The sequence below is a fragment of the Pseudomonas sp. BMW13 genome (genome assembly GCF_013357275.1).
Lineage (GTDB): Bacteria > Pseudomonadota > Gammaproteobacteria > Pseudomonadales > Pseudomonadaceae > Aquipseudomonas > Aquipseudomonas khazarica.
Genome location: NZ_SUKD01000006.1, coordinates 167,604 through 223,447 on the forward strand (window position 1 = coordinate 167,604; position 55,844 = coordinate 223,447).

Genomic DNA, 55,844 nt, shown 5'->3' on the forward strand with positions numbered 1-55,844 from the left:
GCATGGCCAGGCCGGCCAGCCCCCAGGACACCGGCGTCTGCCGGCTGCCGACCGTCAGCCCCAGGCCGTTGTCGCCCAGCACCTGAAGGGCACGCCGCACCAGCCTGTAGCTCTGGCGGAAGGACAGGCGATAGTCCGGCCGCTTCAGATCCTCCGGGGCGAAGCCCAGGCCACGGCACAGCAGTTCCGGGTCATGCCCGCAGGCGACCGCGTGCTGCAGCAGGAAGCGGGAAATCAGCGGCGGTGCCGAGGCTTCCGAATAGCGCGGATCGACGATGGGTTTCATGCCTGTGCATCCCTCACTGCCCGAAGATGGCTGCCTGGCAGTGTGCCGCAAATGGCGCGCGATGAAAGTGTTTGAAAATGTGACAGGCCTCTTGAGCCCTCCTTTTTGTCCGTTCTGGCCCCATGCCGGCTTTTGGGTTGCCGTTAGTTTCATCGGGACTCAGGAGGTGCATATGTCATACAACAAAAACAAGGTGGCATTGGCGGTGGGGCTGGGGCTGTGGGGGACGCAGCTGCAGGCTTTCGAAATCGAGACCGGTCCCGATCTGACGACCTCGCTCGAGAGCGTCGTCGAATTCACATCGGTGTACCGCACCGGTTCGCCCGAGCACATCACGCGCGCTGGGCAGAACGTCTTCATCAACAACAACGACGGCAGCGAGTACTACGGCAAGGGGTTCGTCTCCAACGAATTCAAGCTGACCTCCGAGCTGCACGTGCGCACCGAGCAGGACGGCCTGTTCGTCCGCGGTACCGCCTGGTACGACACCCAGATCATGGACCACGCGCCCAGCGGTGATGGCTTCGCTACCCACAACACCGACAGCGACAAGCGCTACCCCTCGGACCTGAAAAACCGCGCCGGCCATCGCGCGCGCCTGCTCGATGCCTACCTCTATACCAACCGCTACCTTGGCGAGATGCCGGTCAGCGTGCGACTCGGTCGCCAGGTGATCAACTGGGGCGAGGGCATCTTCTATGCCGACGGTCTCAACGTGATCAACCCGGTGGACATCGGCCGCGTGGTGCTGCCCAACGCCAGCCTCAAGGACGCGCTGCTGCCGACCAACATGGTCTCCGCGCAGTTCGGCCTGACCGACGCGCTCAACGTCGAGACCTTCTACGGGCTGGAGTGGAAGGGTCACGAGATGATCCCCACCGGTGCCTTCCTCAATAACCAGGACTACTTCGGCAAGGGCAGCAACGGTGTACTGGTGGACCTGCGCAGCGAGCTGGGGGCGCTGGCCGAGCTGGCCCCGGGGCTCAATGGCGAGAACGGCATCGTCGCCGGCGCCCGCTATGGCCGTGAGCACGACGCCCGCGACGACGGCCAGTACGGCCTGGCCCTGCGCTACCTGGTGGAGCAGTGGAACAACACCGAGTTCAGCCTCTACTACCTCAACTACCACAGCAAGGTGCCGTTCCTGCGTGTGCAGAAGGGCCAGTCCATGGCCTGCAGCGCCGGCAGCGGCGGGCGCTTCGCCGACCTGTGCGGCCTGACCAAGCTGCTCGACCCGGCCTCGGTGCCGCTGGTGGACGGCCTGGCCATGCTCGACAGCACCTACTACGACTTCGTCTACCCCGAGGACATCCGCCTGTTCGGCCTCAGCGTGTCCGGCACCATCGGCGACACCAGCCTGGCAGGCGAGCTGACCTACCGGCCCAACGCGCCGCTGGAACCGTCGATGACCTACGAGCTGGAGCAACTGGCCGCGAGCGCCCTCGGCGCCGGTGGTGCCAGTGGCGGGAGCATCGACCTGGGCGAGTTCGGCGACGGTTCGGCCAATGACCCACGCCGCAGCATCGACCTGTACAAGCGCCACGAGCTGTACACCGGTTCGATCTCCGCGATCCACGCCTTCGGTCCCAGCGCCGGCCTGGACGACCTGGTAGTACTGGCCGAGGCGGCCTTCAACCATGTGCCGGGCGGCCTGCTCGACACGGTCAACTATGCGTACCTGGACAGCTTCGCCTGGGGCTACACGGTGAACCTCTCCGGTCTGGTCCAGGACGTGACGCCGAACTTCGACCTGATGCCGGCGATCACCTTCCGCCAGGACGTGTCCGGCACCTCGCCGGCGCTCAACGAGAACTTCATCCAGGGGCGCAAGTCCGCCACCGTCGAACTGGGTGCCAGGTACGGCCAGAAGCTGGCCGGCAAGCTGTCCTACACCTCGTTCTGGGGCGCACGCAAGGATAACGCGCTGATCGACCGCGATCACCTCGCGCTCAACGTCTCCTACTCCTTCTGATGGCAGGACCCGCAATGACCAGAACCCTTCTACGGACCTGTACGGTCCTGTTTTCCCTCGGCCTGCTGCTGCCCCTGGCGGCCCAGGCCAGGGTGAGTGCCGAACAGGCGGCGCAATTGCAGGGCACGCTGACCCCCTTCGGCGCCGAGCGCCAGGGCGATGCGGCCAAGGGCATTCCGCAGTGGACCGGTGGCATGACGCAGCCACCGGCCGGTTATGGCGGCCCGGGCAGCTTCCACGTCGATCCCTATGCCGAGGAAGCGCCGCTGCGGGTGATCGACGCCAGCACCATGCAGGCCGACGCGGACAACCTCAGCGACGGCGTCAAGGCGCTGCTCAAGGCCTATCCGCAGACCTTCAAGCTGCCGGTCTACCCCAGCCACCGCAGCTTTTCCGCACCGGAGGACATCTACCGCAACACCGCCGTCAATGCGCAGCAGGCCGAACTGAGCGACTCCGGCTACGGCCTGGTGGGCGCCTATGGCGGCATTCCGTTCCCGATCCCGGCCGATGGCCGCGAGGCGATCTGGAACCACATCGCCCGCTGGCAGGCGCGCTACACCGACGAGGTGGCGGTGACCGCGCAGGTCACCACCAGCGGCAGCTACTCGCTGTTGCGCGAGCGCATCCAGCTGCTGTCCAGCTACTACGACCCGAAGAAGGACGCCGGGAGCCTGGGCAATCGCCTCTACTATTTCGCCAGCGAACTACTGCCGCCGTCGCGCGACGTGGGTCGCGCGCTGCTGGTGCACGAGCCCATCGACCAGGTCGCCGAGCCGCGCTCGGCGTGGATCTACAACCCCGGCCAGCGCCGTGTGCGGCGTGCGCCGACCCTGGCCTACGACATGCCGATCGATGGCATCTACGCCGATGACACCGACATGTACAACGGTGCCACCGACCGCTACGACTGGAAGCTGGTCGGCAAGCGTTCGCTGCTGGTGCCGTACCACAACTACGCCATGGAGAAACCGGGCATGGACGCCGCTGAGCTGGTCAAACCGGGCCACCTCAACAGCGACCTGACCCGCTGGGAGATGCACCGCGTGTGGGTGGTCGAGGCGACCCTGCGTCCGGGTCAGCGCCACGTGCACGCCAAGCGCCGCTTCTACCTCGACGAAGACAGCTGGTATGCCCTGATGGTGGAGAACTACGACGCCCGTGGCGAGCTGTGGCACGTCAACCTGGCGTTCACCAAGAATGCCTACGAGGTGCCGGTCATCGCCCCGGTGAACATCGTCTACCACGACCTCATCGCCCGCAGTTATACGGTGATCGGCCTGCGCAACAACGAGAAGGCGCCGCGCCAGTACCATCTGTCGCCGCCGCCGGCGAGTTACTTCACTCCGGCCAGCCTGCGGCGCAAGGGTACGCAGTAGTTCCGGGTCAGGGCGTCTGGCTGTCGCTGCGGCTGGCCAGGCGCTCAAGGGCGGCCTTCAGGCTGGGGTCGCTGATGCCCTCGGCCGTCGCCTGGATACTCTGTGCGGCGCTGTTGGACAGGCGAACGCTGCGAACGGTTCCACGATTCGGACCTGTCGAAGGTTGCACCTTGAACAGTATTTTCGTTAAGGTCGCGAATTCTTCGAGTGCCTGTAGTTGTCGTTGCAGCCTTCTTTGCTGATAACGCAGGCGTGTTGCCCAGTGGCCATCGGTCACGATCAATAGCAGACAGCCGTCACGCCAGGACGCTACATGACAGTGTTCCCGGGCCGCCGGTTGTAGCTGGCTTTCCACAAGACGCTGCAGGTTGGTCAGGCGTTGGGCCTGACCGAACAGCGCTTTCAGGGGCTTGGCTTCGCGTAGCAGCGTAGCGGGTGCCTGGGCCGGCAAGGGACGAAACGTCATGGCAGGAGGCCTTAGGTTGCAGAGCGGTCATGGTAGCAGAGCGTGCTGCCGATAGTGCTCCGCGAGAGGGGAAGCCATGCAAATCATCCTACTCAATAGCCGCCATGGTTCGGCGCGAACGATCAACCTGGATCTGCGCTGGCTGTTGCTGGCCGCTTTCCTGGCGTTGGCACTGAGCCTGGGCGCCGGCGCCGCGCTGGGTGCCAAGTGGTTGACCGCGGAACCGGTGGTCGACACGTCGCTGGTCGAGGCGCTGGATCAGCAGCGCAAGCAGGTTGGCGCGGTGCGCCAGGACGCGCAGCGTCAGTTGGACGCCTTCGCCGCGCATGTGGCGGAGCTGCAGGCACGACTGACACGTCTCGATGCCCTGGGCGAGCGCCTCACCGAGCTGGCCGAACTGGATGCCGGCGAATTCGATTTCTCCCTCAGCGTTGGCCAGGGTGGTGCGGAAGATGCGCTCGGCGCCTCGGCCTATTCGCCGCCGCCGTTCATGAATGCGCTGGATGAGCTGGCGCTGCGCGTGGACAGCCGCGAGCAGCAACTGGAAGTGCTCGAGCAGTTGCTCGGCGAGCGCCGCCTGAACGAGGCCGAGACCCTTTCCGGTCGTCCCGTTCTGCAGGGCTACGTGTCGTCGCCGTTCGGCAGCCGCATCCATCCGCTGACCGGGCGGGTCAGCGTGCACAAGGGCATCGACTTCGCCTCCAAGCCGGGTAGCGACGTGATGTCGGTGGCCGCCGGCATCGTCACCTTCTCCGGCAAGAAGAACGGCTACGGCAATGTGGTGGAGATCAGCCACGCCGACGGTTACGTCACCCTCTACGCGCACAACCAGAGCAACACCGTGCAGATCGGTGACCTGGTGCAGCGCGGTCAGACCATCGCCAAGGTCGGTCGCAGCGGCCGCTCCACCGGCTATCACGTGCATTTCGAAGTCAGCAAGGACGGCCGTCAGGTCAACCCGGCGCTGTACATCGCGCGTACCAGCGGCGTCGAGTGATCGAGCGGCGCCTGCCCTCTCTTGAATTGTTCGCAATCGTCCCCATCTATAGGGCCAGGCCGTGTTTCCGGGCTGGTCCGGGGACCTGTGCTGTCTGTGCCATCACGCGGTAGCGATCGGCTGACAACGTCACTTTCCTCCCCGGCTTTTCCGGGTAGAATGCCCCCTTCGCCCGCAGCCATGCTGGCTGCCAGGTCGCGATTTGCGCCGACCTCAATCCATTCGCCGGAAGTCCTGTCGATATGTTTGCGCCTCTGTTGAAAAAACTTTTCGGAAGCAAGAATGAGCGTGAAGTCAAACGCATGCTCAAGGCGGTGCAGTCCGTCAACGCCCTTGAAGAACAGATGATCGCCCTTTCGGATGATCAGCTGCGGAGCAAGACCGAAGAGTTCAGGGCCCGTCTGGCCAAGGGCGAAACCCTCGACCAACTGCTGCCCGAAGCCTTCGCCGTGGCCCGGGAGGCCGGCAAGCGGGTCATGGGCATGCGCCATTTCGACGTTCAGCTGATCGGCGGCATGACCCTGCACGAGGGCAAGATCGCCGAGATGCGTACCGGTGAGGGCAAGACCCTCGTTGGCACCCTGGCCGTCTATCTCAACGCACTGTCCGGCAAGGGCGTGCACGTGGTCACGGTCAACGAATACCTGGCCCGCCGCGACGCCAACTGGATGCGTCCGCTGTACGAATTCCTCGGCCTGAGCGTGGGCATCGTCACCCCGTTCCAGCCGCCGGAAGACAAGCGCGCCGCCTACGCCGCCGACATCACCTATGGCACCAACAACGAATTCGGTTTCGACTACCTGCGCGACAACATGGCGTTCAGCCTGGAAGACAAGTTCCAGCGCGAGCTGAATTTCGCCGTGATCGACGAAGTCGACTCCATCCTCATCGACGAAGCCCGTACCCCGCTGATCATCTCCGGCCAGGCCGAAGACAGCTCCAAGCTGTACATCGAGATCAACAAGCTGGTCCCGCGCCTCAAGCAGCACATCGAGGAAGAAGAGGGCGTGGTGACCCAGGAAGGTCACTACAAGGTCGACGAGAAGTCGCGCCAGGTCGAGCTGAACGAGGCGGGGCACCAGTACGTCGAGGAAATGCTCACCGCCGCCGGCCTGCTGGCCGAGGGTGAAAGCCTTTACTCCGCGCACAACCTGGGCCTGCTGACCCACGTCTACGCCAGCCTGCGTGCGCACACGCTGTTCCACCGCAACGTCGAATACATCGTGCAGAACGGCCAGGTGATCCTGATCGACGAGCACACCGGCCGTACCATGCCGGGGCGTCGCCTGTCCGAAGGCCTGCACCAGGCCATCGAGGCCAAGGAAGGGGTGAACATCCAGGCCGAGAGCCAGACGCTGGCTTCGACCACCTTCCAGAACTATTTCCGCCTGTACAACAAGCTGTCCGGCATGACCGGTACGGCCGATACCGAAGCGTTCGAGTTCCGCCAGATCTATGGCCTGGACGTGATGGTGATCCCGACCAACAAGCCGATCGCGCGCAAGGACTTCAACGACCTGGTCTACCTGACCCAGGAAGAGAAGTACCAGGCGATCATCGCCGACATCAAGGACTGCCAGGCCCAGGGCCGGCCGATCCTGGTCGGCACCGCGACCATCGAGACCTCCGAGTACGTCAGCCAGCTGCTGAACGAGGAAGGCATCGAGCACAAGGTGCTCAACGCCAAGTTCCACGACAAGGAAGCCGAGATCATCGCCCAGGCCGGCCGCCCAGGTGCGCTGACCATCGCCACCAACATGGCCGGTCGCGGTACCGACATCCTCCTCGGTGGCAACTGGGAAGTGGAAGTCGCGGCGCTGGAGAACCCGACCGACGAGCAGGTCGCGCAGATCAAGGCCGAGTGGCAGAAGCGCCACCAGCAGGTGATCGAAGCCGGCGGCCTGCACGTGATCGCCTCCGAGCGCCACGAGTCGCGTCGTATCGACAACCAGCTGCGTGGCCGTGCCGGTCGCCAGGGTGACCCGGGCTCCAGCCGCTTCTACCTGTCGCTGGAAGACAACCTGATGCGCATCTTCGCCTCCGACCGGGTGAAGAACTTCATGAAGGCACTCGGCATGCAGTCTGGCGAGGCCATCGAGCACCGCATGGTCACCAATGCCATCGAGAAGGCCCAGCGCAAGGTCGAAGGCCGCAACTTCGACATGCGCAAGCAGCTGCTCGAGTTCGACGACGTGGCCAACGAGCAGCGCAAGGTGATCTACCACATGCGCAACAGCCTGCTGGCTGCCGAGAACGTTGGCGACACCATCGCCGAGTTCCGCGAGGAAGTGCTGACCGCCGCCATCAACGGCCATATCCCGCCGCAGTCGATGCCGGAACAGTGGGATATCGCTGGCCTGGAGTCGACGCTGCAGAGCGATTTCGGCATCCAGCTGCCAATCCAGCAATGGCTGGACGAAGACGACAAGCTGTACGAGGAAACCCTGCGCGAGCGCATCCTCGCCGAGCTGATCACCGCCTACAACGAGAAGGAAACCCAGGCCAGCGCCGAAGCGCTGCGCACCTTCGAGAAGCAGATTCTGCTGCGCGTGCTCGACGACTTGTGGAAGGACCACCTGTCCACCATGGATCACCTGCGTCACGGCATCCACCTGCGTGGTTACGCGCAGAAGAACCCCAAGCAGGAATACAAGCGCGAGTCCTTCGCCCTGTTCCAGGAGCTGCTGGAGTCGATCAAGCGCGACACCATCCGTGTGCTCTGCCACGTCCAGGTGCGCCGCGAGGACCCGGCGGAAGAGGAAGCCCGCCTGCGTCGCGAGGCCGAGGCCATGGCCGAGCGCATGCAGTTCCAGCACGCCGATGCGTCGGCGCTGGCCGCTGACGAAGGCAACGCCGAAGAGGGCGATGTCGCGGTCGCCTCCGCTCCGGTGCGCAGCGAGCAGAAGGTCGGGCGCAACGAGCCGTGCCCCTGCGGTTCGGGCAAGAAGTACAAGCACTGCCACGGTCAGATTGGCTGATCCGACTGCTTGCAGTAGCGGGCGCTTCGGCTATGCTGCCAGCGCCCTGACAGCGCCGCGAACGGTTCGACCGTTCGCGGCGTTTTACCATCTCATTCGGTCGCCGAGGCGATCACCATCTATTTGAAGGAGCGCATCTCATGGCTGTTGGTCTTGGCCCGCTGTCTACCCTGCATCCGGTTCCCGGCTTCGAACTGGGCATTGCCTCTGCCGGCATCAAGCGACCGGGGCGCAAGGATGTGGTGGTGATGCGCTGTGCCGAAGGTTCGCGGATCGCCGGGGTCACCACCACCAACGCCTTCTGCGCGGCGCCGGTGCTGGTCACCCGCGAGCGCCTGGGTGGCGAGGTGCGTTACCTGCTGACCAACACCGGCAACGCCAACGCCGGCACCGGTGCCGACGGTCTGGCCCGTGCCCGTCGTGCCTGCGCTCGCCTGGCCGAACTGGCAGGCGTCACGGAGAACGCCGTGCTGCCGTTCTCCACCGGTGTGATCGGCGAGCCGCTGCCGGTGGAGAAGATCGAGTCCGCCCTGCAGGCCGCTCTCGACGATCTCAAGGCGGACAACTGGGAAGCCGCCGCCACCGGCATCATGACCACCGATACCCTGCCCAAGGGGGCCAGCCGCCAGTTCTCCCATGACGGCGTGACGGTGACCGTCACCGGCATCTCCAAGGGCGCCGGCATGATTCGTCCGAACATGGCCACCATGCTCGGCTACATCGCGACCGACGCCCAGGTCGCCCAGGGTGTGCTGCAGGACCTGGTGCGCGATGCGGCGAACAAGTCGTTCAACCGCATCACCATCGACGGCGATACCTCCACCAACGACTGCTGCATGCTGATCGCCACCGGCCAGGCCGCGCTGGCGGAAATCACCGAGGCTTCCGGCGAGCTGTTCAGCAAGCTCAAGCAGGCGGTATTCGAGGTGTTCATGGAAGTGGCCCAGGCCATCGTGCGTGACGGCGAGGGGGCGACCAAGTTCGTCACCGTGCAGGTCAACGGTGGCGGCACACACCAGGAATGCCTGGACGTGGCCTATGCCGTGGCGCATTCGCCGCTGATCAAGACCGCACTGTTCGCTTCCGACCCGAACTGGGGGCGCATCCTCGCGGCGGTGGGCTATGCCGGCGTGCCGCAACTGGACGTGAGCAAGATCGACGTGTTCCTGGGCGAAGTCTGCATCGCCAGCAAGGGCTGCCGTGCGACCACTTACACCGAAGAGCAGGGCGCGGCGGTGATGGCCCAGGAGGAGATCAGCATCCGTATCGAGCTCGGCCGTGGTGCCTGCAGCGAGACGATCTGGACCACCGACCTGTCTCACGAGTACGTGAAGATCAACGCCGAATATCGCACCTGACAGAGGCAGCGATGAGCGTCAGACCCTAGGCGGCAACCGCCTGGGTGTTTCGTCCCTCGCCCGTCGTTCTCCAGCTATTCCCGCGCCTCATGAGCCCATGACGCGCGGGAATTTGCTATTGGGCGAGCGGGCTCTTAACGTCGGCTGACTTCAACGATGGAATGCACGGGAGACGCGACATGGCAATGCAACTGGTGATCGGCGACAAGAACTACTCCTCCTGGTCGCTGCGCGCCGCGCTGGCGGTGGATCTGTCGGGTGCGGTTTGCGACGAGGTGCTGGTGCGCCTGTACCAGCCGGACAGCCGTGCGCAACTGTTGCGCCATTCGCCCACCGGCAAGGTGCCGGTGCTGATCACCGAGCAGGGGCCGGTGTGGGACTCCCTGGCGATTGCCGAATACCTGGCCGAAAGCTACCCCGAGGCTCAGCTGTGGCCGGCGGAGCGCCAGGCCCGGGCGTTGGCGCGCAGCGTCTGCGCGGAGATGCACAGTGGCTTCATCGCCCTGCGCAGCCAGCTGCCGATGGACCTTGCACGCGACCAGGCGCTGACCGAGTTGGCGGACGACGCCCAGGCCGATATCGATCGCATCTGCGCGATCTGGGCGGGCTGTCGCGAGCGCTTCGCGGCCAAGGGCAACTACCTGTTCGGCCCGGCCAGCATCGCCGACGCCTTCTATGCGCCGGTCGCCGCGCGTTTGCGCAGTTACCATGTGGCCCTGCCGACAGCGGCGGCGGCCTATGTCGAAACCATCTATCGCTGGCCAGCGTTTCAGCGCTGGTACCAGGCAGCATTGCAGGAGGTAAAGCGGTGAAGCGTGTGCATGTCGCGGCAGCGGTGATTCGGGGCGTCGATGGGCGCATCCTGATCGCCAGGCGCCCCGAGGACAAGCATCAGGGTGGCCTGTGGGAGTTTCCCGGCGGCAAGGTGGAAGCGGGCGAGGCGGTGAGCGTGGCCCTGGCTCGCGAGCTGGAAGAGGAGTTGGCGATCCGCCCGACGGCCAGCCGTCCGCTGATCCAGATTCGCCATGACTACCCGGACAAGCAGGTTTTGCTGGATGTCTGGGAGGTCACGGCGTTCACCGGCGAGCCCCACGGTGCCGAGGGACAGCCGCTGGCCTGGGTCAGCGAGCGGCAGTTGCTGGAGTACGAGTTTCCCGCTGCCAACACGCCGATAGTCGCCGCTGCACGCTTGCCTGAGCGTTACCTGATCACCCCGGACGGGCTGCAGTCCGCCGAGCTGCTCGCCGGCGTACGCAAGGCCCTGGACGCCGGCGTACGGCTGATCCAGCTGCGCGCGCCGAACATGTTCGACCCGCAGTACCGCGACCTGGCGGTGGACGTGCAGGGGCTGTGCGCAGGCAAGGCGCAACTGATGCTCAAGGGGCCGCTGGAGTGGCTGGGAGACTTCCCCGCTGCCGGCTGGCACCTGACGGCCGAACAGCTGCGCAAGTATGCGGCGGGTGGGCGGCCTTTCCCGGAGCAGCGCTGGCTGGCTGCATCCTGCCACGCAGCCGAGGAGCTGGCGTTGGCCGCGCAGATGGGGGTGGATTTCGTCACCTTGTCGCCGGTACAGGCCACCGCCACCCACCCCGAGGCACAACCCCTGGGCTGGGACGCCGCCAGCGAGCTGCTCGCGGGCTGCAACCTGCCGGCCTATCTGCTGGCGGGCGTTGGCCCGAGCGACATCGAGCGCGCCTGGCAGGTCGGCGCGCAGGGTGTCGCCGGTATCCGCGCGTTCTGGCCAGGCGCCGCCCTGTAGTCGCGGTTCAGGGCTTTTCGGCAGCCTGCCACAGGACCTCGGCGACGCCCTGGCGCCTGGCGATCAGGCGCGCAGCGACGAACAGCAGGTCGGACAGCCGGTTGACGTAAGCCAGGCCGACGGCGCGCAGCGGCTCCACGGCGTTGAGGTGCTGGCAGCGGCGCTCGCTGCTGCGGGCGAAGCTGCGGCAGATGTGGGCCTGGGCGATCAGGCGCGAGCCGCCGGGCAGGATGAAGTTCTGCAGTGGGCCGACTTCCTCGTTCCAGCGGTCGATCACCGCTTCCAGACGTTCCACTTCCTCCTGCTGCAGGGCCTGGTAGTCGGGCATCGCCAGTTCGCCGCCAAGGTCGAACAGGCGATGCTGGCACGGGCGCAGCACATCGCTGACCTCCCGCAGGCCCGGCCAGGTGGCGCTCGCCTCGTCCAGTTCGGCCAGCAGCAGGCCAAGCTGGCTGTTGCAGCTGTCCAGCTCGCCGATGGCCTCGATGCGCGGATGGTCCTTGCCGACCCGACGGCCATCGGCCAGGCCGGTTTCTCCCTGGTCACCGGTGCGGGTGTAGATCTTGGAGAGGCGGAAACCCATGGTTCAGTGTCCTGTGTTGTCGAGCAGGGTGGCCAGCGGCAGGCGCAGGGTGAAGCAGGTACCCTGGCCCGGCGTGGAATGCACCTCCATCTGCCCCTTGTGGTTGTTGGTGATGATGAAATAGGACACGGCCAGCCCGAGGCCCGTGCCCTGGCCGACTTCCTTGGTGGTGAAGAAGGGCTCGAAGATGCGCTTGCGCACCACCTCGCTCATGCCCGTACCGTTGTCCTCCACCTGCACTTCCGCCCATTGCCCGGTTTGCCGGGTGCGCAGGATGATGCGCCCCGGCTCGCTGTCGTCGTCGCGCTGGTGAATGGCCTGCGCGGCGTTCTTCAGCAGATTGAGCAGCACCTGCTCCAGTTCGTTGGCAGTGCCCGCTATCGGGCCCAGGCCGGCTTCGAAGTGGCGTTCGATCTGCAGGGTCTTGAAGTCGAAGCCATCGGCCAGGTCGAAGTCGTTGCCGGCGATCTCCAGCGCCTGGTCGATCAGCGCCGGCAGCTCGCAGGGCGACAGCTGGCGATCACTGCGCCGACTGAAACTGAGCATGTGGCTGACGATCTTGGCGGCGCGCTGCCCGGCGTGCTGGATGCCGTCGAGCAGGCGGGGGATTTCCCGCGCATCCATGTAGTGCTGGATGGCCTCCAGGCTGACGCCGGCCTGCTCGGCCCGCTCGATGTTCTTCTCCAGGTCGGCGGACAGGCGCCGGCGGATGTTCTGCACGTTGTGCAGGATGGCGCCGAGCGGGTTGTTGATCTCGTGTGCCATGCCCGCTGCCAGGCCGCCAACTGAGAGCATCTTCTCCGACTGCACCATCATTTCCTCCAGCGCCAGGCGCTGGGTGATGTCGTCGATGCGGATCACCACGCCACGGCCGGCGCTGCCCATCAGCGGATAGAAGGTCAGGGCGTAGTGGCGTGGTTCCTCGTCCTTGTGCCAGGTGACGCGCTCGATCTTTTCCACCTTGTGCTGTTCGGCGGTTCGCTTGAGCTGCGCGAGAAACGGCTTGAGCGGCGGGAAGGCGAGGAATACCGGCTGGTTCAGCGCTTCATCCAGACGCGTGCCGGACAGCGCGCTGGCCTCCTGATTCCACTGGGTGACGTAGAGCATGTCGTCCAGGGCGATCAGCGCCGAGGGCATGGAGTCGATGATGCTGTTGAGGTAGTTCTGGAAGCCGGTGAGCTTCTTCTCGATCTTGCCGCGCACCTGGACTTCCAGCTCCAGCTTGCGATTGGAGTGACGGGTTTCCTCGGCCAGGCTCTGCGCCTGGTCGAAGGCTTGCTGGGCATCGTCGCGGGCGCGCCTGAGCTGCTGCTCGCGTGCCTCCATGCGCATCAGCATGGTGTTGAAGGCTTCGGCCAGGCTGCCGATCTCGTCGCGGTTGCCGCGGGTGGCGCGCAGGGCGTAGTTCTCTTCGCGGGTCACCTGGCGTGACAGTTCCTCGAGGCGACGGATCGGCTTGGTCACCAGGCGCCTGATCTGCTTGGCCACCAGCAGCCAGAGCAGCACGCTGAAGGCCAGGATCACCAGGCTTGCGGTCAGGGTGCCGGTGTAGAACGCCCCGGGCAGCTCGCTGGAGGCGACCAGGAGCAGTGCGCCAGGGCGCCCGCTGGGGTGTGGCAGGTCCACCAGCAGGTTGGTGCGGAAGGCGGTGTTGCGCCAGTTCTGCAGTTCGCTCAGCTGCTCCGGCAACTGCAGTTTTTCCCCGCGTTGCAGCTGCGCCAGGCTGGTGCCGTTGCTGTCGTAGATCACGGCGGCGCGCAGCGGCGCGTATTCATCCAGGCGCTTGAGCAGCGCCTGGGCGGAGGCGGGCGAGTGCAAGGCCTCCTTGCTCAGCGCCGGGCTGGCTATGAGCCGGGCGAGCGTGTGCAGGGCCTGAGGCGCCATGCTCTCCTGGGTGATCCAGTAGGCGGCGCTGATGAAGGCCAGGTTGGCGACCAGCAGGACCGCCGCGAGCAACACCAGCAGCGCCGCGAGCAGTTTGCGGCCGACCGGCAGGTTGTCGAGGCGTTGGCGCAGTCTCATGGGCGTGTCGTGGTCGCGGATGGAAGCGGCAGGTTAACGCGGCTGCCGGGGCATTGCCACGTCAGGCTGGGGTGAGTGGCGGGTTGCACTCACCCGGCACTCAGTCCAGCGGCAGCCCGCGCTCGCGCAGGTGCCGCAGCAGGCGCTGCTGCAGGTGGCTCAGGTGCGGCAGGTGCAGGGCGTGCCGCTGCGCGGTCGCGCAGGCATGGCCCAGCAGGTAGGTGATCTCGGTGCGGCGGCCCTGGGCCACGTCCTGATGCATGGAGGAGTAGTTCGCCGCCGTGGCGCTGATCACCCGTTGCACCTCGGTGTGCAGGTCCTGCGCCGCCGCCGGTTGACCGCAGCACTGCAGCAGCTCGGTCAGTTCCGCGCAGAGCGCAGCCACTTCTGCGGGATGCTCGCTCAGCCCTCCATTGCGGCAGTCATGCAGCACGGTCAGCGGGTTGATCGCACAGTTGAGCGCCAGCTTGCGCCACAACCGGGTGAGGATGTCCGGGCTCCATTGATGGGCGATGCCGGCACGCTGCAGTTCGTCCAGCCAGGTGGGCGGCAGAGGGGCGCGCGGATCGCCCAGCCAGTTGTGGCCATTGCCGGCGAACACGACCTGGAAGTCGGCGGGGCGGAACGCGCCCTCGGTGCTGGATACGAACAGGCAGCGCTGCCGGGGCAGGCGCTGCGCCACGGCATCCTGGCTACCCAGGCCGTTCTGCAGCAACAGCAGCTCGGCGTCCGCTGCCAGGCGCGAGGCGATGCTCGCCACTACGGGTTCGGCGTCGTAGGCCTTGCAGGCCAGGAGCAGGCGATGAATTGGCGTGTCGGCCTCTGCCAGCTCGGCGGGAATCGCGTACTGGCTGCGCTGGCCCGCCTCGATCAGGGTCAGGCCGCCTGCAGCGCGATAGGCCGCCAGGCGTTGCGGGCTGCGCAGGATGAGGCGGACCGGCAGGCCGGCGCGGGCCAGGCGCGTGGCCCAGAGACTGCCCAGGCTGCCTGCGCCGAGGATGTGCCAGGTCACGGCAGCGGCAGGCGCACGGCGGCGACCCGACCGCTGGCGTAGGATTCGGCCAGGAGTGTTTCCGCGTGCTGGAGCAGCTGCTCGGGTGTGGTGGGCAGGGCCTTGGCGTCCAGGCCGACCAGGCTGATGCCGGCTTTCAGGGTGATGAAGCCTTCGCTGGTCTTGAAGGCCTTGAGGTTCAGGCCCTCGTGCAGCCGCTTGAAGCTGCTGGGCGAGCATTCGTGGAGGTCTTCGAGCAGGGTGATCAGGCCGAAGTGGTTGTCGTCCAGGCGGGTCAGCACGTCCAGCGGCCTGACCAGCTGCTGCAGGCGTCGCGCCACGCCGTGCAGCAGTTCGTTGAAGAAGCGGTCGCCGTAGCGGCTGCGCAGCTGGCTGGCCTCCTGCAGGCCGATCAGCAGGTAGCACACCGCACCGCCGCGCGATTCGACCTGGCGCAGGCTGTCGGTGAGCTTCTGGCGCAGGTAGCGGGGGTTGCCCAGGCCGGTGAGGGGGTCGATCAGGTTGCGTCGTTCCAGGCTGGCGATGTTCTGCGTCAGCATGCGGTTCTCATGCAGCAGGCGCTGCAGGGTGTTGCACAGGCGGTCCGCGGCGTAGACGCGGGGCACCAGTTGCTCGTTCATCGCGGCCTTGCTGATGAAGTCGTCGACACCCCGGTCGAAGGCCTCGCCCAGGACGTTTTCGCCTTCCTTGCCGGTGAGCAGGATGATGTAGGTGTAGTGATCGGCGGTCTCGTCCAGCTGGCGCACCCGCGCGGTGAGTTCCAGGCCATCGATCTCGGGCATCAGCCAGTCGGCCAGGAGCACGCTGGCCGGGCGTTGTTCGAGCAACTGCAGGGCCTCGGTGGCGCTGCTGGCGAAGCGCACGTCCTGGTAGCCGGCCTGGCTGAGCGCGCGGCCGATCATGGCACTGGAAAACTTGGCATCATCCACCACCAGGATGCTGAGATGGGGGTTTGGCATTGGGGCTGGCTCGTAGGCAGATAGGAAGGACGCCAAGCGGCGTGTATCAGTCTGGTTATAATGGGCGCGTCTTAGTTATCGTCAAGTCAGGCGCGTTCACTCCGTGAAGAGTATCGCGCCGTCCATCAGGAGCCTACTCATGCCTTCGTTCGACGTCGTGTCTGAACTGGACAAACACGAACTGACCAACGCGGTCGACAACGCCACCAAGGAACTCGAACGCCGTTTCGACCTGCGTGGCAAATGCAGCATCGAAAGCAAGGACAAGACCCTCACCATCACGGCCGAGGCCGAGTTCATGCTGGAGCAGGTGCTCGACATCGTGCGCAACAGCCTGATCAAGCGCAAGATCGATTGCCAGTGCATGGAAACCAAGGACCCCTACGCGTCCGGCAAGGTGATGAAGCAGGAAGTGACCTTCCGCGAGGGCATCGACAAGGAGCTGGCGAAGAAGATCGTCGCCCATATCAAGGATGCCAAGCTCAAGGTGCAGGCCGCCATCCAGGGCGAGCAGGTGCGGGTCACCGGCAAGAAGCGCGACGACCTGCAGGAAGCCATCGCCTTGCTGCGTGGTCACGAGTTCGGCATGCCGCTGCAGTACAACAACTTCCGCGATTGAACCTTTTGCGGCCCTCGGGCGTCGCACCCTAGGTTGATAGCACTTTGACCGCCATGGCATGCCATGGCGGTTTCGTTTCATGCACAGGAAACAGGAGCCCTCCATGGAGATGAACGTCGACGAACTGGTCAAGCTGTCAGAGGCCTGGCTGCCAGTCGTGCTGGAGTACAGCGGCAAGCTGACTCTGGCGGTAATTACCCTGCTGATCGGCTGGTGGCTGATCAGCAAGCTCACTGCCAGCATCGGGCGGATTCTCGAGGCGCGTAACGTGGACCGTGCCCTGGGCAGCTTCATCGGCAGCCTGGTGCGTATCGTTCTGCGCATTCTGCTGCTGATCAGCGTGGCTTCGATGGTCGGCGTGGAGACCACCTCGTTCATCGCCATGATCGGTGCCGCCGGCCTGGCCATCGGTCTGGCGCTGCAGGGCAGCCTGGCGAACTTCGCCGGCGGCGTGCTGATCATGCTGTTCCGGCCCTTCCGCGCCGGCGACTGGATCGAGGCGCAGGGCGTTTCCGGGAGCGTCGACAACATCCAGATCTTCCACACCACGCTGAAGACCGCCGACAACAAGGTGGTGATCGTGCCCAATGGCAACCTGTCCAACGGCCACATCACCAACTATTCGCGTGAACCGCGGCGGCGTGCCGACATCAACGTCGGTATCGACTACTCCAGCGATATCAAGCGCGCGCGTGAGGTGCTGCTGGAGATCGCCAAGGACCCGCGCGTACACCTCGATCCTGAGCCCGTCGTATTCGTCACCGGGCTGGGCGACAGCGCGGTGAACCTGTCGCTGCGCGTCTGGGTGGCGACCGGCGATTTCTGGCCGGTGACCTTCTCCTTCACCGAGCTGGCCAAGGAGCGCCTGACCGAGGCCGGGATCGGCATTCCCTTCCCGCAGCGCGTGGTACACCTGGCCAAGGCCGAGTGAGGCAGCCGCCGCAACGAAGAAGCCCCGGCAGGTCCGGGGCTTCTTTTTGCCTGGCTGTCAGGCCTGTTCCGCGTTCGCCGGCGTCGCGGCGACCTGCGGCTGGCGCTTGTCGCGTCGCCACTGGATCAGGATCAGGATCAGCGTCGGTATGCCCATCAGCGCAGTGGCGAAGAAGAACTGCGCATACCCCAGGTGCTCGACCATCACTCCGGAGTAGCCGCCGATCAGGCGCGGCAGCAGCAGCATGATGGAGCTGAGCAGCGCGTACTGGGTCGCGGAGAACTTCAGGTTGGTCAGGCTCGACAGGTAGGCGACGAAGGCCGAGGTGGCCAGGCCGGCGCTGAAGTTGTCGCAGCTGATGGTGACGATCAGCATGTTCAGGTGCGGGCCCATGCCGACCAGCATCATGAACAGCAGGTTGGTGGCTGCCGAGGCCGCCGCGCCCATCAGCAGGATCGGCATGATGCCGAAGCGCACGATCAGCAGTCCGCCGGCGCCGGCGCCGAGCAGGGTCATCACCAGGCCGAAGACCTTGCTGACGCTGGCGATCTGTTCCTTGCTGAAGCCCTGGTCGATGTAGAAGACGTTGGCCATCACCCCCATCACCGTGTCGGACAGGCGATAGGTGGCGATCAGGCTGAGCAGCAGCAGGGCCTGCCAGCGATAGCGCAGGATGAAGTCGTTGACCGGCGTCAGCACCGGGGCCATGCCGCCCCAGAACAGGCTGGAGATGGAGAGGCCGGTGAGCAGGGTGTAGAGCAGAGCGCGCAGGAAGGCGCGATCGTAGTACAGCAGCTCCTGCAGGCTCATCTGTCCCTGGAACAGCAGGATCAGGTCGCTCTCGTAGTACTGCGTGAGCATCGCCGGCACGGAGATCAGCAGGATGATCAGCAGCAGTACGGACAGCAACTGATGGAAGAAACCGTACTTCGCCGCAGCGGTCTTCAGCACCGGCGCCAGGCCGCCCCAGAACAGCCCCGACGCGCAGACGCAGGCCAGGGTGCTGTAGAGCATGGCGCGGAGGAAGGCGCGGTCGTTGTAGAGCAGCTCCTGCGCGCTGACCTCACCCAGCAGCATGGCCACCAGGTCGCTCTGGTAGAACTGGATGAACATCGTCGGTACGGCAATCACCAGCACGATGACCGCCGCGATCGCCAGCAACTGGTGGAAGAAACCGTGCTTGGGCGGAGCCGCGTGGATGTGTGGCGGTGCTGGTGGCTCGCGCATCCAGATGGAGGTCAGCAGGCCGGGGAGCATCAGCAGGCCGAAGACCAGGTAGGTGCCGGTCCAGGCGCCGAAGCGGTAGTTCTCCGCCGTCGAGCCGAAGCCCTCGGCGAAGTACAGCGCGCCCGCCGTCGCCAGCAGTGCGGCGACGCGATAGCCGGTCATGTAGGCGGCCGCCAGGGCTGCCTGGTGTTCGTCACCGAGGATCTCCAGGCGATAGGCATCGACGGCGATGTCCTGGGTAGCCGAGGCGAAGGCGACCAGCACGGCCAGGGCGATCAGCGACGACAGGTGCGTCTGCGGGTCGAAGTTGGCCATGCCGACCAGGCCAATGGCGACCAGGCCCTGCGCCAGCACCAGCCAGGAACGGCGTCGTCCCAGCTTGCCCAGCAACGGCAGGCGCCACTGGTCGAGCATCGGCGCCCAGACCCACTTGAAGGCATAGGCCAGGCCGATCAGGCTGGCGAAACCGATGGTTTCACGCGCCACACCGGCTTCGCGCAGCCACACCGACAGGGTCGAGAACACCAGCATGTAGGGCAGGCCGGCAGCGAAGCCGAGAAGCAGCAGGGCCAGGGTGGCGGGGTTGGCGTAGGTCGCGAGGGCTTCTCGCCAGGATTTGCGTGGCATCAGGCTCGAATCTGGGTCGGGGGGAGGTTGGTAGGGCGCACTCTAACTGCTGCGCTCCATCGGGCGCCAGCCGTGGCGGCGCATATCCACACGTTCGTTCAGGATGCTGATGCCTTCCGCACGCAGGCGCGCGCGCTGCTCGGCGCCCGACGGGCTGCCGGCGGCCAGGCTCAGACGTCCGCCCGCGGCGATCACGCGGTGCCAGGGCAGGCGCGTACCTTCGGGCAGCTGGCTCAGTGTGCGACCGACCCAGCGCGCTGCGCGGCCCAGGCCGGCCAGCTGAGCCAGCTCGCCGTAGCTGACGACCTTGCCCTGCGGAATCTGCGCCAGCACCAGATACAGTGCCTCGCGACGCGCCTCCGCGCTTGCCGGTGGTGATCCCGGCCATGCAGACTCTGGCGGTTTCGTTTTACCCATGAGATTCGTCCTTATCATGCGCGTACTGCTTGCCTGCTTCCTGATTGCCCTGGCTGCTCCGGCCTGGGCCGACACCGTGTGGTTGAACAATGGCGACCGCCTCAGCGGTGAAATCATCCTGCTCGACGGCGGCAAGCTGGCGCTCAAGACCCGCTATGCCGGCCAGGTGCTCATCGACTGGAAGGATATCGACACCCTGAGTTCGGACAAGCCCCTATTGGTGCGTCGCAGCGGTTTCGACAACGAACACAGCGAAAGGTTGGCGGCCGCCGGCAGCGGAATGGTCCGGGTGCAGGGGGCGCGGGAATACACCCTGCCGCTGGCGCAGATCACCCGCCTGGTGCCGCCACGACCGTTGCTGGAGGACAACGTCTGGGAGGGCAACCTCGACGCCAAGCTGGACATGAAACGCAATCAGAACGATGTCGATGAATGGAAGCTCAAGGGCAACACCCGCGTGGAGCACGGGCGCTGGCGCCATGTGCTCAGTGGCGAACTGGAGCACGAGACCAAGAACGGCAGGAAGGTCGAGGACAACTGGGAGCTGGAATACGACCTCGACCGCTTCTTCACCCAGCACTGGTTCTGGCGTGGCGGCATCGAACAGAGCGAGGACGAGTTCGAGTCTATCCAGCGGCAGCGCATCGTCGGCACGGGCCCAGGTTATCGCTTCTGGGATGACGAACTCGGCCGCTTCGACCTGATCGCCCAGTTCAACCGGGTGCGTCTGGAGTCGGATGTCGACGACCTGGCATTCAATACCAGCTCGCTGGAGCTGGACTACAAGCGCCTGCTGTGGGGGACCCGCTTCGAGTTCTACGCCAATGCCGAGTTGCAGGTTCCGCATATCGACGAGATCGACTACGTGCTCGACAGCGAGTTCGGCCTGCGCTACCGCGTCAACCAGTGGGCGCGCCTGTCGCTGCTGTACGAACTCGATCAGGTGCGTGGCCAGGGCAGGACGGTTGCCGATCGACATTATCTGATCGGTATCGGCGTGGGCTGGTGACGGCGTGCGGGCCAACGGAACGCCGCCCGACGGAGTGCCGCCCAGCGGAACGCCGCCCGGCAGATAAAGCTGAACTCTGGGTATTCCGGCGGGTCAGCTGTTGCTCTGTCGCCGGGCTTGCGGATAATGCCCGGCCTTCGCCCACCAACGCCTTCGCCCAATCTATGTCTCGCTCTACATCGCTGTCCCTGCTTGGCCTGAGCATCGCTCTGTGCAGTTCCGCTTCCTTCGCCGATACCGTCTGGTTGAAGAACGGCGACCGCCTCACCGGCACCATCCGCGTCTTCGACGGCAGCCGGCTGCTGCTGCAGACCGACTACGGTGGTTCCATTGCGCTGGACTGGAAGAAGATCGCCACCCTGGAAAGTGACCACGAGCTGCTGGTCAAGCTCGGCCCGCTCGAGGGGGAACGAGCCAAGTCGCTGCTGGCCGCCGAGCCGGGCAAGGTGACCCTGGCCAACGGCGAGGCGCCGAAGACCGTCGAGCTGGCGCAGATCGAGCAGATCATGAAGCCCAAGCCGCTGGTGGAGGATTTCGTCTGGAAGGGCAACGTCGACCTCGGCCTGGACTACAAGCGTGGCGAGCGCGACTCCGACGACTACGACGTTGATATCAAGACCCAGGCGCGCCACGGACGCTGGCGGCACAACGCGCTGGCCGACTACAACCGTGAGTTGAAGGACGGTGTGGTCAGCACCGACAACTGGAGTGCGGAGTACGCGCTGGACCGCTTCCTCAACGAGAAACTGTTCTGGCAGGGCCGCTTCGAGTACAAGCGCGACCGCGTCGAGGAAGTCGAGCGTCAGCGCACCATCGGTACGGGCCCGGGTTACCAGTTCTGGGATGACGAGCTGGGTGCCTTCTCCGTCGCCACCCTGGCCAACCGCAGCGACTACCGCTACAGCAATGGTGAGCAGGACCGCTTCTACGCGCTGAGCGTGAAATGGGATTACAACCGCTACCTGGTCGGCAAGACCGTCCAGCTGTTCAGTGTCGGCGAGGTCGGCCGGCCACTCAATGGCGCCGCCGAATACAGCCTGGATGCCGAGGTCGGCCTGCGCTACAAGGTCACCGACTGGGCATCGCTGAACATGAAGGCGGAAAAGGATATCGTCAGCGGCGCCGAAGGGGACCTGGACGAGACCCGCTATACCCTGGGCTTCGGCGTCGGCTGGTAAGGCCCGCCGCGAGCCCGCTGCAACGAAAAAGCCCGCGACCTGGTCGCGGGCTTTTCTTTACGGCGGGGTCACGCGTCTTCGAGGTCGCGGTTGCGCCAGCCGGCACCGCCAGGGAGCAGCAGGTTGAGCAGCAGCGCGCTGATGGCGCACAGGGAAATCCCCGACAGGGCGAACTCCTGGCCGCCGATGACCATGCCGCCGATGCCGAAGACCAGGGTCACCGAGACGATGATCAGGTTGCGTGCTTCGGACAGGTCGACCTGATGGCGGATCAGGGTGTTCAGGCCCACCACCGCGATGGAGCCGAACAGCAGGCAGAGGATGCCGCCCATCACCGGCACCGGAATGCTCTGCAGGGCCACGCCGAACTTGCCGATGAAGGCCAGGGCGATGGCGAACACGGCGGCCCAGGTCATGATCTTCGGGTTGTAGCTCTTGGTCAGCATCACCGCGCCGGTCACTTCGGCGTAGGTGGTGTTGGGCGGGCCGCCGAAGAGGCCGGCGGCCGAGGTGGCCAGGCCGTCGCCGAGCAGGGTGCGGTGCAGGCCGGGCTTCTTCACGAAGTTCTTGCCGGTGACGTTACCGATCGCCACCACGCCGCCGATGTGCTCGATGGCCGGTGCCAGCGCGACCGGCACCATGTACAGGATGGCGCCCCAGTGCAGCTCCGGTGCGATGAAGTTGGGCATGGCGATCCAGGCGGCCTGGCTCACGGCGCTGCTGTCGATCACGCCGAGCAGGGCGGCAATCGAGCAGCCAACGGCGATGCCGGCGAGAATCGGTACCAGGCGGAAGATGCCACGGCCGAGCACGGCGACCAGCACGGTGGTGATCAGCGCCGGCATCGAGATCAGCATGGCGGTCTGGTACGGCACCAGTTCCACGCTGCCGTCACCGGCCTTGCCCATGGCCATGTTCACCGCGACCGGCGACAGCGCCAGGCCGATGGAGATGATCACCGGTGCGATCACCACCGGCGGCAGCAGGCGGTCGATGAAGCTCGGGCCGCGCAGTTTGACCACCACCGACAGCAGGATGTAGACCAGGCCCGCAGCGATGATCCCGCCCATCACGGCCGGCAGGCCGAACTCGCCCTTGGCGGCCAGGATCGGTGCGATGAAGGCGAAGCTGGAGGCGAGGAACACCGGTACCTGGCGTTTGGTCACCAGCTGGAACAGCAGGGTGCCGATGCCGGCGGTGAACAGCGCGACGTTGGGGTCCATGCCAGTGATCAGCGGCATCAGTACCAGCGCGCCGAAAGCCACGAAGAGCATCTGTGCGCCGGAGATGCCCTGGCGCCACAGCGGATCGTTGAATTCCGTCTGCGACATGTCAGGCGTCCTTCTGCTTGGTGCCGAAAATCTTGTCGCCCGCATCGCCCAGGCCCGGAATGATGTAGCCGTGTTCGTTCAGGCACTGGTCGATGGAGGCGGTGAAGATGGTCACATCGGGATGCGCCTTCTCGACCGCTTCGATGCCCTCGGGGGCAGCGACCAGGACCATGGCGCGGATGTCCTTGCAGCCGGCTTTCTTCAGCAGGTCGATGGTGGCGACCATGGAGCCGCCGGTGGCCAGCATCGGGTCGATGATCAGGGCCAGGCGCGAGTCGATCTCCGGTGCGAGCTTCTCCAGGTAGGTGTGCGCCTCGAGTGTCTGCTCGTTGCGCGCCACGCCCACGGCACTGACCTTGGCGCCGGGAATCAGGCTGAGCACGCCGTCGAGCATGCCGATGCCGGCGCGCAGGATCGGCACGACGGTGATCTTCTTGCCGGCGATCTTCTCGACCTGCACGGCGCCCGCCCAGCCTTCGATCTCGTAGGCTTCCAGCGGCAGGTCGTTGGTCGCCTCGTAGGTCAGCAGGGCGCCCACTTCCTGGGCCAGCTCACGGAAATTCTTGGTGCTGATATCGGCGCGGCGCATCAGGCCGATCTTGTGACGGATCAGCGGATGGCGGATCTCGCGAGTGGGCATGGGCTGGGATCTCCAACGGGGCTCTGGGAAAAATCGCGTTAGATTAAAGCATTGCTCGTGCCAAGTGGTGGGTGACTTGCGGGTCACGGTACACGGCGTCCTGCATGGGCTACGCTGGTCAGGCGAGACTTGGCAAGCGCTGTCCAGGTCTGTACCTTTGCCCGCTTTTATTTGACGACTCGATCAGCTTTCAGGCTGCTCAGCGCCATTCATCAGCCCGATCAAGAGAGAACGCCATCATGTCCGCCGATCTCGCGCACATCCGCCAAGTCATGGCGGAAGCCGACTGCCTGTTCACCGACGCCCAGGTCGAAGCGGCCATCGACAAGGTCGCCGGCCAGATCAATGCCGAACTGGCCGAGAGCAACCCGGTGGTGTTCTGCGTGATGAACGGCGGGCTGATCTTCTCCGGCAAGCTGCTGCCCAAGCTGAACTTCCCGCTCGAGGCGTCCTACCTGCACGCGACCCGTTACCGCAATGAAACCAGCGGTGGCGAACTGTTCTGGAAGGCCAAGCCGGAAGTCTCGTTCATCGACCGCGACGTGCTGATCATCGACGACATCCTCGACGAGGGGCATACCCTCGGCGCCATCATCGACTTCTGCCACCATGCCGGTGCCCGTGCCGTGCACACTGCCGTGTTGATCGACAAGGAGCATGACCGCAAGGCGCGCCCGGACCTGAAGGCCAACTATGTCGGTCTGCAGTGCATTGACCGCTACATCTTCGGCTACGGCATGGACTACAAGGGATACTGGCGCAACGCTGCCGGCATCTTCGCGGTCAAGGGCCTGTAAGCCGCTGCCCCGCTTTGGGCGTGTGCCATGCGCGCCTAGGCTTCCTGAGGTTTTTCCCCCAACCAGCGCAACGCCTTCGCGCGCGCCTGTGCCAGGTCGCGCACGTAGGCCAGTTCGCCTTCGCGGCGCAGCACCCCGGCGCGACGCAGCTGCAGGCGCACCTGAGCCGTCGCGCCGCTGAGGATCAGCGCCACGTTCTGCTGCCGATAGTCGCGCAGGACGTTGTCCAGTGCGGCCAGGGCCGTCATGTCCAGCAGCGGTACGGCGGTGATGTCGACGATCACGATGCGCACCCCCGGCGTGAAGCGGCGCAGCACGCTCAGCGCCTTTTCCGCCGCACCGAAGAACAGCGGGCCACGGATGGCGTACGCCAGCACGTGCTCGGGCAGGTCCTGCAGGACCTGGCGCTGCTGACGGTTGAGGCTCGCGGTGTCGGTCAGTTCGCTCATGCGCTTGATGAACAGCCCGGCGGCCAGCAGCAGGCCGACGCCCACGGCCAGCACCATGTCGAACAGTACCGTCAGCACCAGGCAGACGAGCAGCACCAGCACATCGCTGCGCGGCGCGATGCGCAGGGTGTGCAGGACATGCTGCGGCTCGCTCATGTTCCACGCCACCATCAGCAGCAACGCCGCCAGCGCCGCCATCGGCAGGTAGCTGAACAGCGGTGCCAGCAGCAGGATCGCCGCCAGCACCACACCGGCATGCACCAGGGCGGCCAGTGGCGAGAAGGCACCGGCACGCACGTTGGCAGCGGTGCGGGCGATGGCGGCAGTAGCGGTGATGCCGCCGAAGAAGGGCGCGGCCAGGTTACCCAACCCCTGGCCGATCAGTTCGGCATTGGGGTCGTGCTTGCTGCCGGTCATGCCGTCGGCGACCACGGCGCAGAGCAGCGATTCGATGGCGCCCAGCATGGCGATGGCGAATGCCGGGGCCAGCAGCTGGCGGATCAGTTCGAAGGACAGCGTCAGGGGTTGGCCGTCGGCACCGGGCAGGCTCCAGGGCAGGGCCAGGTCCGGCAGGAACGGCGGGATGCCGGGGTATTCGACGCCATCGAGCTGATAGCTGAAGCGCTCGCCGAGTGTCGCCACGGGCAGCCCGAGCTGTTCCAGGGCAATGGCCAGTAGTGCGCCAAGCGCCAGGGCGACCAGGTGCGCGGGGACTTTCGGCACCAGGCGCGGCCAGATCAGTAGCGTTGCCAGGGCCGCTGCGCCGACCAGGCTGTCGCCCGGTTGCAGGCCGGGCAGGGCCTGCGCCAGCAGCTTCAGCTGTTCCAGCAGGTGATGGGGTGTGCTGGCCAGGTGCAGGCCGAACAGGTCCTTGATCTGCAGAATGGCGATGACGATGCCGATGCCGGCGGTAAAGCCCAGTGTCACCGGGTAGGGCACGAACTCGATCAGGCGTCCGGCGCGCAGCAGTCCCAGGGCGATCAGAATGGCTCCGGCGAGCATCGTGCACAGCAGCAGGCCGCCCAGGCCGTACTGCTGGGTGATCGGCAGGAGGATCACCACGAAGGCGGCCGTGGGACCGCAGATGTTGAAGCGCGAGCCACCGCACAGGGCGATCAGCGGCGCCGCGATCAGGACGGTGTAGAGGCCGTGCTGGGGGGCCACACCCACGGCGATGGCCAGCGCCATGGCCAGGGGAATGGCGATGATACCGACCGTCAGGCCGGCGCTCAGGTCGCCACGCAGGGCCTTCCACGAATAACCGGCGCGCCGGGTCTGGCGCCAGGCGGCGAACAGCGGTAACGATTGACGTGACATGCTGGCTCCAGGGTGGCTTGGCGCATTATAGGAGCCAGGATGCCGGGCGCGGTATGACCTAGGTCGGCTGTTGCGGCAGTCGTGCCGGTGTTAGCGTGTCCGGCTGCGCGTTGAGCGGCGCCCGGCTCGGCGGTACACTGCCGGCCCTCTGTAATGCTGGCGGGAGCAGGCGATGCGTAAAGACAAGAAGCAGGTGATTGGCGAAGAAATCAGCGATGACTCGATCAAGCTGTTCCTTGCGGTGGAACCGGCGGACGCCACGCCGCCGTCGCTGCACAAGCTGGTCAAGGCCTACCGTGGCCTGCGTGTCGATGACTTCGAGCGCTTCGTGGGCTTCTTCGTGGCCGCCGGCCATGATCTCGCCGCGACGGATGCGCAGGGCAACGACTTCGTTGCGCTGATCCAGGACCAGCGCAATGCCGAGCCTTACATCGAGGTGATCAAGGCCGCGCGCGGCTGAGGGCCTTGCAGAAAAATGCCCGCCTCCCTGGGAGTGCGGGCATTTTTTATGGCCTGCGGAGCAGGAATCCGGGGCAATAAAAAACCGGCCACAGGGGCCGGTTTTTCAAGAACCTGTCGCGATCAGGCGGCAGCAGCTTCGCCCAGCGCCTTGATGTGCGCGTTCAGGCGGCTCTTGTGACGAGCGGCTTTGTTCTTGTGGATGATGCCTTTGTCAGCCATGCGGTCGATGACCGGAACGGCTGCGGTGTAAGCGGTCTTGGCAAGCTCGAGATCCTTGGCAGCAATAGCCTTGACCACGTTCTTGATGTAGGTACGGACCATCGAGCGCAGGCTGGCGTTATGGCTACGGCGCTTCTCAGCCTGTTTGGCGCGTTTTTTGGCAGAAGGTGAGTTGGCCACCGTCAAGCTCCTCGAAAACTGGGGGGTTTACACAAATTAAGGCCGCGAATCATGCCGACATGACTATCGGCTGTCAAGTCCGCGGGTGCTTTTCGCCGCTGGCCTGACCAGCGGCGGCTCGCTACACTCGACGCTTTTGCGAGCGGCGGATTGTCCACGTTCGCCGCCGTCCGGAAAAGCCCTGACCTCCATGAATCTGCTCAAATCCCTGGCCGCCGTCAGCTCTCTGACCATGGTTTCCCGCGTGCTGGGCTTCGTGCGTGACACCATCATCGCCCGCACCTTCGGTGCCGGGGTGGCGTCGGACGCCTTCGTCGTGGCCTTCAAGCTGCCCAACCTGCTGCGTCGCATCTTCGCCGAGGGCGCGTTCTCCCAGGCTTTCGTACCCATTCTGGCGGAGTACAAGATGCAGCAGGGCGAGGAGGCCACGCGCACCTTCGTCGCCTATGTCTCCGGCCTGCTGACGCTGGTGCTGGCGCTGGTGACCGCCATCGGCGTACTGGCTGCCCCCTGGATCGTCTGGGCCTCGGCGCCGGGCTTCGCCGAGGATGGCGAGCGCTTCGGGCTGACCGTCGATCTGTTGCGGGTGACCTTTCCTTATATATTGCTGATTTCCCTGTCCTCGCTGGCCGGCGCCATCCTCAATACCTGGAACCGCTTCTCGGTGCCGGCCTTCGTGCCGACCCTGCTCAACGTCAGCATGATCGTCTTCGCGCTGTTCCTGACCCCCTATTTCGACCCGCCGATCATGGCGCTCGGCTGGGCGGTACTGGCTGGCGGCGTGGCGCAACTGGTCTGGCAGCTTCCGCACCTGAAACGGATAGGCATGCTGGTCCTGCCGCGGCTGAATTTCTCCGACCTCGGCGTGTGGCGGGTGCTGAAGCAGATGGGGCCGGCGATCTTCGGCGTCTCGGTGAGCCAGATCTCGCTGATCATCAACACCATCTTCGCCTCGTTCCTGGTGGCCGGCTCGGTGTCCTGGATGTACTACGCCGATCGCCTGATGGAGCTGCCCTCCGGGGTGCTGGGCGTGGCGCTGGGGACCATCCTCCTGCCGGCGCTGTCCAAGACCTACGCCAGTCGCGACCGTGAGGAGTACCGGCGCCTGCTCGACTGGGGCCTGCGCCTGTGCTTCCTGTTGGTGCTGCCCAGTGCGCTGGCGCTGGCGGTGCTGGCCGAGCCGTTGACCGTGTCGCTGTTCCAGTACGGCAAGTTCAGCGCCACCGATGCGCTGATGACCCAGCAGGCGCTGATCGCCTATTCCATCGGGCTGCTCGGCATCATCCTGGTGAAGATTCTCGCGCCCGGCTTCTACGCGCAGCAGAACATCAAGACGCCGGTGAAGATCGCCGTGGTGACGCTGCTCTTCACCCAGTTGATGAACCTGGCGCTGGTCGGCCCGCTGGCGCACGCCGGCCTGGCGCTGGCGATCAGCCTGGCGGCCTGCCTCAACGCCGGCCTGCTGTACTGGCAGCTGCGCCGCGCCGACATCTTCCGCCCGTTGCCCGGCTGGGGGCTGTTCCTGCTCAAGCTGGTGCTGGCAGTGGTGGTCATGGTCGCGGTGCTGCTGGGCTTGCTGCAGGTCATGCCGGCCTGGGCCGATGGCGAGATGCCGCTGCGCCTGTTGCGCCTCGCGGGGCTGGTGGTCGCCGGCCTGATCACCTACTTCGGCATGTTGCTGCTGCTGGGATTCCGTCTGCGCGACTTTGCCCGACGGGCGCTTTGACGCCTGTTGTGCATGGCGTGCTGTGCGTATAATCGGCCACTTTGTGAACAAGAAGCGTGCTATGCAGCTGGTTCGAGGTCTTCATAACCTGCAGTCCCAGGCGCGGGGCTGTGTGGTCACCATCGGTAATTTCGACGGCGTTCATCGTGGGCACCAGGCCATCCTGGCGCGCCTGCGTGAGCGTGCCGCGGAGTTGGCCGTGCCCAGTTGCGTGGTGATCTTCGAGCCGCAGCCGCGAGAATTCTTCGGCCCGGATACCGCTCCGGCGCGCCTGACCCGCCTGCGTGACAAGCTTGCCCTGCTGGCCGCGGAAGGCGTCGACATGGTGCTGTGCCTGGCCTTCAATCGCCGGCTGCGGGAGTTGTCGGCGGCCGAGTTCGTGCAGCGCGTGCTGGTCGACGGGCTCAAGGTCAGGGACCTGGAGATCGGCGACGATTTCCGCTTCGGTTGCGACCGGGCCGGCGATTTCGAATTTCTCAAGGCGGCTGGCCAGCGTCATGGCTTCAGCGTCGATGCCTCGACCACGGTCGAGGTGCGCGGTGGCCGGGTCAGCAGCACACGCGTGCGCCAGGCGCTGGCCGATGGTGATTTCGAACTGGCCGAAGCCCTGCTGGGGCGGCCGTTTCGCATCGTCGGGCGGGTGCTGCACGGGCAGAAGCTCGGTCGCCAGCTGAATGCCCCCACTGCCAATATCCAGCTCAAGCGGCGCAAGGTGCCGCTGACCGGCGTCTATCTGGTGAGCTGTGACGTCGATGGCGTGATTCAACCAGGCGTCGCCAATATTGGCGTGCGCCCCAGCGTTGCCGGTGACGGCAGCGCCCATCTGGAAGTACACCTTCTGGATTTTGCCGGCGATCTGTATGGCCGGCGCCTCTCGGTGGCTTTCCACCACAAGCTGCGTGATGAGCAGCGTTTCGCCTCGCTGGAGGCTTTGAAGGCGGCAATTGCCGCCGATATTGCAACTGCCCGTGAATATTGGCAGAGCCACCCGCTGATGAAGAGTCCGACATGACCGATTACAAAGCCACGCTGAACCTGCCCGACACCCCCTTCCCGATGAAGGCTGGCCTGCCGCAACGCGAGCCGCAGACCCTGCAGCGCTGGATTGATATTGGCCTGTACGAGAAGCTGCGCAAGGCGGGTGAAGGGCGTCCGAAGTTCATCCTGCATGACGGCCCCCCCTACGCCAACGGCAGCATTCACATCGGCCACGCGCTGAACAAGATCCTCAAGGACATCATCACCCGTTCCAAGACCATGGCCGGCTTCGACGCGCCCTACGTGCCGGGCTGGGACTGCCATGGCCTGCCGATCGAGCACAAGGTCGAGACCACCTTCGGCAAGAACCAGCCGGCCGACCTGACCCGCGAGCGCTGCCGTGCCTATGCCGCCGAACAGGTGGAAGAGCAGAAGGCCGGTTTCGTCCGCCTTGGCGTGCTGGGTGACTGGAACAACCCCTACCTGACGATGAACTTCGCCAACGAGGCCGGCGAGATCCGCGCCCTGGCCGAGATGGTCAAGAACGGTTTCGTGTTCAAGGGCCTCAAGCCGGTCAACTTCTGCTTCGATTGTGGCTCGGCGCTGGCCGAGGCCGAAGTCGAGTACATGGACAAGAAGTCCGAAGCCATCGACGTCGCCTTCCCGGTCGCCGATGCCGACAAGCTGGCCGCCGCCTTCGGTCTGGCCAGCCTGAGCAAGCCGGCCGCCATCGTCATCTGGACCACTACGCCCTGGACCATCCCGGCCAACCAGGCGCTGAACGTGCATCCGGAATTCACCTACGCCCTGGTCGACGTCGGTGACCGCCTGCTGCTGCTGGCCGAAGAGATGGTGGAAAGCTGCCTGCAGCGCTACGACCTGCAGGGCGAGGTGGTGGCCACCGCGCCGGGCGCGGCGCTGGACCTGATCAACTTCCGCCACCCGCTGTACGAGCGTCTGTCGCCGGTGTACCTGGCCGACTACGTCGAGCTGGGCGCCGGTACCGGTATCGTTCACTCCGCACCCGCCTACGGCGAGGACGACTTCCGTACCTGCAAGGCGTACGGCATGAGCAACGATGACATCCTCAACCCGGTGCAGAGCAACGGCGTGTACGCCGAGTCGCTGCCGTTCTTCGGCGGCCAGTTCATCTGGAAGGCCAACCCGGCCATCGTCAGCAAGCTCGAAGAAGCCGGTGCGCTGCTCAAGCACGCCACCATCAGCCACAGTTACATGCACTGCTGGCGCCACAAGACGCCGCTGATCTACCGCGCCACCGCGCAGTGGTTCGTCGGCATGGACAGCCAGCCGAAGGAGGGTGGCACCCTGCGTGAGCGCTCGCTGGCGGCCATCGAACAAACCAAATTCGTCCCGGCCTGGGGCCAGGCGCGTCTGCACAGCATGATCGCCGGTCGCCCGGACTGGTGCATCTCGCGTCAGCGCAACTGGGGCGTGCCGATCCCGTTCTTCACCCACAAGGAGAGCGGCGAGCTGCACCCGCGCACCGTCGAACTGATGGAAGAGGTGGCGAAGCGCGTCGAGCAGGAGGGCATCGAAGCCTGGTTCAAGCTCGACGCCGCCGAGCTGCTGGGCGCCGAGGCCGAGCAGTACGACAAGAGCCGCGACACCCTGGACGTGTGGTTCGACTCCGGCACCACCCACTGGCACGTGCTGCGCGGTTCCCACGCCGACCTGGCGCACCGCAGCGGTCCGGTGGCCGACCTTTATCTGGAAGGTTCCGACCAGCACCGCGGCTGGTTCCATTCCTCCCTGCTGACCGGCTGCGCCATCGACGGCCACGCGCCGTACAAGGAACTGCTGACCCACGGCTTCACCGTCGACGAGCAGGGCCGCAAGCAGTCCAAGTCGCTCGGCAACGTGGTTGCGCCGCAGAAGGTGATCGACAGCATGGGCGCCGACATCCTGCGCCTGTGGGTAGCATCGACCGACTACTCCGGCGAGATGGCCGTTTCTGACCAGATCCTGCAGCGCAGTGCCGATGCCTACCGCCGCATCCGCAACACCGCGCGCTTCATGCTGGCCAACCTCAACGGTTTCGACCCGGCCAGGGACCTGCTGCAACCCGAGCAGATGCTCGACCTCGACCGCTGGGCGGTGGACGCCACCGCGCGCCTGCAGGACGAGCTAACCGAGGCCTACGGCGAGTACCGCTTCTGGAACGTCTACTCCAAGGTGCACAACTTCTGCGTGCAGGAGCTGGGCGGCTTCTACCTGGACATCATCAAGGACCGCCAGTACACCACGGCGGCCGACAGCGTGGCGCGTCGCTCCTGCCAGAGCGCGCTGTTCCACATCTGCGAGGCGCTGGTGCGCTGGGTGGCGCCGATCCTGGCGTTCACCGCCGAGGAAATCTGGCAGTTCCTGCCGGGTGAGCGCGCCGAGTCGGTGATGCTGGCCACCTGGTACGAGAACCTGGCGCGTCTGCCGCAAGGCTTCGAGCTGGATCAGGCCTATTGGCAGCGCGTGATGGACGTCAAGGGCGCGGTCAACAAGGAACTGGAGGCCATGCGGGCGAGCAAGACCATCGGCGCCAGCCTGCAGGCTGAGGTCACCCTGTTCAGCGACGACGCCCTGAGCGGCGATCTGGCCAAGCTCGGCGACGAGCTGCGCTTCGCGCTGATCACCTCCGCTGCCACCACCGCGCCACTGGCGGATGCGCCGGCCGATGCCGTCAGCACCGAGGTGCCGGGCCTGAAGCTGAGGATCGTCAAGTCCGCGCATGCCAAGTGCGGTCGTTGCTGGCACCTGCGCGCCGACGTCGGCAGCCACGCCGCGCATCCGGAACTGTGCAGCCGCTGCGTGAGCAACATCGAGGGTGACGGCGAGGTGCGCAAGCATGCCTGAGTCTTCGCGTTTCGGGCACTTGCCCTGGCTGCTGCTGAGCGTGCTGATCCTGGTCGTCGACCGGGTCAGCAAGGACTTCTTCGAAGGCAGTCTGAGCATGTACCAGCGTATTCAGGTCATCCCTGACTACTTCGACTGGACCCTGGCCTACAACACCGGCGCGGCATTCAGCTTCCTGGCGGATGCCGACGGCTGGCAGCGCTGGTTCTTCGCCGCCATCGCCATCGTGGTCAGCGTCGTGCTGGTGGTCTGGGTCAAGCGTCTCAAGCGCCACGAAACCCTCCTCGCCGTGGCGCTGGCCATGGTCCTGGGCGGTGCGCTGGGTAACCTGTACGACCGCGTCGTGCTCGGTCATGTGGTCGATTTCATCCTGGTGCACTGGCAGAACCGCTGGTTCTTCCCGGCGTTCAACCTGGCCGACACCTTCATCACCCTCGGCGCCATCCTGCTGGCACTGGATATGTTCAAGAGCGACAAGTCCACGAAGGAGGCTGCGCAATGAGCGACGTACGCATCGGCCCGGATCGCGAGGTCACCCTGCATTTCGCCCTCAAGCTGGAAAACGGCGATGTGGTCGACAGCACGTTCGACAAGCAGCCGGCCACCTTCAAGGTCGGTGATGGCAACCTGTTGCCGGGCTTCGAGCAGGCGCTGTACGGCTTCAAGGCCGGCGACAAGCGCAGCGTGCAGGTCCAGCCGGAGCAGGGCTTCGGCCAGCCCAACCCGCAGAACGTGCAGGTCATGCCGCGCAGCCAGTTCGAGGGCATGGAGCTGTCCGAGGGCTTGCTGGTGATCTTCAACGACGCCGCCAATGCCGAACTGCCGGGTGTGGTCAAAGCCTTCGACGACGCTCAGGTGACCATCGACTTCAACCACCCGCTGGCTGGCAAGGTGCTGCAGTTCGATGTGGAAATCATCGAGGTCAAAGCGCTCTAACCGGTCGTGCTGACCCTGTAGGAGCGGCTTCAGCCGCGAGCTCTTCTTGCAGCCTGCGCGTATTCCGCGCAGGCTGCGACTTTCGGGATCACTCAAGTGCCTTGTGCCGATCCTTCGTTTTATCGCGAGACGCCTTGTATGCATATCAAACTCGCCAATCCCCGTGGCTTCTGCGCCGGTGTCGACCGCGCCATCGAGATCGTCAACCGTGCCCTGGAGGTATTCGGTCCGCCGATCTACGTGCGCCATGAAGTGGTGCACAACAAGTTCGTGGTCGAGGACCTGCGCGCCCGTGGCGCGGTGTTCGTCGAGGAGCTGGATCAGGTGCCGGACGACGTCATCGTCATCTTCAGTGCGCACGGTGTTTCCAAGGCGGTACGCGACGAGGCGGCGAACCGTGGTCTCAAGGTATTCGACGCCACCTGCCCGCTGGTGACCAAGGTGCACATGGAAGTGGTGCGCTACAGCCGCGAAGGCCGCGAGTGTATCCTCATCGGCCACGAAGGCCACCCGGAAGTCGAAGGCACCATGGGCCAGTATGACGCCAGCAACGGTGGCGCCATCTACCTGGTGGAGGACGAGGCGGACGTCGCCGAGTTGCAGGTACGCGACCCACAGAACCTGGCGTTCGTGACCCAGACTACCTTGTCGATGGACGATACCAGCAAGGTGATCGACGCCCTGCGCGCCAGGTTCCCTGCCATTGGCGGACCGCGCAAGGACGACATCTGCTATGCCACGCAGAACCGCCAGGACGCAGTCAAGCAGCTCGCCAGCGAGTGCGATGTGCTGCTGGTGGTCGGCAGCCCGAACAGCTCCAACTCCAATCGCCTGCGCGAACTGGCCGAGCGCATGGGTACGCCCGCTTACCTTATCGATGGCGCCGAAGATCTCAAGTCCGAGTGGTTTGACGGTGTGGCGGGTGTAGGTATCACCGCCGGCGCCTCCGCCCCGGAAGTCCTGGTGCGCGGCGTGGTGGAACAGCTCCGCGCCTGGGGCGCAGAAGGGGAGTGCGAACTGGAAGGGCGGCCGGAGAACGTGACGTTCTCCATGCCGAAGGAGTTGAGGGTTAAGGCGCTATAAAAAAAGCCCCGATTGATCAATCGGGGCTTTTTCGTTCAAGCAGGCACTATTTCCAACAATCGCTTACGGATGCACCAGAGGCGGTAACGCCTTTCTCTCCCTTGGCGTCGAGCGTCAGGTTACCGCACTTGGTGTCGTTGAACTGATTGGTAGCCGTCAACGTATACCCACCATCGCCATTCACGCTGGCAACGGAAAGTGTGTACTTGCCCGTTTCGGAGGTGACTCCGCCAAGCCCCAGCTTGCTCAGGTCACTGCTGTTGGTGATATACACATTGTTCTGCGCAAAGTAGCGCTCCTGGCGCGCGGAGGCATCGGCCAGAAACGCCTGGCCTTCGCTCCGATTGGCGCGCTGCACGTACTCCGTATAGCTCGGGTACGCAATCGCGGCCAGAATACCTATGACCACAACCACTATCATGACTTCAAGCAGTGTGAAGCCTTTTTGAGCGGGGTTCATCGAATGCTCCATGGAGTGTGTGTTCCTCTTCATTCCTGCTCGATTCTGCGCCAGCTCTGACGCCCGATGCTGGAGGGGTCCGGGTAGATATTGGTGCACTCCTGGCCGGTGCAGTACTGGAACGTGTTGTCAGAGTTCTGCGACAGCGTGCCGCCCCCTTCACCATCCTGGCGAATGGCCGAGATGTTGTCGGTGCCTACATTCGACGTTGGGGTGTAGTCGAAAGCATTGTGTGGCGTTCTGCCTCCGGTGAACGGGTTGATAGCGAAGGTCCAGTTGGTGGCGCCATCGCCACAAGGATCGTCATTGGGGATCAGGGTCTGGAAGAAGACCGTACGACCCAGCTGCGACATGTTCTCGACCACCATTTCACCGTCGCTCTGACGAAGATCGAGCCACCAGCCGTTCTGTGCGCTCTGGGTGTCCGATCCGTACCAGTCTACAGCGTTGTTGCTAATGACCAAACCCTGCCGGGATGAACCATCGGCTGCCACGGTGACCTGATTGGTGATCTGCTGCCTTTGCAAGCTTGAGCGGCTGATGTTCGGATCGCTGGCGTTCTCTCCAAGCGTTTCTTTGTCCCAGATGCCGTAGACAGTCTGGGGCATGGTCTTGTCACCGTCCTTGTCATTGGTCTCGAAGAATTTACCGGTTCCGAAGATCACCAGGTAGCCAACCCCCGTAGAGTGGCGGACCAGACTGGGGGCGGACGTGATGGGCTGACGACTGTCGTTGTTGCTGGACGTCGCACTGAACAGGGGCTCACCGCCATAGGCGACCTCGAAATCACCGAGAGCCGCTTCGCCATCATCGCTACGAGTGAAGGGCGCAGTGCTGCTGCGACCGTTTCGCAACAGGTCGAAGCGCCAGACATTGCCCTGCAGGTCACCCGCGTATGCGTAATCCGCTACGCCGTCGGCGTTGTAGTCACCGAGCTTGGGTGTCGAGAGTCCATTGGCTACGCCGTCGACCCCTGACACCTCAAGGTTCTTCAGCAGCGTGCCTTCCATGGCATCTACGATGAACAGTGCTGCTTTGCCATTGGTGTTGTTGGCGCTTTCGTAGCCGTTGCCGAAGACGACAGCCCATTTGCCGGTGTGCAAGCGAGCGATGGTCGGTTGCGAGAAGCTGTAACCCATCTTGGCCAGTGCGTCTGCCGGCAGGTCAGTGTCATCGAATTCCCACAACAGTTTCTCTTCTCCGGGTGTCGTCACGTCCAGGGCGAATACGGACTTGCCGCCGGCCTTGAGCGTACCGACCAGGATGGTGCGCCATTCGGTACCATCGAACACATCCGCGACAGTGGGCGGGCCATCGACATAGAACTCGTGGCTGTAATTGGTGCCAGTCAGTTTGTTCAACTTGTGGAACACGGCGCTCGGGATAAAGGCGAATTCCTCGGCGCCTGTATTGGCATTGAAGCCATGCAGCATGCCGTCGTTGCCGCCCACGTATATCCTTGGCCGGCGTTGAGCAATGTCTTGTGCAAAGGTGCTATAGGCCGTGTTGTCCTCCAGGCGATTCGAAAAACTCACCAGGTAACGAGGGCCGGAAACCACGGCAGGCGTAGAGGAATAGAAGTCCCCCAGTACCCCGCTACGCTGACGGAAGGTCGTACCTTCTCCCTCACGCGAGCCCCGCAGATAGCTGAGGCGCTCGGAGCCTTTGTCATCCCCTATGTTGCTGTTTTCCGGGTCGCGGCTCAGGAAGTAGGCAAGCGTACCAGCGGTCGAACTTGAGCCGGCATTGTCCCAGGTAAAATCCACAAGGCCGCTGTTGCTGTTGCCTGCGATCTTGATTGTTCGGCTTGCGGCGCCAGGAACCTGAGTCTTGGCACTCCAGATCTCACGTGTCTCGAAGGCACTGGTTTGGGCGTTCCACGCTTTCTCGAAGCGTTTCACGTCCCCCGACCAGTTGTCATCGCTGGCATAGGAGGTCTGATAGGACACCGTCTTCACGGTGCCGTTGTCGTCCTGGTCCGTGCTGATTTGCCCCGAGTTGATGGCCGGGCGGGCTGCAGTGGATTTGCGATCGGCGATACGCGAAAGGATGTCGTCAAATGCCTGCACCATCGCTTCCGGACTGTCGACGCTGAAGAACTCGCCACGCGAGTTAATGGCGGCGTGCCAAAGGTCGTAGACGTTATTCGCGCTGCCGCTGGAAGCGGCTGGCCAGGTTGCGGTTCCTGCAACCAGTTTCGTATAGCCTTCCCCCGTGAATGTGCTTCCGGCCCAAGGGACGTTAGCGTTGTTCAGGGATTCGGTGAGACCCAGCCCCATGACGAAGTTGGTCATGTGCTGCCAGGTTGCTGGATCGTTACGGGCGTCCCAGTAATCGGTAGTCGTGTCGCCTGACTTGAATGGGATATAGGCGGGAACATCGTTATCCAGCGTGGAATTCAGGTCCGTGGCCCAGTAATGCATGGCCAGGTCGGCCAGGGTTTCCGCCTGTGTGTCGTAATAGGGGCGACGCTGGCTGTAGGCGCGGCCATCCGGCAGGTTGAACGTGGAGGCGTCGTCCCGGAAGCTGCTTGGCATGCTGGTCGTGGAGTTCCACTGACCATCGGTCATCAGGATGTGGTAACTAGCCCGGCATGCGTAGGTGTTCTGCGTTGTATTGCCCGTCCCGTTAGGGTTTTTCTTCCAGGCGTTTTCGGTCTTTAGAAACTCGCCGGCACGCTTCATCGCGGCGGGCAAGTAAGTACTCTGGTTGAAGTTGATGTTCTGCATCCAGGCGTACAGCTGACCTTTGTGTTCCGGTGTATATGCCTGGAAAGTATTGTCATAGCAGTTGGTGGTCGACCCTCCGTCCAGGGTGGTGCAGTTGCCCAGCCCCTGCCATGTCAAGCGTACGGCGGGTGAGAGGTCGTAGAAGGCCAGTGCGGCAGCGGAGATCGTTGCCAGGGCACGGTTACGATAGAACGAATACCAGTTGGCAAAATTTTTCTGTTGATCGGCGTTGACGAAGTTGAGGCGGTAGCAGCTGTCATTGCCACTTGTGCAGCTAGTGGCTCGACTGGGGTCGTATGTGTAGTAATAGGCAGGTACACCTCGCTGTGATAGCGAGGCTGTTAAGTTATTTCCGTTTACGGTGCAGGAGGGTGTAAGCGTTGCAGCAGAGCTTGCATGAGTTGCTGTGGCCGTACACTCTACAACCGTCGTAGTGCAGCGGCGTCCACAACTTTCCTCGCGGGACGTCCGCGTAATATTAAAGATTATTCCGTCTGCTGTTTGTGTTGTAGTCGAACCGTTCGATGACAAGGTTACGGTAGCGCTGAAATCGTCCGACGGGTTTTCTCCAAGTCGGTTGGATGTATTGCTATAACCGTAGCTGGTGGCTTGACCGCTCAGCAGGTCGTAACTCCAGGTGAACCTGTAGTTGCTGCGCAGATCAATGGCGCCGAGGTTGGTCTTGTATCCATTGAGCGAGGCGGCGCTGAAACTGGTGGACAGTTGTACTTCGTCACCCGAGGTGTTGAACACGATGGGCGCTCTGTAGGTGGCATTCGGGTTGAAGTAAAGCGGGTTGAAGTCACTCGACTTGGCTCGGCGCGAGGCGTGTATACCGTTTACCCCGTCTGGCGCAAACGCCCAGCGCATACTGCCGGAGTCGTCCAGTGTCATCACCATATTGGGGGGGACGCCAATGGTCAGGCTCAGGGGGCTTTGCGACACAGTGGCATAGGCGTCGGCAGCACTCAGCAGGGTGGTGCCTAGAAGTGCATATGAAAGTGTCTTGGCGCGAGAGGAACGAAGTAAACGGTGCATGATGTCAGCTCTCAGTTGTTGATGCCAAGATAGATATTGGCGTTTGTCGACTGCAGAAACAGCGCTTCTCCAGCCTTGCCGTTGTTCATGTAGAAATAGGTGCCCTGGCCCTCGGCAACCATCCCATACTCGGCGTTGACCGCCGCATTACCATCCTCACCCGCTCGGATGCTGTTCCAGTGAGCATCTGTCTGGGCACTTGCCTGCGTATTCTCTTCGGCATCGGTGCCTCGGTAGGGCATCCAGAGCAGGCCACCCGACGAGCTAGCCTCGAGATAGTCCGCATCTGCCTGCTCGGGGTGATTCACAAAGGCAAGCAAGTTGATGTCGCCAATAGCCAGAAGACAGGGCTTGTTGATGCCATTTACATTCAGGGTGTTATTCGTATTGCAATTGGCCGCTTTAGGCTCGAGCTTGTCGGGAATATTGCCTGGGCCATAGAAGCGAAACTCCGCTTCGCGTAGCGCGGCATCAGCCACGTTGATGAGTTTCGTTTCCTGGGCACGGTTCGCGGTGATACGTGTTTCGAGCGTGACGCCACGCATACTGCTGATGGCCAGCAACGTCAGGACGAGCAGCATGATGAGAGCGATGAAGAGCACCGCGCCTCTTTGTTTCTGATAGGAAATAACTGTCATGGCATCAGATTCCTGACGGTCTGGGTGCTACTGGTTACTTGATACAAGCGTCGGCTGTCAGCGTTTTGCAGGCGCGTCTTGTCATCGTCCGTGGCTGTTGCCAGCCAGTCGTCGAGGATTTGCGAGTCGTCGCTATCGCGTTGACCACTTCGGCTCGCCATCAGCAAGGAGTAACGCACGCTGCGGATCGAACCGCTGGTGGCCGTCCAGTCTGCCTGGGGAACATAGCCAGTGACTTCCTTTCCCAGAACGTCGGAGTTACCAACGCCGAAGTCCAGACGCATGTCGGCGACACCGCGGAGCAATTCCCCGTACTGCGGAGATGTGGCATTCAGGTTCTTGCAGAGCAGACGGCCGCTGGGAAGGTCGTTATCGGCACTGGGCTCATACTTGAATGCCAGTATCAGCATGCTGGACGTCGGGGGGGATGAGAATGCGACGGTGTCATCGAAACTGGCACTGGCAGCACCCTGGCAATCCAGCTCGCCGCTGGTTTTCGGTTGGTAGCGGATGCAAAAACCCCGGCCCACATCGGGGTCCAGTCCGGTGATGGAGTGCCCGGCACCAAACGCCATGCAGTCACCGTCAGCATCCTGTCTGGGAAAGGCTTCTTCGACCAGGATGACGGGGTCACGTCTGTACCCCGCTTTTCCGAGGTATTCGTTGAGCATCAGGCTGGCGAAACGGCCGTTCTCCAGGTTACCAGCCTGGCTCTGCTGGAAGACGTAGTTGCGCTTGTTGTCGATATAGACCTGAGTAATGCCAAGGATCATCAGGCTGCTGATCGCCAAGGCGATCAATAGTTCGATAAGCGACAGGCCAAGTTGGCGTTTGACTGTATTCATGGTTCTACCCGAACGGTGTAGGTACATACGGTGGCATCTGAATCGTCGGCATCCAGGCATGCGCCGTCACGGACCTGCCAGGCAAGACGAATTTCGAGCATGGAGCCGGCACCGTCACAATCACCGGGGGTCGAGCTACGGCAGATGCTGACGTCGCTCTCGAACAAAGCGGCTCCGCCAGGGAGCATCGCTTCGACCTTGTCGGCCCAGCAATCGCGCTGCTCTTTCGCTGTTTCAGCCACCCTTGTGGTGGTGGTGACGCAAGCTTCACGGTCGGTAAAGTCTTCACCTTTGTCCTTGTAAAACAGAGAACTCGCCTTCATCCCACTGTTTACAGGCGATTTCGGGACCGCCGAGTTGTAAAGCTCCTGCGGGTTGCCTCGGGTTATCTCGATCAATTCGTTTGCAAGTGAAACGGCCGTATTGCGCTGCACGGAGTCCTGTGTGTATTGAATGCTCCGTCCCTGCAAGGCAACCATGCCAAGCACACCTACCGTGGTCAGCAGAAGCGCGACCAGTACCTCGATGAGGCTGAAACCTTTGTTATTGCTCATACGCATCCTCACAAGGTGCAACTGTCGAGAGCGGTGTGGTTGGCATCCTTTTCCCCTTGCAAGTACAGGCTTGTGGCGCCGCTCGCTTGAATTTCCAGGAAGTAACCTCGGCTAGGGTCGTCATCATGGCAAACAGTGAAGGTTGTCGCGGTTGCTGTGCCGTTGCCTCTGAATGTGATGGTTTCTGCGCTAGAGCGAATCGTCGCCTGATCGGGATTATGTTCCAGCTGGCGAAGTGTGTTGTTGCCCCGTTCAATGATCCAGGCGTCCTCATCGTCTGTGGTGACGGTGATGGTCGTCCGCAGTGTGACCGCCTCGCCCCGGGCATAGAGGAGAAAGGACTTGAGTTCATCCGCCTGACCTTGCAGACGATTGCGCTCGATCATGTCCCTAAAGCTGGGGGCGGCGATCGTCGCCAAGATCGCGAGCAGCACGATGACGATCATCAGCTCGACCAGGGTGAACCCGCTGGTTTTCATTTTGCCTGGCATGACTGACTCCACTCATAGCTTTGAGTGAATGATCGCTGATAGGACTCTGGGAAGTCCTGCTGCGTGGGACGGCTGGTTTCTCTGGGGAGACGGTCGGTTGTCTGTCGCGCAATTGTGTGCGCTGGTTCACGACGCCTTGTGGTGGAAACGTTCAGTTGCAGCGGCGCGCATCCTTGAGATCCTCCTTCGGCTCCGACCGGCGGATGCGCCCCTGCCGGTTGATGACCAACTGCCAGGCCAGGCCGCGCGGGGTACACAGGAAGAAGCGCCCGTTCCCCGTCGGGCTGGTGCCGTCGCTTCTGAATAGGATTTCTTTCCGGAAGCCAGCCCAGCGGAGTACGCCGTCGAGTTCCGGGATCCTGTCTCGATTCAGTATTTCATCGCTTGTCGGTGACTTGAGGATCCAGCCCTCGTTCCAATCCTCCATGCATGTGATGCCGGATGAGGGGCAGATGAGGAGAGTCCTCTCCTCGGTAACCGCTCTGGCTCTGGCCGTTTGCAGGTTTCGCAGCAGCAGGTCGCTGGCTGCCTGGAGTCGGTTCTTCTCGATCAGTTGAGTCGCTTGCGGGATTGCAATACTCAGCAGAATGATGAGTAGGGTGAGTGCTACGAGTAGCTCGGGCAGACTGAAGGCCCATTGTTGATAATGGCGCATACCTGCATCCTTGTCTGTATGGTTACCGTCCAGGTGCTGAGAGGTTTATACCCTCGCTACGAAAAGGGCAAGGTGGAGGTCCGATGGCGAAAGATTTTCTGGTAGTGGGTGGTGGTGCAATCGGCATGCTCTCCACGCTGTTGCTGGCGCGCAGTGGTGCGTCTGTGTTGCTGATCGAGGGAGGCTCTGTCGGTAGAGAGTCCTCCTGGGCCGGCGGCGGGATCGTTTCGCCGCTTTACCCCTGGCGCTACAGTGCCGCGGTCACGGCGTTGGCGCACTGGTCGCAGGACTTCTATCCGGGGTTCGGACAGCGCTTGCTGGATGAAACGGGCATCGACCCCGAGGTGCATGTCACCGGGTTGTACTGGCTGGACATGGATGACGAGGCCGAGGCGCTGGTGTGGGCCGGGCGTCAGGGGCGCCCTTTGCTGTCGGTGGACATCGATCAGGCGTACCGGCAGGTGCCGGTGCTGGGGGCAGGGTTCTCCCGAGCCATTCATATGTCGGGTGTGGCCAACGTGCGGAACCCCCGGCTGGTCAAGGCGCTGCGCGCAGCCCTGGCGGCGATGCCCAACGTGGAGGTGCGCGAGCATTGTCCGGTGAGCGGCTTCGTTCACGAAGGCGGACGCGTGCGCGGGGTGACCACCGCTGAGGGTGAGGTGCGTGCCGAGCGAGTGGTGCTCGCTGCCGGTGCCTGGAGTGGCGAGTTGCTCGCGACGCTGGGCCTGCGCTTGCCGGTCGAGCCGGTAAAAGGGCAGATGATCCTCTACAAGTGCGCCGAGGACTTTCTGCCGAGCATGGTGCTGGCCAGGGGGCGTTATGCGATCCCGCGGCGCGACGGGCACATCCTGGTCGGTAGCACGCTCGAGTACGCAGGCTTCGACAAGACGCCGACCGATGACGCGCTGGAAAGTCTCAAGGCATCTGCCGAGGAGCTGCTGCCTGCGCTCAGGGGTGCCGAGGTGGTCGGGCATTGGGCGGGGTTGCGGCCGGGCTCGCCGGAAGGCATCCCGTTCATCGGCGAACTGGCCTCGCACCCGGGGTTGTGGCTCAACTGTGGGCATTTCCGCAATGGGCTGGTGCTGGCGCCGGCGTCCTGCCAGTTGCTGGCCGACCTGATGCTCGGTCGCGAACCGATCATCGATCCTGCGCCTTATGCGCCTGCCGCACGCCTGCAGTAGGTGAAAGGGCCTGCGTGACAACGCAGGCCCGTCTCGTCAGTCGATACCCAGCTTCTTCAGGCGGTAGCGCATCGAACGGAAGGTCAGGCCCAGGCGCTCCGCCGCTGCCGTGCGGTTCCAGCGGGTTTCCTCCAGCGCCTGCATGATCAGCTTGCGCTCGATTTCCTCGAGGTAGTCCTCAAGGTTGTCGATCTGCGCCAGGCAGGCTTCGCCGACTTCGCCAGTGGGGGCGCTGGCGTCGGCCAGGCGCAGGTCGGACGGCCTGATCTGGTCGTCTTCGCACAGTGTGTAGGCGCGCTCGAGCATGTTCTCCAGTTCGCGCACGTTACCGGGAAAACGATAGTTCTTGAGCTTCTCCAGCGCGTCGGGTTGCAGCTTGGCCGCGGCCAGGCCGGAGCCCTCCGCCAGGCGCGCGAGCATGACCTCGGCCAGCTGTGCGATATCCTCGCGGCGCTCGCGCAGGGACGGCACGCGCAGCTCGATGACGTTGAGACGGTAGTAGAGATCCTGGCGGAAGCGCCCGGCGGCGACTTCGGCGGCCAGGTCCTTGTGGGTGGCGCAGAGGATGCGTACGTCGACCACCACTTCCTGCTGACCGCCGACCGCGCGCACGGCCTTTTCCTGAATCGCGCGCAGCAGCTTGACCTGCATCGGCAGCGGCAGGTCCGCCACTTCATCGAGGAACAGCGTGCCGCCATTGGCGGCCTGGAACAGGCCCTGCTTGTCTTCGATGGCGCCGGTGAAGCTGCCTTTCTTGTGGCCGAAGAATTCGCTTTCCATCAGCTCCGAAGGGATCGCGCCGCAGTTGACCGGCACGAAGGGGTGCTCCATGCGCGGCCCCTGTTCATGGATCAGGCGCGCGACAAGCTCCTTGCCGCTGCCGGATTCGCCACTGATATAGACCGGCGCCTGGCTGCGCGAGAGTTTCTGAATCTGTTTGCGTAGCGACTTCATCGGTGGCGAGTCGCCCAGCAGGCGGCTGTCGACCGGTGCCTCGTCACCTTCCGGGGAGCGGATGCGCAGCGCGGCGGCGACCAGCTCGCGCAGGCGGGCGAGGTCGACCGGCTTGGTGACGAAGTCGAAGGCGCCGGCCTTGAGGGCGTTGATCGCCGTGTCCAGGCTGCCGTAGGCGGTGATCATCGCCACCGGTACCTGCGGGTGGCGCTGCTGGATGTGTTGCACCAGATCGAGGCCGGTGCCGTCCGGCAGGCGCATGTCGGTGAGGCACAGGTCGAAGGGCTCGCGCGCCAGCCACTCGCGCGCCTCCTTGACGTTGCGCGCGCTACGGGTGTCCAGCTTCATCCGTCCGAGGGTGATTTCCAGCAGTTCGCGGATATCGGGTTCGTCGTCGACGATCAGGGCTCTCTGGCGGGTCATGGTCAGCTCAGTTTGCGCGGGTGGGCGAAGGTGATGCGGAAGCAACTGCCGCCACCCTCGCGAGGTTTGTAGTCGAGGCGGGCCTGATTGCTCTGGCACAGTTCACGGGAAATATACAGGCCGAGCCCGGTTCCCTTGTTCTCGGTGGTGAAGAACGGCTCGAAGATGTGCTGCTCCTGCTCCGCAGAGACGCCGGGGCCATCGTCGAGCACTTCGAGCACCGGCAGGTCGCTCTTCTCGTCGCGGAACAGCTGCAGCCAGACCTGGCCGAGGCGGTGCTGCTGAGCACTATAGCGCAGGCCGTTCTGCACCAGATTGGTCAGTACCTGGGTCAGCTGGTGAGGGTCCATGCGCGTCTGCAGGCTGCCGCCCCGGGTCTCCAGGTGGATCTGTCGGTCGCTTGGCGCCGAGCTGCGGAACTCGCTGGCGAAGCGGTGCAGCCAGTACTTCAGGTCGAGCAGCTGCGGTTCGGCCTGGCGCCGGCGCGACAGCTGCAGCACGTTCTCGATCACCAGGTTCATGCGCTTGGAATGATCCTGGATGATCTGTGCCAGACGCTGATCCGGGCCTTGCAGGTCTTCCGACTCCTGCAGCAGCTGCGCGGCGTGGCTGATGGCGCCGAGCGGGTTGCGTATCTCGTGGGCGATGCCCGCCGTCAGGCGGCCGAGCGAGGCCAGCTTGAGCTGCTGCGCCTGCTGGGCGATCTGCGAGATATCGTCGAGAAACACCAGGGTGTGCTGCTGCTCGCCGCGCTGCAGGGAGATGAAGCTGGGCTGCAGCACCGGGCCGTCGACCTGCGCCTGCAGGCTGTCCGGGCGCATGCTCGGGTTGTGCAGCCACTGCTGCAGGCGCTTGAGCAGTTCGGGGCAGTGCGGGTCGATGATCTTGCCGCTGAGTTCGCCACGTCCGAGCAGCTGTGTCGCGCCCTGGTTGGCCAGCAGCACCCGGTGCTGGGTGTCCAGGACCAGGATGCCGGTGCGCATGCGCTGGATGATCTGCTCGTTGAGCTCCTCCAGATTGGCCACGTCGGCTGCGCGCTGCTCGGCGAGGGTCTCGCTCAACTGCAGGCGACGGGTGATGCCCTGGATGAAGAGTGCGCCAGCGAAGCACAGCGCACCCAGCGCGCCGGCCTGGACATACTGGGCGACGGCAGCGGGGCGGCTGAGGCTCAGGTAGAAGGTCAGGTAGATCAGCGCCATGGCGGCGACGGCGGCGATCAGCAGGCCGATGCGCCCGCGCAGCAGGATGTTGGCGATCGCCACCGCGACCACCAGCAGGTTGCCGATGCCGCTCGGCGTGCCCCCGGCCGCATAGAAGAGGCCGGAGAGGAAGATCACGTCGACCAGGGCCAGGCTGAACAGCTGCGCCAGGTGCTTGGGTTTCTGCACCAGCACCGCGATGAAGATGTTCAGGATCAGGTAGACCCAGCTGCCGGTGCGAAACAGGCCGATGTGCACGACATCCAGCAGTTGTTCGTCGAGGTTGCTGGAGATCAGCAGAACCAGTGCCAGGCCGATGATCAGACGATAGAAATGATAGAGCCTGAGGATGCGTCGCCCCTGGGCTCCGTCCTGCATGCCTGCCTCAGCGATCACCGGTACGAGGGCCTTGTTCGAGGTGAGCCTGGCTGCAGTACCACTGCTGGTCCTGGCTCAGCGCCTGAGTCTTGGGAATGTGCACCCCGCAGTGGGCGCAGCGCACCATGGGCGCCGCCGCGTCCTCACGGGGCCTGGGTTTCCTGGCGTTGCTGATGAAGCGACGCCAGATCCAGATCCCGGCGAAGATGATGGCGACCCAGAACAGCAGGCGAAACAGGCCCATATCGTGCTCTTTATCCGTTCAAAGCCGCCAGTTTAGCCAAGCTGATGGCATCGGCACAGTGGCAGGGGAGTAGCCTGTGAGCTGTTTCCAGGCAATAAAAAGGGAGGCCATGGCCTCCCTTCTCGCATGACCTGTCGGTCAGTCGAACAGGCCGAAGGTCAGGTAGCTCCAGAACGAGCGCTTCTTCTCGGTCTCGCCGGTCTTGGCATCCTGCTGCAGTTCGCTCGGAATCTGCTGTTCGGCTTCTTCGTACTGGCGGATGACGTCCTGGCTCGCACGGGTTTCGCCCGGCGGCAGTGGCGTGTCAGTTTCGATCAGGCCGAGGGTCGCCTTGGCCAGCCAGGAACGGTTGTCGGACTCTTCTTCAAGCGGTACGAATTCGCCGCTTTCCAGGCTCGGGTGATCCGGGTAGTTGAGTTTGAGGGTTTCCAGGCTGCTGGCGGCCAGGTCTTCAAGGGACAGGCGCTGGTACGCCTCGGTCATGATCGCCAGGCCGTCGCCGACCGACGGGGTTTCCTGGAAGTTCTCCACCACGTAGCGACCACGGTTGGCGGCGGCGACGTAGGCCTGACGGGTCAGGTAGTAGTGGGCGACGTGCACTTCGTAGGCGGCCAGCAGGTTGCGCAGGTAGATCATGCGCTGCTTGGCGTCCGGGGCATAGCGGCTGGTCGGGTAGCGGCTGGTGAGCTGGGCGAACTCGTTGTAGGAGTCGCGCGCGGCGCCGGGGTCACGCTTGGTCATGTCCAGCGGCAGGAAGCGCGCCAGCAGGCCGCGGTCCTGGTCGAACGAAGCCAGCCCCTTGAGGTAGTAGGCGTAGTCGACGTTGGCATGCTGCGGGTGCAGACGAATGAAGCGCTCGGCCGCCGACTTGGCCGCTTCCGGTTCGGCATTCTTGTAGTAGGCGTAGATCAGCTCGAGCTGGGCCTGCTCGGCGTAGCGGCCGAACGGATAGCGCGATTCCAGCGCCTTCAGTTTGGCCGTGGCCTGGGTGTAGCTGCGGTTGTCCAGGTCGGCCTGGGCCTGCTGGTACAGCTCCACCTCGCTGAGGTTTTCATCGACCTCCGGCTGCTTGGAGGAGCAGGCGGCGGTAAGGGCGAGGATGGCGATCAGCAGCAGGTGTTTCACTTGCATGGCGGCTTGCGTCCCTGTGACGGCCGCGCGGCCGTCCTGTTATGATGAACGCCCCTGGAAAACCCTGGGGCAAAGACGCCGTATTTAACCACAAGCCTGTCGCCGAAACCAAAGGCCAGGCTCCCGCCGATGCCCAAGAGCCTGTTCAACGTTTCGCGAGCTGGAGCAATGCAAGGCGAGGACGCGGAGTTTACGCGCCGTAAATGAGCATCCGAGCCTGTTTTCAACGCAGCAGGGCAGACGCGCAGCAGATTTTTGAACGGTTTCTGAAGATGACCTCTATAGACAAGCAACTGATCCAACTCCAGGCCGTCGTCCCTTTCGAACAGGGCGGCCAACGCCTCGACCAGGTGGCCGCGCAGCTGTTTGGCGAGTACTCGCGCTCGCGCCTTTCCACCTGGATCAAGGAAGGACGCCTGACCGTCGATGGCGCCGTGGCGCGTCCGCGTGACACCGTGCACGCGGGCTCGAGCCTGGTGCTCGATGCCGAGCAGGAAGCGCAGGGCGAGTGGGTGGCTCAGGATATCGAGCTGGATATCGTCTACGAGGACGAGCACCTGCTGGTGATCGACAAGCCGGCAGGGCTGGTGGTGCATCCGGCCGCCGGGCATGCCGATGGCACCTTGCTCAATGCCCTGCTGCATCACGTGCCGGACATCGTCAATGTGCCGCGCGCCGGCATCGTCCATCGCCTGGACAAGGACACCACCGGGCTGATGGTGGTGGCCAAGACGCTGCAGGCGCAGACCAACCTGGTGGAGCAGCTGCAGAAGCGTACCGTCAGCCGTATCTACGAATGCATCAGCGTGGGTGTGATCACCGCGGGTGGCACCATCGATGCCCCCATCGGGCGCAGTTCCAGCCAGCGCCAGCGCATGGCGGTGACCGACGGCGGCAAGCCGGCGATCACCCACTATCGGGTGCTGGAACGTTACCGTTCGCACACCCATGTGCGGGTCAAGCTGGAAACCGGGCGCACCCACCAGATCCGTGTGCACATGAGCCACGTCGGCTATCCACTGGTGGGCGACCCGGTCTATGCCGGGCGTTTCCGCATCCCGCCGGCGGCCAGCCCGAGCCTGGTGCAGAGCCTCAAGGAGTTTCCCCGCCAGGCCCTGCATGCGCGCTTTCTCGAGCTGGATCACCCGGCCACCGGCAAGCGCATGAAGTGGGAGTCGGCGCTGCCGGATGATCTGGTCTGGCTGCTGACCCTGCTGCGCCAGGACCGTGAGGCGTTCGTCGGGTGACGGCCCACGACTGGCTGCGCCCGGACTGGCCGGCGCCCGCCAGCGTGCGGGCCTGCGTCACCACCCGCAATGGCGGTTTCAGCCAGGCGCCGTTCGACAGCCTGAACCTCGGTGATCATGTCGATGACGACCCGGCTGCGGTGCTGGCCAATCGTCGCCATCTGCTCGCAACCCTGGGTTGCCAACCGGCCTGGCTGCGCCAGGTGCATGGCATCGTCGTGGCCGAAGCGGACCCGACACGGGTCATCGAAGCCGATGGCAACTGGACCGAGCAACCTGGTATCGCCTGTACGGCGATGACCGCCGACTGCCTGCCGGCGCTGTTCTGCGACCGCGCCGGTAGCCGGGTTGCCGCGGCCCATGCCGGCTGGCGCGGGCTGGCAGGCGGCGTGCTCGAGGCAACCGTGCAAGCGCTGAACGTTGCGCCGCAGGAGTTGCTGGTATGGCTCGGTCCAGCCATCGGTCCGGCGGCCTTCGAGGTCGGTGGCGAAGTGCGCGACGCCTTCGTGCAGCAGCATGGCGCGGCGGCCGCCGCCTTCGTGCCCGGTGCCAACGCCGGGAAGTTCATGGCCGACATCTACCAGCTGGCGCGCATCCGTCTGGCGGCCATTGGCGTCAACGCGGTGTTCGGTGGCGGGCTGTGCACCTACAACGACGCGCGTTTCTATTCCTATCGCCGCAGCGCCCGCACCGGGCGTTTCGCCTCGCTGATCTGGCTGCAGCCCTGAGCGCAGGGTGGATCGCGCCTTGTCGGTCCAGCAGAACAGCGTTCGTCCAGTCTCATCCGGAAAAAAACTGGCAGAGCGGTCTGTGCGGACCGTAGGAGCGGCTTCAGCCGCGATGCATTTCGCGGCTGAAGCCGCTCCTGCAGGTTTGTCATTACTTCGTCGCTAGTGGATACGCCCCATCGGTCCAGCGTGGTATCGGGTTCGAAAAGGCTGTCCAGGCAGGCTTTCGTTCTAGCCCTTGATCACCATCATCAATAGTGCTGGGCCGGGCGAGACGACCGGTCATATGCTCGGCGCCATGAACAGCATTCGACTCGACAAGCGTGACCTGATCCTGAGCAAGGGCTCGGCGGTGATGACCCGTCGCGGCTATCACGGTACCGGTGTGCTGGAGATCGTCCAGGCTGCCGGCATTCCCAAGGGCAGCTTCTATCACTATTTCGCCAGCAAGGAAGACTTCGCCCTGCAGGCGCTGGCGTTCATCTACCGCCCGCGTCTGCAGCGCTACGCCCAGGCGCTGAGTGACCCGTCACTGAGCCCGCGTGCGCGCATCCTCGGCTATTACCGTGAGCTGCTGGCGCATTTCGCGCGCCAGGACACGCCGCAGTATCACTGCTTCATCGGCAGCCTGAGTTTCGAGATGAGCGAGATGTTGCCGGCCATCGGCGCCGAGGTCGCGGCCATCCAGCAGGCTTCGGTGGACATCCTGCGCGGCTGCCTGGAACAGGCGCAGGCCGCCGGTGAACTGCCGGCCGACGAGGACTGCGGCAATCTCGCCACCTTCATCAGCGATGCCTGGCAGGGCGTGCTCGCGCGCCTCAAGGTCAGGCACAGCCTGCAACCGCTGGAAGCTTTCGTCACCCGCCTGGAGCGCTTGCTGCAGGCCTGATAACCGTCAAATCGCAGAGGAAAGATCATGAGCGCTCCCGTTCAAGCCCTGTTCGCCCCGTTCCGTCTCGGAAACCTCGAGCTACCGACCCGTGTGGTCATGGCGCCGATGACCCGCTCCTTCTCGCCGGGCGGCGTGCCCAACGCCAAGGTCATCGAGTACTACCGTCGCCGCGCGGCGGCGGGCGTGGGCCTGATCGTCACCGAAGGCACCACCGTCGGCCACCAGGCCGCCAATGGCTACCCGAACGTGCCGCGTTTCTACGGTGAAGATGCCCTGGCCGGCTGGAAACAGGTCGTCGACGCGGTGCATGCCGAGGGCGGCAAGATCGTCCCGCAGCTCTGGCACGTCGGTAATGTGCGCCGCCTGGGCACCGAGCCGGATGCCGCCGTTCCCGGCTATGGTCCGATGGAGAAGGTCAAGGACGGCCAGGTGGTCGTGCACGGCATGACCCAGGCCGATATCGACGAGGTGATCGCCGCCTTCGCCCAGGCCGCGCGCGATGCCAAGGCCATCGGCATGGACGGTGTGGAGATCCATGGTGCCCATGGTTACCTGATCGACCAGTTCTTCTGGGAAGGCAGCAACCAGCGTAGCGATCAGTACGGCGGCGACCTGGCCGCGCGCTCGCGTTTCGCCATCGAGCTGATTCAGGCGGTCCGTGCGGCGGTCGGCCCGGACTTCCCGATCATCCTGCGTTTCTCGCAGTGGAAGCAGCAGGACTACAGCGCACGCCTGGTGCAGACCCCAGAAGAACTGGAGGCCTTCCTCAAGCCGTTGTCCGAGGCTGGCGTGGACATCTTCCATTGCTCGACCCGTCGTTTCTGGGAGCCGGAGTTCGCGGGCAGCGACCTCAACCTGGCCGGCTGGACGCGCAAGCTCACCGGCAAACCGACCATCACCGTCGGCAGCGTCGGCCTGGACGGCGAGTTCCTGCAGTTCATGGTCAAGACCGACAAGGTCGCCGAGCCGGCCAGCATCGAGAACCTGCTCGAGCGCCTGAACAAGGAGGAATTCGACCTGGTGGCCGTGGGCCGCGCGCTGCTGGTCGACCCGGACTGGGCGCTGAAGGTCCGCGAAGGGCGTGAGCAGGACATCCTGCCATTCAGCCGGGATGCGCTGACCACCCTGGTCTGAGCCCCTGTGAACTGGGCGTCGTGATCCGACGCCCAGTTTTCGGCGCCGGCACGTCGGTAATGCTGTTCATCTAAGGTTGCACGCGTTTGGCTCCCCTCTCCCATTTATGGGAGAGGGGCTGGGGGAGAGGGCTGAAAATGCCGCAGAACTGCCAGTTTTCCCCTCTCCCCAACGGGGGGAGGGGACTGATCGCGTCCGACCACTTCTGGTGTGAACAGCATCACGGCACATCGGGGCTTTTCTGCGTCTGCCGGCGGGCGACGTGCGATCCGCCCGTTGCCCTCACGGGCGGTTGTCGCCTGCCCCAGGAGCCAGTTGCGCATTCACGCTGATTTCCGCCCGTGGTTGCATGGCGTTGCGCAGGTGCTGTTCGAACAGTGCCACGATGCCCTCCCAGCTGAGATGGCTGGCATGCCGGCGGGCATTCAGGCGCATGCCGCGCAGGGTTTCGGCGTCCTCCAGCAGTTCGCAGGCTGCGCCGCAGAAACCGGCCTCGTCGGCGGGCCGCGCGAGCATGCCGTTGTGCCCGTGATGGATGTGCTGGGCGGCTGCGGCCTGGTCGAACGCCACCACGGCCAGGCTCGAGGCGAGGGCTTCCAGTACCACGTTGCCGAAGGTTTCCGAGAGGCTGGGAAACAGGAACAGGTCGCCGCAGGCGTAGTGCTTCGCCAGCGTCTCGCCGCGTTGCAGGCCGCAGAACAGGGCATCCGGCAGTTGTGCCTGGAGGCTGGCGCGCAGTGGCCCGTCGCCGACCAGGATCAGGCGCATGTGCCTGTGCGGGTGCTTGAGTCGCAGCGCCTGAAAGGCCTTCACCAGCAGCCCCAGGTTCTTCTCCGCCGCCAGGCGACCGACATGCAGCACCGCCAGGTCGTCCGGCCCCAGGCCCCAGCTTTCGCGCAGCGCATCGCAGCGCCGCCCCGGGTGAAACAGCTGGCTGTCGACCCCGCGGGCGAGCAGCGCCAGGCGCTCGAAGTCGCGGCGTTCCAGCTCGACCTTCTGGCCGACACTCGGCACCAGGGTCATCTGTGTGCGGTTGTGGAACCAGCGCAGGTAGTTGGTCATCGCCCGGGTCAGCAGGCCGACGCCGTAGTGACCGGTGTATTGCTGGAAGTTGGTGTGGAAGCCGCTGACCACCGGGATCGCCAGGCGCCTGGCCGCGCGCAGCGCGGAGAGCCCCAGCGGACCTTCGGTGGCGATGTAGAGCACGTCCGGGCGCTGGCGTTTCCAGCGCCGCAGCAGCTTGTGCAGCGAGGACTGGCCCCATTGCAGGCCGGGATACCCCGGCAGCGGCCAGCCGCGCGTGAGCAGCAGGTCGGCGTCGGCCGTCGTGGCCTGATCGGCCTCCTGGCGCGGACGTATCAGCTGCACGCGATGGCCAAGGCCGCGCAGGCCATCGACCAGGCGTCCGAGGGTGTTGGCGACGCCGTTGATCTCCGGCGGGAAGGTTTCGCTGATCAGCGCGATGTGCAGGGACGGTGCGTTCATGTACGCAGTCTCTGCGCGGGTCATGTAGTGAACATGACGCTCGGATGACGCTTGTGTGTCAGAGGCGCAGGCCGTGCAGCTGGTCGCGCAGCCAGATGTGCGCCGGGTCGTGCTGGCGATGGCGATGCCAGATCAGGCTGATCTGCACCGCAGGCATATCCAGCGGCAGGGGCGCGACGCGCAAGCCGAAGATCGGCGCGAAGCTGGCGGCCAGGCGCTCCGGCACCGTGCCAAGCAGGTCGGTCTGGGCGACGATGGCGGGAATCGGCAGGTAGTTGGGCAGGTGCAGGGCAGCCTGGCGTCTGACCCTGGCGGAGCCGAGCACGATCTCCAGCGGCGAGCCGCGTCCGGCGCGTGGCGTGACGATCGCATGGCGGGCCTGCTGGTAGTCCGCGAGGCTGAGGCCGCCGATGAATGCCGGGTGGTCCTTGCGGCCGATCACTACCAGCGTCTCCTCGCGCAACGGGGCGTACTGCAGGTCGGGCGAGTCGAGGTGCAGGTAGTCGATGGCCAGGTCCAGGGTGCCGCTCTCCAGGCGCGCCAGCATGCTGTCGGCATCGTCGCCCTGTGCCACCAGCTCCACCTGCGGCGCGACGTCCGCCAGGTGCGCTTGCAGCGTCGGCAGTAGCGCCGCCTGGGCGTAGTCGTTGAGCGACAGATTGAAGACATGCGGCGCATCGGTAGCGAAGGGCTCCGCCGGACCGAGGCCGGACTGCAACAGGTGCAACGCCTGGCGGACCGGCGGATAGAGCGCCAGGGCACGCGCTGTCGGCGTCATGCCACGGGCGGTGCGCTGGAACAGCTCCTCGCCCAGCTGCTGGCGCAGGCGGGCGAGGGCATTGCTCACGGTCGACTGGCTCAGGTGCAGACGCAGGGCGGCACGGGTCAGGTTGCCTTCCTGCATCAGCGCGTCGAAGACCAGCAGCAGGTTGAGGTCGAGCTGGCGCAAATTCGTTATCAAGGATAATGCTCTTTCAGAATATCCATTATTCGAATGATTTGGCCGAGCCTAGACTGTTGTCAATCCACAGGAGAGTGCCATGGCCTACAACAACGACAATGCCCAGGCTTTTCGCAGCGACTACCGGGCTGCCATCCATCCGCTGTACAGCCCCTGGCTGCATGCCGCGTTCGTGCTGGCGTACGGCCTGCTCTGCATCGGCCTGCTGTGGCGCTCGCTGGAGGCCGTGGCGCCCTGGCAGTGGCTGCTGGTACCCGCGACGCTGGTGTTCTTCAGCTGGGGCGAGTACCAGGTGCACAGGCGTCTCGGCCACAACCGGACGCGCTTCGGCCGGCTCTTCTACAAGCGCCACACGGGCGACCACCACAGCTTCTTCGTCGAGACGCTGATGCCCTACGAGACCGCGCGCGACTGGCGCGTGATTCTGTTCCCGGCCTGGCTGATCGTGCTCTACAGCCTGCCCCTGTTCGCGCTCTGGTGGCTGCTGTCCCGGCTCGATGGCAATTTCGCCGCCTTGTTCGCCGGCAGCATGCTGCTGGGCTACATGAGCTACGAAGTGGTGCATGCCTGCGAGCACCTGCCCGCCGAGCACCCGCTCTCGCGCCTGCCGTGGATTCGCCAGATGCGCCGCCTGCATGCGCTGCACCACCGTCGCGAGCTGATGCATGCGCGCAACTTCGGCATCGTCCATCCGCTGATGGACTGGCTCTACGGCACCCTGCACTGGGAGCCCGAGGCGATTCACCAGCAGAACCGCCAGCAGCATCGCATCCGTGTCGCGTTACCCGCCGAGCAGGTACTGGGCTACGCCGCCGCGCCGGTTCACTGGCCGGACTGGCACCCGTCGTCACTGTGCATCTACGGTCGCGAGGGCGCGTTGCTCGCCGGTGAGCGATTCGAGGAAGACATCCACGCGGGTGGGCGCGCCGGGCACCTGCGCTGGGACGTGCTCGACCATCAGCCGGGCCGGTGCTGGCAGGCCAGTGCCCGTGGCGAACATGGGCTGCACCTGCTGCTGACCTACGCCTGCGTGGAGGAGCAAGGGGGCTGCGAGTTCGTGCGCACCCTCGAGTACGGTTTCGAGGGCTGGCCGATGCGACTGCTCAACGGCCTGTTCATGCGCCGGCGCATCGAGCGCGAGTCGCAGGCCTCCATGCAGGCATTACGTGAGGTCCTGGCCAGCCGCTGATGCCTGCTCGCCGCGCTCGCGTACCCAGAACAGCGTCGCGCCGGCCACGGCGGCCGGCATCATCAGGATGTTCAGCCCCGGCACCAGCAGCGCGGCGTAGGTGATGCCGCCGAAGCTCAGGCTCTGCCAGCGCTTCTCGCGCAGCCAGGCGAGCATGTCCTGCCAGCTCATCTTGTTGTTGTCGGCGGGGTAGTCGATGTACTGGATCGCCATCATCCACACACCGAACAGCAGCCACAGCGGTGCGGCCACGAGGTTGACCAGGGGGATGAAGCTGAGGATCAGCAGGCCGATGGCACGCGGCAGGAAGTAGCCCAGCTTGCGCATCTCGCGGCCCATGGTGCGCGGCACCATGGCCGCCAGTTCGGCCCAGCTGAACGGCGGGAAGTGGTCCTGGCCACGGGCGACCACCTCCACCTTCTCCGCGAGGAAACCGTTGAACGGCGCCGCGATGATGTTGGCCAGCATGGTGAAGGTGAAGAACACCATCAGCAGCACCAGTACCACGAACAGTGGCCAGAGGATG

General features: G+C 64.4%; 50 protein-coding genes and 1 pseudogene (2 of these 51 cut by a window edge). 25 read left to right on the plus strand and 26 right to left on the minus strand.

Annotation, left to right across the window (positions count from 1 at the left end; translation table 11 throughout):
* Positions 1-286, minus strand: the 5' end (the start) of a protein-coding gene (locus E4487_RS07090) for an AraC family transcriptional regulator (RefSeq protein WP_175253014.1). The gene continues 749 nt to the left of window position 1, outside the view; the window shows 286 of its 1,035 coding nt (coding positions 1-286); its start codon is at positions 284-286; the stop codon falls past the left edge of the window.
* Between the two features lie 172 nt (positions 287-458).
* On the opposite strand from E4487_RS07090, the gene E4487_RS07095 reads away from it, so the two are divergent.
* A complete protein-coding gene (locus E4487_RS07095; RefSeq protein WP_175253015.1) occupies positions 459-2,258 on the plus strand; it encodes a DUF1302 domain-containing protein in 1,800 nt (599 codons plus the stop codon).
* A 14-nt stretch (positions 2,259-2,272) separates the two neighbouring features.
* Positions 2,273-3,637, plus strand: coding sequence for a DUF1329 domain-containing protein (locus E4487_RS07100; RefSeq protein ID WP_175253016.1), 1,365 nt, complete (start codon positions 2,273-2,275; stop codon positions 3,635-3,637).
* Between the two features lie 7 nt (positions 3,638-3,644).
* Here the strand turns inward: E4487_RS07100 and E4487_RS07105 are convergent, their stop codons facing one another.
* Positions 3,645-4,103: a DUF721 domain-containing protein gene (locus E4487_RS07105; protein WP_037046666.1), complete on the minus strand. Its 459-nt coding sequence runs from the start codon at positions 4,101-4,103 to the stop codon at positions 3,645-3,647.
* Positions 4,104-4,179: 76 nt separating this feature from the next.
* On the opposite strand from E4487_RS07105, the gene E4487_RS07110 reads away from it, so the two are divergent.
* The 5 genes from E4487_RS07110 (at position 4,180) to E4487_RS07130 (ending at position 11,195) form a co-directional block, all read left to right on the plus strand.
* Complete coding sequence (locus E4487_RS07110; protein ID WP_037046670.1) at positions 4,180-5,100, plus strand: M23 family metallopeptidase; 921 nt, start codon at positions 4,180-4,182, stop codon at positions 5,098-5,100.
* Positions 5,101-5,342: 242 nt separating this feature from the next.
* Positions 5,343-8,078: a preprotein translocase subunit SecA gene (gene secA, locus E4487_RS07115; RefSeq protein ID WP_175253017.1), complete on the plus strand. Its 2,736-nt coding sequence runs from the start codon at positions 5,343-5,345 to the stop codon at positions 8,076-8,078.
* Positions 8,079-8,218: 140 nt separating this feature from the next.
* Complete coding sequence (gene argJ, locus E4487_RS07120; RefSeq protein ID WP_037046674.1) at positions 8,219-9,436, plus strand: bifunctional glutamate N-acetyltransferase/amino-acid acetyltransferase ArgJ; 1,218 nt, start codon at positions 8,219-8,221, stop codon at positions 9,434-9,436.
* A gap of 179 nt (positions 9,437-9,615) precedes the next feature.
* The gene (locus E4487_RS07125; RefSeq protein WP_134678138.1) at positions 9,616-10,248 is read left to right on the plus strand and encodes a glutathione S-transferase family protein; all 633 of its coding nucleotides are present in this window, start codon (positions 9,616-9,618) and stop codon (positions 10,246-10,248) included.
* Positions 10,245-11,195, plus strand: coding sequence for a Nudix family hydrolase (locus E4487_RS07130; RefSeq protein ID WP_175253018.1), 951 nt, complete (start codon positions 10,245-10,247; stop codon positions 11,193-11,195). The genes E4487_RS07125 and E4487_RS07130 overlap by 4 nt, the downstream gene beginning before the upstream one ends.
* Positions 11,196-11,202: 7 nt before the next feature.
* Here the strand turns inward: E4487_RS07130 and E4487_RS07135 are convergent, their stop codons facing one another.
* The 4 genes and pseudogenes from E4487_RS07135 to E4487_RS24485 all read right to left on the minus strand — a co-directional run.
* The gene (locus E4487_RS07135) at positions 11,203-11,778 is read right to left on the minus strand and encodes a cob(I)yrinic acid a,c-diamide adenosyltransferase (RefSeq protein ID WP_175253019.1); all 576 of its coding nucleotides are present in this window, start codon (positions 11,776-11,778) and stop codon (positions 11,203-11,205) included.
* A gap of 3 nt (positions 11,779-11,781) precedes the next feature.
* Positions 11,782-13,800 carry a HAMP domain-containing sensor histidine kinase gene (locus E4487_RS07140; RefSeq protein ID WP_134678135.1) on the minus strand — a complete coding sequence of 673 codons (2,019 nt, stop codon included), beginning with the start codon at positions 13,798-13,800 and terminating at the stop codon, positions 11,782-11,784.
* Positions 13,801-13,900: 100 nt separating this feature from the next.
* A complete protein-coding gene (locus E4487_RS07145; protein WP_175253020.1) occupies positions 13,901-14,812 on the minus strand; it encodes a putative 2-dehydropantoate 2-reductase in 912 nt (303 codons plus the stop codon).
* A pseudogene (locus E4487_RS24485) lies at positions 14,809-15,774 on the minus strand (response regulator); the annotation flags it as partial. The gene E4487_RS07145 and the pseudogene E4487_RS24485, both read right to left, overlap by 4 nt.
* Before the next feature lie 136 nt (positions 15,775-15,910).
* On the opposite strand from E4487_RS24485, the gene E4487_RS07155 reads away from it, so the two are divergent.
* Together E4487_RS07155 and E4487_RS07160 are read left to right on the plus strand one after the other, a co-directional pair.
* Positions 15,911-16,390 (plus strand): YajQ family cyclic di-GMP-binding protein, encoded by a 480-nt coding sequence (locus E4487_RS07155; protein WP_037046692.1) that lies wholly within the window; start codon positions 15,911-15,913, stop codon positions 16,388-16,390.
* 103 nt (positions 16,391-16,493) lie between these two features.
* Positions 16,494-17,321 (plus strand): mechanosensitive ion channel family protein, encoded by an 828-nt coding sequence (locus E4487_RS07160; protein WP_037046694.1) that lies wholly within the window; start codon positions 16,494-16,496, stop codon positions 17,319-17,321.
* Between the two features lie 57 nt (positions 17,322-17,378).
* Here the strand turns inward: E4487_RS07160 and E4487_RS07165 are convergent, their stop codons facing one another.
* Complete coding sequence (locus E4487_RS07165) at positions 17,379-19,175, minus strand: AmpG family muropeptide MFS transporter (protein ID WP_175253021.1); 1,797 nt, start codon at positions 19,173-19,175, stop codon at positions 17,379-17,381.
* Between the two features lie 42 nt (positions 19,176-19,217).
* On the minus strand, positions 19,218-19,592 hold the full coding sequence (locus E4487_RS07170) for an MGMT family protein (protein ID WP_047590291.1): 375 nt from the start codon (positions 19,590-19,592) through the stop codon (positions 19,218-19,220).
* 16 nt (positions 19,593-19,608) lie between these two features.
* Between E4487_RS07170 and E4487_RS07175 the strand changes: the two genes are divergently transcribed.
* A complete protein-coding gene (locus tag E4487_RS07175) occupies positions 19,609-20,601 on the plus strand; it encodes a DUF481 domain-containing protein (RefSeq protein WP_175253023.1) in 993 nt (330 codons plus the stop codon).
* Positions 20,602-20,765: 164 nt separating this feature from the next.
* Positions 20,766-21,779, plus strand: a complete 1,014-nt coding sequence (locus E4487_RS07180; protein WP_037046705.1) for a DUF481 domain-containing protein — start codon at positions 20,766-20,768, stop codon at positions 21,777-21,779.
* A gap of 68 nt (positions 21,780-21,847) precedes the next feature.
* On the opposite strand, the gene E4487_RS07185 is transcribed toward E4487_RS07180, so the two are convergent.
* Both E4487_RS07185 and upp read right to left on the minus strand, forming a co-directional pair.
* Complete coding sequence (locus E4487_RS07185) at positions 21,848-23,110, minus strand: uracil-xanthine permease family protein (RefSeq protein WP_037046707.1); 1,263 nt, start codon at positions 23,108-23,110, stop codon at positions 21,848-21,850.
* Position 23,111: 1 nt separating this feature from the next.
* Positions 23,112-23,750 carry a uracil phosphoribosyltransferase gene (upp, locus tag E4487_RS07190; protein WP_037046710.1) on the minus strand — a complete coding sequence of 213 codons (639 nt, stop codon included), beginning with the start codon at positions 23,748-23,750 and terminating at the stop codon, positions 23,112-23,114.
* 239 nt (positions 23,751-23,989) lie between these two features.
* Between upp and E4487_RS07195 the strand changes: the two genes are divergently transcribed.
* Entirely contained in the window at positions 23,990-24,547 is a 558-nt protein-coding gene (locus E4487_RS07195; RefSeq protein ID WP_037046713.1) for a hypoxanthine-guanine phosphoribosyltransferase, read from the plus strand.
* 35 nt (positions 24,548-24,582) lie between these two features.
* On the opposite strand, the gene dauA is transcribed toward E4487_RS07195, so the two are convergent.
* Complete coding sequence (dauA, locus tag E4487_RS07200) at positions 24,583-26,313, minus strand: C4-dicarboxylic acid transporter DauA (protein ID WP_175253024.1); 1,731 nt, start codon at positions 26,311-26,313, stop codon at positions 24,583-24,585.
* 172 nt (positions 26,314-26,485) lie between these two features.
* On the opposite strand from dauA, the gene E4487_RS07205 reads away from it, so the two are divergent.
* Positions 26,486-26,773: a PA4642 family protein gene (locus E4487_RS07205; RefSeq protein ID WP_037046718.1), complete on the plus strand. Its 288-nt coding sequence runs from the start codon at positions 26,486-26,488 to the stop codon at positions 26,771-26,773.
* A gap of 122 nt (positions 26,774-26,895) precedes the next feature.
* Here E4487_RS07205 and rpsT read toward each other — a convergent pair whose 3' ends face one another.
* Positions 26,896-27,174: a 30S ribosomal protein S20 gene (gene rpsT, locus E4487_RS07210; RefSeq protein ID WP_003243036.1), complete on the minus strand. Its 279-nt coding sequence runs from the start codon at positions 27,172-27,174 to the stop codon at positions 26,896-26,898.
* Between the two features lie 190 nt (positions 27,175-27,364).
* Between rpsT and murJ the strand changes: the two genes are divergently transcribed.
* The 6 genes from murJ to ispH all read left to right on the plus strand — a co-directional run bounded on the left by murJ (position 27,365) and on the right by ispH (position 34,762).
* Entirely contained in the window at positions 27,365-28,900 is a 1,536-nt protein-coding gene (gene murJ / locus E4487_RS07215; RefSeq protein WP_175253025.1) for a murein biosynthesis integral membrane protein MurJ, read from the plus strand.
* A 61-nt stretch (positions 28,901-28,961) separates the two neighbouring features.
* A complete protein-coding gene (gene ribF / locus E4487_RS07220) occupies positions 28,962-29,912 on the plus strand; it encodes a bifunctional riboflavin kinase/FAD synthetase (protein ID WP_037046723.1) in 951 nt (316 codons plus the stop codon).
* Positions 29,909-32,743: an isoleucine--tRNA ligase gene (gene ileS, locus E4487_RS07225; RefSeq protein WP_175253026.1), complete on the plus strand. Its 2,835-nt coding sequence runs from the start codon at positions 29,909-29,911 to the stop codon at positions 32,741-32,743. The genes ribF and ileS overlap by 4 nt, the downstream gene beginning before the upstream one ends.
* Positions 32,736-33,245 carry a signal peptidase II gene (lspA, locus tag E4487_RS07230; protein ID WP_150608206.1) on the plus strand — a complete coding sequence of 170 codons (510 nt, stop codon included), beginning with the start codon at positions 32,736-32,738 and terminating at the stop codon, positions 33,243-33,245. The genes ileS and lspA overlap by 8 nt, the downstream gene beginning before the upstream one ends.
* Positions 33,242-33,679, plus strand: coding sequence for a peptidylprolyl isomerase (locus tag E4487_RS07235; RefSeq protein ID WP_047590269.1), 438 nt, complete (start codon positions 33,242-33,244; stop codon positions 33,677-33,679). Before lspA ends, E4487_RS07235 begins: the two co-directional genes overlap by 4 nt.
* 138 nt (positions 33,680-33,817) lie before the next feature.
* On the plus strand, positions 33,818-34,762 hold the full coding sequence (gene ispH, locus E4487_RS07240; RefSeq protein ID WP_175253027.1) for a 4-hydroxy-3-methylbut-2-enyl diphosphate reductase: 945 nt from the start codon (positions 33,818-33,820) through the stop codon (positions 34,760-34,762).
* Positions 34,763-34,808: 46 nt separating this feature from the next.
* On the opposite strand, the gene E4487_RS07245 is transcribed toward ispH, so the two are convergent.
* The 7 genes from E4487_RS07245 to E4487_RS07275 all read right to left on the minus strand — a co-directional run bounded on the left by E4487_RS07245 (position 34,809) and on the right by E4487_RS07275 (position 42,172).
* Positions 34,809-35,222 carry a type IV pilin protein gene (locus tag E4487_RS07245; protein ID WP_175253028.1) on the minus strand — a complete coding sequence of 138 codons (414 nt, stop codon included), beginning with the start codon at positions 35,220-35,222 and terminating at the stop codon, positions 34,809-34,811.
* Between the two features lie 29 nt (positions 35,223-35,251).
* Entirely contained in the window at positions 35,252-38,989 is a 3,738-nt protein-coding gene (locus tag E4487_RS07250) for a pilus assembly protein (protein ID WP_175253029.1), read from the minus strand.
* 11 nt (positions 38,990-39,000) lie between these two features.
* Positions 39,001-39,627, minus strand: coding sequence for a PilX N-terminal domain-containing pilus assembly protein (locus E4487_RS07255; RefSeq protein ID WP_175253030.1), 627 nt, complete (start codon positions 39,625-39,627; stop codon positions 39,001-39,003).
* Positions 39,624-40,472: a PilW family protein gene (locus tag E4487_RS07260; protein ID WP_175253031.1), complete on the minus strand. Its 849-nt coding sequence runs from the start codon at positions 40,470-40,472 to the stop codon at positions 39,624-39,626. Before E4487_RS07260 ends, E4487_RS07255 begins: the two co-directional genes overlap by 4 nt.
* Complete coding sequence (pilV, locus tag E4487_RS07265; RefSeq protein WP_175253032.1) at positions 40,469-41,026, minus strand: type IV pilus modification protein PilV; 558 nt, start codon at positions 41,024-41,026, stop codon at positions 40,469-40,471. Before pilV ends, E4487_RS07260 begins: the two co-directional genes overlap by 4 nt.
* A gap of 8 nt (positions 41,027-41,034) precedes the next feature.
* The gene (locus E4487_RS07270; protein ID WP_175253033.1) at positions 41,035-41,517 is read right to left on the minus strand and encodes a GspH/FimT family pseudopilin; all 483 of its coding nucleotides are present in this window, start codon (positions 41,515-41,517) and stop codon (positions 41,035-41,037) included.
* A 151-nt stretch (positions 41,518-41,668) separates the two neighbouring features.
* A complete protein-coding gene (locus E4487_RS07275) occupies positions 41,669-42,172 on the minus strand; it encodes a GspH/FimT family pseudopilin (RefSeq protein ID WP_175253034.1) in 504 nt (167 codons plus the stop codon).
* A gap of 83 nt (positions 42,173-42,255) precedes the next feature.
* Between E4487_RS07275 and thiO the strand changes: the two genes are divergently transcribed.
* On the plus strand, positions 42,256-43,353 hold the full coding sequence (gene thiO / locus E4487_RS07280; RefSeq protein WP_175253035.1) for a glycine oxidase ThiO: 1,098 nt from the start codon (positions 42,256-42,258) through the stop codon (positions 43,351-43,353).
* A gap of 36 nt (positions 43,354-43,389) precedes the next feature.
* Here the strand turns inward: thiO and E4487_RS07285 are convergent, their stop codons facing one another.
* From E4487_RS07285 to E4487_RS07300, 4 genes are all read right to left on the minus strand, one after another.
* Positions 43,390-44,730 (minus strand): sigma-54 dependent transcriptional regulator, encoded by a 1,341-nt coding sequence (locus tag E4487_RS07285; protein ID WP_134678120.1) that lies wholly within the window; start codon positions 44,728-44,730, stop codon positions 43,390-43,392.
* A gap of 2 nt (positions 44,731-44,732) precedes the next feature.
* The gene (locus E4487_RS07290) at positions 44,733-46,307 is read right to left on the minus strand and encodes a PAS domain-containing sensor histidine kinase (RefSeq protein WP_150608223.1); all 1,575 of its coding nucleotides are present in this window, start codon (positions 46,305-46,307) and stop codon (positions 44,733-44,735) included.
* Positions 46,308-46,314: 7 nt separating this feature from the next.
* Positions 46,315-46,551 (minus strand): PP0621 family protein, encoded by a 237-nt coding sequence (locus E4487_RS07295; RefSeq protein ID WP_150608225.1) that lies wholly within the window; start codon positions 46,549-46,551, stop codon positions 46,315-46,317.
* A 138-nt stretch (positions 46,552-46,689) separates the two neighbouring features.
* Positions 46,690-47,682 carry an outer membrane protein assembly factor BamD gene (locus tag E4487_RS07300; RefSeq protein ID WP_175253036.1) on the minus strand — a complete coding sequence of 331 codons (993 nt, stop codon included), beginning with the start codon at positions 47,680-47,682 and terminating at the stop codon, positions 46,690-46,692.
* A gap of 272 nt (positions 47,683-47,954) precedes the next feature.
* Between E4487_RS07300 and rluD the strand changes: the two genes are divergently transcribed.
* From rluD to E4487_RS07320, 4 genes are all read left to right on the plus strand, one after another.
* Complete coding sequence (gene rluD / locus E4487_RS07305) at positions 47,955-48,929, plus strand: 23S rRNA pseudouridine(1911/1915/1917) synthase RluD (protein ID WP_047590232.1); 975 nt, start codon at positions 47,955-47,957, stop codon at positions 48,927-48,929.
* Complete coding sequence (pgeF, locus tag E4487_RS07310) at positions 48,926-49,657, plus strand: peptidoglycan editing factor PgeF (protein WP_134678117.1); 732 nt, start codon at positions 48,926-48,928, stop codon at positions 49,655-49,657. The genes rluD and pgeF overlap by 4 nt, the downstream gene beginning before the upstream one ends.
* 298 nt (positions 49,658-49,955) lie before the next feature.
* Positions 49,956-50,546 (plus strand): TetR/AcrR family transcriptional regulator, encoded by a 591-nt coding sequence (locus E4487_RS07315; RefSeq protein WP_231499282.1) that lies wholly within the window; start codon positions 49,956-49,958, stop codon positions 50,544-50,546.
* A gap of 27 nt (positions 50,547-50,573) precedes the next feature.
* Positions 50,574-51,683, plus strand: a complete 1,110-nt coding sequence (locus tag E4487_RS07320; protein WP_037046762.1) for an NADH:flavin oxidoreductase — start codon at positions 50,574-50,576, stop codon at positions 51,681-51,683.
* 282 nt (positions 51,684-51,965) lie between these two features.
* On the opposite strand, the gene E4487_RS07325 is transcribed toward E4487_RS07320, so the two are convergent.
* Positions 51,966-53,192: a glycosyltransferase family 4 protein gene (locus tag E4487_RS07325; protein ID WP_373921506.1), complete on the minus strand. Its 1,227-nt coding sequence runs from the start codon at positions 53,190-53,192 to the stop codon at positions 51,966-51,968.
* 34 nt (positions 53,193-53,226) lie between these two features.
* Positions 53,227-54,129, minus strand: a complete 903-nt coding sequence (locus E4487_RS07330) for a LysR family transcriptional regulator (protein ID WP_175253038.1) — start codon at positions 54,127-54,129, stop codon at positions 53,227-53,229.
* A 79-nt stretch (positions 54,130-54,208) separates the two neighbouring features.
* Here E4487_RS07330 and E4487_RS07335 point away from each other — a divergent pair, with 79 nt between their 5' ends.
* Positions 54,209-55,318 (plus strand): SRPBCC family protein, encoded by a 1,110-nt coding sequence (locus tag E4487_RS07335; protein ID WP_175253039.1) that lies wholly within the window; start codon positions 54,209-54,211, stop codon positions 55,316-55,318.
* On the opposite strand, the gene cysZ is transcribed toward E4487_RS07335, so the two are convergent.
* Positions 55,292-55,844 carry the 3' portion of a sulfate transporter CysZ gene (gene cysZ / locus E4487_RS07340; RefSeq protein ID WP_037046781.1) on the minus strand. It continues 212 nt past the right edge of the window, so 553 of the gene's 765 nt are visible here — the last part of the coding sequence; its start codon lies off the right edge, out of view; it ends in the stop codon at positions 55,292-55,294. The genes E4487_RS07335 and cysZ overlap by 27 nt on opposite strands.

Excerpts from the sequence above, each read along its gene's own strand:
- E4487_RS07290 (WP_150608223.1), bottom strand. The coding sequence starts at position 46,307 with ATGCAGGACGGAGCCCAGGGGCGACGCATCCTCAGGCTCTATCATTTC.
- rluD (WP_047590232.1), top strand. The coding sequence starts at position 47,955 with ATGACCTCTATAGACAAGCAACTGATCCAACTCCAGGCCGTCGTCCCT.
- E4487_RS07185 (WP_037046707.1), bottom strand. The coding sequence starts at position 23,110 with ATGTCGCAGACGGAATTCAACGATCCGCTGTGGCGCCAGGGCATCTCC.
- ribF (WP_037046723.1), top strand. The coding sequence starts at position 28,962 with ATGCAGCTGGTTCGAGGTCTTCATAACCTGCAGTCCCAGGCGCGGGGC.
- E4487_RS07285 (WP_134678120.1), bottom strand. The coding sequence starts at position 44,730 with ATGACCCGCCAGAGAGCCCTGATCGTCGACGACGAACCCGATATCCGC.
- pilV (WP_175253032.1), bottom strand. The coding sequence starts at position 41,026 with ATGAGCAATAACAAAGGTTTCAGCCTCATCGAGGTACTGGTCGCGCTT.
- E4487_RS07140 (WP_134678135.1), bottom strand. The coding sequence starts at position 13,800 with ATGAGACTGCGCCAACGCCTCGACAACCTGCCGGTCGGCCGCAAACTG.
- lspA (WP_150608206.1), top strand. The coding sequence starts at position 32,736 with ATGCCTGAGTCTTCGCGTTTCGGGCACTTGCCCTGGCTGCTGCTGAGC.
- E4487_RS07180 (WP_037046705.1), top strand. The coding sequence starts at position 20,766 with ATGTCTCGCTCTACATCGCTGTCCCTGCTTGGCCTGAGCATCGCTCTG.
- E4487_RS07135 (WP_175253019.1), bottom strand. The coding sequence starts at position 11,778 with ATGGGTTTCCGCCTCTCCAAGATCTACACCCGCACCGGTGACCAGGGA.
- E4487_RS07250 (WP_175253029.1), bottom strand. The coding sequence starts at position 38,989 with ATGCACCGTTTACTTCGTTCCTCTCGCGCCAAGACACTTTCATATGCA.
- E4487_RS07160 (WP_037046694.1), top strand. The coding sequence starts at position 16,494 with ATGGAGATGAACGTCGACGAACTGGTCAAGCTGTCAGAGGCCTGGCTG.
- E4487_RS07110 (WP_037046670.1), top strand. The coding sequence starts at position 4,180 with ATGCAAATCATCCTACTCAATAGCCGCCATGGTTCGGCGCGAACGATC.
- E4487_RS07100 (WP_175253016.1), top strand. The coding sequence starts at position 2,273 with ATGACCAGAACCCTTCTACGGACCTGTACGGTCCTGTTTTCCCTCGGC.
- secA (WP_175253017.1), top strand. The coding sequence starts at position 5,343 with ATGTTTGCGCCTCTGTTGAAAAAACTTTTCGGAAGCAAGAATGAGCGT.
- E4487_RS07270 (WP_175253033.1), bottom strand. The coding sequence starts at position 41,517 with ATGCCAGGCAAAATGAAAACCAGCGGGTTCACCCTGGTCGAGCTGATG.
- E4487_RS07105 (WP_037046666.1), bottom strand. The coding sequence starts at position 4,103 with ATGACGTTTCGTCCCTTGCCGGCCCAGGCACCCGCTACGCTGCTACGC.
- E4487_RS07335 (WP_175253039.1), top strand. The coding sequence starts at position 54,209 with ATGGCCTACAACAACGACAATGCCCAGGCTTTTCGCAGCGACTACCGG.
- murJ (WP_175253025.1), top strand. The coding sequence starts at position 27,365 with ATGAATCTGCTCAAATCCCTGGCCGCCGTCAGCTCTCTGACCATGGTT.
- thiO (WP_175253035.1), top strand. The coding sequence starts at position 42,256 with ATGGCGAAAGATTTTCTGGTAGTGGGTGGTGGTGCAATCGGCATGCTC.
- E4487_RS07295 (WP_150608225.1), bottom strand. The coding sequence starts at position 46,551 with ATGGGCCTGTTTCGCCTGCTGTTCTGGGTCGCCATCATCTTCGCCGGG.
- E4487_RS07320 (WP_037046762.1), top strand. The coding sequence starts at position 50,574 with ATGAGCGCTCCCGTTCAAGCCCTGTTCGCCCCGTTCCGTCTCGGAAAC.
- argJ (WP_037046674.1), top strand. The coding sequence starts at position 8,219 with ATGGCTGTTGGTCTTGGCCCGCTGTCTACCCTGCATCCGGTTCCCGGC.
- dauA (WP_175253024.1), bottom strand. The coding sequence starts at position 26,313 with ATGTCACGTCAATCGTTACCGCTGTTCGCCGCCTGGCGCCAGACCCGG.
- E4487_RS07325 (WP_373921506.1), bottom strand. The coding sequence starts at position 53,192 with ATGACCCGCGCAGAGACTGCGTACATGAACGCACCGTCCCTGCACATC.
- E4487_RS07235 (WP_047590269.1), top strand. The coding sequence starts at position 33,242 with ATGAGCGACGTACGCATCGGCCCGGATCGCGAGGTCACCCTGCATTTC.
- E4487_RS07205 (WP_037046718.1), top strand. The coding sequence starts at position 26,486 with ATGCGTAAAGACAAGAAGCAGGTGATTGGCGAAGAAATCAGCGATGAC.
- E4487_RS07315 (WP_231499282.1), top strand. The coding sequence starts at position 49,956 with ATGAACAGCATTCGACTCGACAAGCGTGACCTGATCCTGAGCAAGGGC.
- E4487_RS07175 (WP_175253023.1), top strand. The coding sequence starts at position 19,609 with ATGCGCGTACTGCTTGCCTGCTTCCTGATTGCCCTGGCTGCTCCGGCC.
- E4487_RS07255 (WP_175253030.1), bottom strand. The coding sequence starts at position 39,627 with ATGACAGTTATTTCCTATCAGAAACAAAGAGGCGCGGTGCTCTTCATC.
- ispH (WP_175253027.1), top strand. The coding sequence starts at position 33,818 with ATGCATATCAAACTCGCCAATCCCCGTGGCTTCTGCGCCGGTGTCGAC.
- E4487_RS07170 (WP_047590291.1), bottom strand. The coding sequence starts at position 19,592 with ATGGGTAAAACGAAACCGCCAGAGTCTGCATGGCCGGGATCACCACCG.
- ileS (WP_175253026.1), top strand. The coding sequence starts at position 29,909 with ATGACCGATTACAAAGCCACGCTGAACCTGCCCGACACCCCCTTCCCG.
- E4487_RS07165 (WP_175253021.1), bottom strand. The coding sequence starts at position 19,175 with ATGCCACGCAAATCCTGGCGAGAAGCCCTCGCGACCTACGCCAACCCC.
- E4487_RS07275 (WP_175253034.1), bottom strand. The coding sequence starts at position 42,172 with ATGCGCCATTATCAACAATGGGCCTTCAGTCTGCCCGAGCTACTCGTA.
- E4487_RS07195 (WP_037046713.1), top strand. The coding sequence starts at position 23,990 with ATGTCCGCCGATCTCGCGCACATCCGCCAAGTCATGGCGGAAGCCGAC.
- E4487_RS07095 (WP_175253015.1), top strand. The coding sequence starts at position 459 with ATGTCATACAACAAAAACAAGGTGGCATTGGCGGTGGGGCTGGGGCTG.
- E4487_RS07155 (WP_037046692.1), top strand. The coding sequence starts at position 15,911 with ATGCCTTCGTTCGACGTCGTGTCTGAACTGGACAAACACGAACTGACC.
- E4487_RS07245 (WP_175253028.1), bottom strand. The coding sequence starts at position 35,222 with ATGAACCCCGCTCAAAAAGGCTTCACACTGCTTGAAGTCATGATAGTG.
- upp (WP_037046710.1), bottom strand. The coding sequence starts at position 23,750 with ATGCCCACTCGCGAGATCCGCCATCCGCTGATCCGTCACAAGATCGGC.
- E4487_RS07300 (WP_175253036.1), bottom strand. The coding sequence starts at position 47,682 with ATGCAAGTGAAACACCTGCTGCTGATCGCCATCCTCGCCCTTACCGCC.
- E4487_RS07125 (WP_134678138.1), top strand. The coding sequence starts at position 9,616 with ATGGCAATGCAACTGGTGATCGGCGACAAGAACTACTCCTCCTGGTCG.
- E4487_RS07260 (WP_175253031.1), bottom strand. The coding sequence starts at position 40,472 with ATGAATACAGTCAAACGCCAACTTGGCCTGTCGCTTATCGAACTATTG.